Below are 52,905 nucleotides of genomic sequence, written 5' to 3'. Positions count from 1 at the left end.
GTCGCGATCCGCAGATTGCAGACCCGGTCGCCGCTGTTGAGGGTGCGGATCTCGGGATCCTTGCCCAGATTGCCGATCAGAATGACCTTGTTGACGCTGCCCGCCATCTTCCAACTCCGTTTCTCAGACCCTCTTGCGGGCCATTTGTTCTGTTAATGTTCTCGACCAACGGGTGTCCGGCGTCAAGCCACGCGGGATTATTGCGCGGGCGCCGTCGGCGGATTTTCGGCCACCGCCACGGGTCGACCTTCCTCATCGCGCACAATGGCGCCCGGAACGGCCAGCCGCCCGTCGCCGGTCCGCGCCAGGGCGAAGAAGCGCGCCCCGGTCAGGGTCTTGCCGAATTTGACGCCCTGGCGGTCGATGAAGATGAACTGCCCCTGATAGGCCCCGATGATCTCGCGGTTCGAGCCGCCCATGCGCAGGAACCGGACACGCATCTCCTCGAGACGCGCGGCGCACAGTTCAATCTGCGGCTGGTCGCGCGCCACGACATTCAGCTTGGGATCCTCGCCCTCGGTCTCGCCGGGCACGACATAGTAGCAGACCCCCGGGTCATACGGCGCCTCAAACTGATTGGTGCAGGCCACCAGACCGACCGTCGCCGCGCCCAGGGTCATCGCCGCAAGGACTGCTCTCATCCGCCCATCTCCGGGAAGGTGCAGGTGCGGCGATCCTGCTCGGCCAAGGTGCGGAAGTTCGAGTTGTCCGAAGACTGCTCCACCCGTCCGGGCACAAGCCGCAGGGTCAGGTCACCCCACCGCCCGTAGCGCGCCTCGCCGGGCCGCACGCAGGTGCCGGAATACAGAAGCTGGACACAGGCCTCCCGACCCAGGGAACTGGACAGCGAGCGCCAGTCCGATCCCGTGTGGCGCAGACAGGCCGCGACCGGGCCGGACGGGACCTCGGCGCGTTCGACCGGCGTCTCCACGATCGGGGGAACGTCCTCGACCTCGATAGGGGGCAGGGTCGGCGGCGGCGCCAGCGACGCAGTCGGGGCCGCGACCAGCGCGCCCGTTTCGTCCAGACCCACGTCCAGGGCCTCGGTCGCCAGACCATTCCGCTGGGCGCACTGGTCCAGCGTCAGCATGCCCACGAACTGTCCCTCGACAAAGCAGCGCAGCTCACGCGTGGGTTGCAGCGATTGCGGCTCGGCCACATCGACCTGAAGGTTGCCCCGGGGACCTTCCGGCGCCTCGTCACCCCCGCCGCGCGTGAAGATCAGCGCCAGCACAATGGCCATGATCACGGCCAGACCGGCACCGATCGCCAGGATGATACGGTTATCAGGAGGGGTGGCCATGCGGCGGGGCTCGACAGGAACTTGCGAAGGCGACCAATAACCCCGACCGCCCCCGTGGCGTCAACCGCCTTTGGCCCGATCCGGCCCTCAGCCGCCCAGACGCGCCAGCGCCGCCTGGTAGTTTGCCAGCTGTGCCGTCAGATAGGCTGGAACCGCCCCCGAGGTCGCGCTGCTGGCCGGTGCCGGCGCCAGCGACCGGTACGCGTCCCGGACCGACTTCATGGCGGCCTGCAGGCGCTCGCCCGACGCGGTGCGGGCGTCCTTGGTCAACAGGCTCAGCGCCTGCGGCAGGTCCAGCCCGAAGGTCCGGGGCCCATCCTCGGTGGCCGTCGGTCCGATGAAGCCCGCGGAAAGGCCCAGCCCGGCCAGCGCATCCCGCCCCGGTTCGCCGGACACCAGGACCGCGCCCTCGCGCCCGTCGCGCGCCATGATCGACAGGCGCTGCACCCCGGCCAGCACTGAATTCAGCCCCTCGCGGGCATTCTCGGCCGTGGCGCTCTCGGAGGCGACGGTGACTTTGAGGCGGGATCCGGACGCAATCTCGATCTTCCGGGCCAGGGTCTGCAGGGTATCGCGGGCATCAATGGTCACCGCGACCGACCGTCCGCCCGAGGCCGGCACGACCGAGAACCGGTCGCCCACACGCAGCGCGGTGGCATCGACCAGCTTCTTCGACTCGCTCTGGACGATCTCTCCGGACGGAAGGCCCAGCCGGTCCAGCACACTGCTGCCGCCGCTGGCGACCGCCAGGGTCAGCGGGGCGGCCTGTTCGTTCTGGCCGGCCCAGCTGCGGCTCCACTCGACCGTGCCGGTCAGGGGGTCGACCCGGCTGAGATAGCCCTGCACGGGGTCGTCATCCTCGGCCGACACCGAGCGGGCCGACGTTCCCGTCATCCACAGCTTGCCGTCCAGCAGTTTGACGTGCGAGACCGCATCCTCGTTCTCGGTGCCGATATAGGTCAGGCGCTCGGCCCCGGAGGCCGTCAGATCCCCGGACAGGACCGCGACGAAGGCATCCAGCCCGCCGTTGTGGGCCTGATTGACGGTGCCGACGTCCAGCGTCGCGTTGCGGGTCACTCCGGCGACGATCACCTGGCCCTGATCGATCTCCAGTCCCTTGACCTCGCCATTCATGGCGCCGAGGTCGCGCGTCGACAGCAGTTGCGGCTCGCCCCCTGCGGTCAGCTGGAAGCGGCGCACGACCAGGCGGCCGTCCTCTTCCCCGGCGGTATAGAGGCTGTCGCCGCTGACGGCCGTCGCCTGCACGGCATCATCGCCCGTGGTGCCGAACTGGAGCGTCCCGTCGATCTTCGCGTCCCAGGCCGCCGTCGGATAGGGCTGGCTGCTGGTGATGGTCTGAACATAGGAGTCCCAGCCACCGACCCCGGCGGCGCCCGGCATGGCCGATCTCGCACGGCCTGTGACGATCACCTGGCCGCCGGGTCCGAAGGCTACACCCGTGGCTTCGTCCGCCGCGCGGGCGCCCCGCCGCTGGGTCCACAGTTCCTCGCCGTCGCCGTCGTAGAGGGTGACGAAGCTGTCGACCTCGCCGGCCACATCGCCGCTCTTGCCGGGGATCAGGGCCCCCGTGACCGAGCCGGCGACGGCGACCCGTCCCGCATCATCGACTGCCAACGCATATCCGGAAGCCTGATCGGCGGCCCCGAGCGCCCGGGTGCTGACTACGCGGCCCGCAGAATCCAGCTTGATCAGGGCGACGTCGGACTGGCCCTTGATCGGCAGATTGCCCGGGCCTTCCTCCATGTCGGCCACCAGCCACAGGGCGCCGTCCGGCCCGGTTGCGCTGGCCCGGACGGTCTTGATGCCTTCGGGCAGCGGGGTCTGGGACACGCGTCCGTCAACCCATTGGGTCTCGCCCACGCGGGCGCTGGCGGCGGTCGCGGCGGTCGCGGTATCGGCCTGAAACTTCAGCACCTCGTGCGCGCCGGCCGTGCCCGTCCCCTGAACCACATAGACGGCGTCCGAAGGGGCCGGCGCCGAGAAGGACACAGCCTCGGTCGACACGCCGCGGATGGCCAGCGACCACAGGTCCGGGCCTGCCGGCAAGGTCACGGTGCGACCGCCGACCTGCAGGGTGCGCACCTCCGCCGCCTGGCGCTCGCGGCCGATCCGCGTCTCAAGCCCTGCGGCCTGAAGCTTGTCGTTGATGTGGGCGGTTACGGAGCCCAGGGTGCGCGCTGCCCCGCCCATCTCGGACAGGTCGATGCGAACCGTATGGGTTTCGTTCAACCGTTTGACGTTGATGTCGAAGACCACGTCACCCTCGAACGCCGTCACCGGGCTGGCGATGTCGCCTTCATGGATCGGCGAGGTGATCGAGATGGCCGAGTCCCGGCGCACACCGGCGCTGGTCTTGCTGATCGACTCCGTCACGCCGGCGACCAACCGCACATCGTTGAGCGGCGCCGAGGCGACGTAGCTGGTGATTTCCTTGAGTCCCTGATCGAACCGCTTGGTGATCAGGGACAACTCCGTGCTGCTGACGCCCTTGACCCCGGCCCGGTTGGCCAGGGCATTCAGGCTTTCCAGCCCCTGGTAGAGGGCGAACAGGCGGCGATAATCGTCGGACGCCGATGCGACATCCAGCTTGGCTGCGTCCTCGTTGATCAGACGCCGGCCGCCGAGAGCGGAGCGCACCAGCGCCTCCTGCTCGGGGACCACCGCACTGGAGGACCACGGCGGTGTCGGCTGGGCCTTTTTTGTGGCGAGCGAAGACGTGCCTGACAGTCCCCCGGAGGAGAAGGTCGATGTGCCTCCAAACAGGCCGAGAAGATAGCTGTTGTCGATCATGGCGCGCTCCCCGCCATCCTGACGGCTGCGTCGCAATGAAGCGTTAACGTCCGTCCACGGAACCGCGAATCGCCATAGGGGTTAATGACACGTTCGCTGAAACGGCCCGATGGAGCTTAGGTCCATGGTTGCGTTGAGTAGGCTGCTGTATTCCTTCCTGTCCCTGTACGGCTTCGCCAGCCGAACCGAGCGCCGGAGCCGGCCGGCCCCGATCTCGATCGGGCGCGCCGGCCTGCCCTGACGGGCGCCTTCAGCGGGACAGACTGCCCTAGCTGCGGAACAGCGACAGGATGACCTGGGGCGCCTGGTTGGCAATCGACAGCGCCTGGGCACCCAGTTGCTGCTGGACCTGCAGGGCCTGAAGCCGGGCGCTTTCCTTGGCCAGATCGGCATCGACCAGATTGCCGACACCGGATTCCAGCGTATCGACCAGCTTGGTCACAAAGATGTTGTGCGCCTCGATCTGCTTGGCCTGCGCCCCGATCTCACCCAGCGCCGAGTTCAGCGCTGTGATCGAGCTGTCCAGCGCCGACAGGGCGTTGGTCGCCCCGGTCAGGGTCAGGAGGGAATCCGACAGCGACAGGCTGATGATCGAGCCGCTCAGGCTCAGATCCTTGCTGGACAGGGTGATCGACGAGCTTGCATCGGCATTGGCGAGGAATTTGATGCCGTTCGTCAGGCTGCCGTTCAGGATGTTGCCGCCGTCGAAGCTGGCGTTCTGAACCGACGACTGGAGCGCGCGCAGCAGCGCCTTGAAGTCCGCGTCCAGCAGCTTGCGGGACTGGGTGCCGAGCGACTCATCCTTGGCCGCAACCACCTTTTCCTTGAGCTGATTCAGCAGGTCCGAGACCGACTCGCCGGCCGAGAGGGCGACATCCGCGATCGAGGTCGCGCGGTCCAGGCTCTGCTTGACGGCCGAGAGAGCACCGATGTCAGCGCGCTGCCCCTGGGCGATGGCCCAGATGGCGGCATTGTCCTTGGCGCCCTGGACCTTCAGCCCGGTGCTGATCCGGCCCTGGACATCGCTCAACCTGTTGTTGGTCGTGGTCAGGTTCTGCAGGGCGATCGCCGCTGAAGTATTGGTGTGGACGCTGTTCGTCATCCGAATCGGGCCTCTCGCTGATGTGACGACAGGCTAGGGATGATTTCATTTGCACATGGTTAACGCGCGATAACCACGACGTTTAACCACGCGGGGCACCCCCTGCGTGGCCTGATGACTGAACTGCTGACCCTTCAGACGGTGGTGCTGATCACCGCTCCGGCCGCATAGCCATTCTGATCCTTCAACCGGACCACCTCTTCCCGGGGCAACTGACGCACCACTTCGCCGGTCTCACGGTCGAGCACCTTGTAGATAAAGACGCCTTGGCGGGCGCCTTGCTCGATGACCAGTTTGTAGCGGGCTGCCCGGTCTGCCTCCTGGGAGGCACGGGACTGGTTGAAATCGCCCCCGGCGGCAGAACCTGCGGGGGCAACGACAGCGGTAACGGGTCCTATCTTCGCATGTGTTTCCATGTCTCCCTGCGTCGGGACTGAGCCGACGTCCTCGGTTCAAGGCTCGGACGACGGGGCGGAGGCGCGAACGCCCCCGCCCCTGAGATCGCTCCTTAGCGGAACAGTCCGAGCAGGATGGAGGTCGAGGAGTTGGCGATCGACAGAGCCTGCACACCCAGCTGTTGCTTGGTTTGCAGCGCTTGCAGTCGGGCGCTTTCCTTGGCCAGGTCGGCATCGACCAGGTTGCCCACGCCGGTTTCCAGGCTGTCCTGCAGCTTGCTCACGAACTTGAGGTGAGTGCTGAGGGAGTTGGCGCCCGTGCCCAGGCGGGCCAGGGCCGACGAGACGTTGTCGATCGAGGTGTTGATCGTCGCCAGGGCGGTGTTGGCCAGAGTGGCGGTGCCGATGGTCGCCGTGGCGGCCAGGGTCACGTTCGTGCCACCCAGCGACAGGTTTTCACCCGCCACCTTGATGGTCGATCCCGTGGCGTTCGACAGGGCCTTGAAGCCGGCGGTGCCGGTCGAGTTGTCCAGCAGGTTGACGCCGTTGAACTTGGCATTCGCGACGACGGTCGTGACCTGGTCACGGATCGACTTGAAGTCCTCGTTCAGGGCCTTGCGGGCCGAGGTGGTCAGCGAGGTGTCGCTGGCCGCCAGGGCCTTTTCCTTCAGCTGGATCAGCAGCTCGGAGACCGACTCGCCGGCAGCGATACCGACGTCCACGGCCGATTGGCCGCGTTGCAGGCTGTCCTTGACGGCGTTCAGGGCACCGATTTCCGAACGCTGGCCCTGGGCGATAGCCCAGATGGCGCCGTTGTCCTTGGCGTTCGACACCTTCTTGCCGGTGTTGATCCGCGACTGGACGACGGAGAGTTCGTTATTGGTGGATTGCAGGTTCTGCAGGGCGATCATGGCGCCCGTGTTCGTGTTGACGCTATTCAGCGGCATACCGATAGTCCTTATTTCAAGGTGTCCGACGCCGTTTTGGCTGCCGGGAGCATTTTGCTCGGTTCACTGACAAGCAAGACCAGCGCCACCGCCGCATTTGCGGGCCAAAACTCAAGTCCTTGTTTTTTATGCGTTAGGTTGCCTTAACCACGCCTTTGGCCCGGCAGGTTCTGCCGGGCGCCAAGCGAAAACGGCAAAATCTGCCGGGTTCACGGCAAATTCTGCCGGTTTGCCCTCGCGGCCATGGCCTGCGCAGCCCGCTCGGCCATCAGGGTGGCCACCGCCAGGCGACGGGCTGCATCACAGGCCACCAGCGCCTCCCCGCGCGCCATATAGGCGGTTTCCAGATCCACGATCGTGGGCGACGGGCCGAGCGTCGCCAGCCGGCACGGGCGCGTCGCCTCAACCGGCAGGGTCAGCCGTACCGGCTCCGGCGCAGAGGGCGGGCGCATGCCGGCACAGCTCGCGGTCATGATCATCAAGGCGGCGCACCCGATCGGGCGCCAGCGGCGTATCGGCATCATCGGCCTCTCTTGCTTGCTGGATGGCCGTGGCGGTCACCCGCCCGACCTCGAGTTCGGTGTCACGGACGACTGCGGCTTCGCGGCTGACGGTGTGATCCCCGTCCCGCTCGGCCCGACGGGCGTGGGCGTCGGCCTCAGCCAGGGCTACCCGGGACCGGGCCGCCTCCAGCCTGCGTCCCTGCAGGTCAAAGGGGTCCCAGCGCAGGCCCAACCCGTGGGCCGCCGCCAGCGCCAGTACCGCAGCGACCACACCGCCCGCCACCCAGGTCCAGGATCGCAGTTCCCTCATGCCGGATAGGCCTTCCGGTCCAGTTCGAAATGCGGGCCATCCCGCAGCCGCGGCCAGTCGCCGCCCCAGACGATCTTCACCCCGCGCTCGCGCGCGGCCTGTTTGAAGGCGGCGGCGATGCGCGGATACAGGGGCCAGTCCCAGCGTGCCTGACCGTCGATGACCGCTGCGACATCAACGGCGTGCCCGGTCAGATGGCGCGAGTTGAGCGTGCGACTGGCCCCCGCCTTGACCAGCGCGGCCTGCCGCGCCGGAGACCGAAGGCCCTCGGTCACCATGAAATCGACCGGCGACAGCGCCAGGGCGGCCTCCGCCACCGCGGCCAGATCCGGATGCACGCCCTCAAGCGCGCGGCGCGAGCGGGCGGAAAAGCGATAGCTCATGGCCGCCCTCCCGCCCCGATCCGGAAACGGACGCTCAACGCCACCAGTTGCTGGGCCGTGGGCGCCACCAGATACAGCACGGTGATCAGGGCGATCAGCATCAGCAGACGTTCGACGATGCCGGGCAGAGCTTCAGCCGGCGCGCGCTCGACCGCACGGTGCACCAGCGCCCACAGCGCCAGACTGGTGATAAAGACGAACAGTCGCCGCCACAGCCAGCGTCCTTCGGCCAGCGACACATCGTGTGGGTTCATCGGGTCAGTGTCCCTCAAAGCTCGTCCTCCCTGTCCCGCCGGTCCGGCCCCCCGAACTCGGCGGCGATCTCGTCCAGACAGTCTTCCAGCGTCAGGTGGGCCGGGGCCTCCCACATCTCGGCATCCAGCAGGGGCAGGCCCCGATCCTGCGGCGCCCGGGCGTTCACGCGCCGGCTCATCCGACCGCCACCACGATGATCAGGCCATCGGCGCCGGCCCCGCCCGTGCCGCCCGCCGTGACACCGGCGCCACCGCCACCCCCGCCCGCGCCGTACAGACCGCCTGCGCCGCCCGCATGGCCGGAGGTCAGCGCGGCACTGCCTCCGCCTCCGCCACCCCCGGCTGGACCGTGAACCGGCTCGGCGACAGATCCGCCCGAGCTGCCGGGGGCGTCGCTTCCCCCCGCACCGCCTTCTGTGGGTCGCAACAGGATCGACCCCGCGCCACCGTCCCCGGCCGCCGAGACGCCATCCGCTGCGGTCAGGCCGCCCCCGGCGCCTCCCCTGCCCGTCATGCCTGGCCCCAGGCCGTCGCCTGCGACGCCTGCCTCACCCCCGGCACTCCCGGACACTCCCGCCCGACCACCTCCGGCCGCCAGCAACTGCACGCCGCCCGACAGGATCCGTGTGACACCGCCGTCCGCACCGGGCGCACCGCCCGCCCCCACGCTCAGGTCCAGCGCGCCCGGCAAGCTGTCCACGGCCCAGACGGCGTGGCTGAGTCCACCGCCACCGCCGCCACCGCCACCTGGTCTTTCGGTCCCGCTTGCGCCCCAGTCGCCCGCGCCACCACCGCCGCCAGCCCCCAAGACGGTGGCCTCGACCCATCGCGCCCATTCCGGCGGAGACCAGCTTCCCTCCCCGGTGAAAAGCGTGGCCTCGCGTCGCGTGGCGCCAAGCGGAAATCTGACCCGGCCCGTCGACGGATCGGCCTTCATCGCCTCGGTCCAGGCCGAGCCGTCGGCACTGACCTTCAGCCCAAAGGCATCCTCGCCGATCAGCCCCAGTTCGGCCCGCCCCGACCAGCCGCTCTGCAGGATCAGTGACAGCACGGCCGACGGACCGGTCTTGTTCAGCACCAGCCTCAGATCACCCGTGCCACCGTCACCCGTTTCCCGCGCGGTCCACAGTGCCGAATTGAGCCTGGCCAGAAAGGGATTGGCCGCATCCGCCGTGGCGCCGACGCCCAGCCGCTCGAGGTTCTGGAGGTCGTCGAGGAAAGCCGACAGGGGCAGCCAGTCGGCCTTGTGCCAGACGACGATCTCGCCCGAGTCCACGATGACCGAGACCAGCCCCGCCGGAACGGTCAAGCGGGTCCAGCCGCCGCCCTCCGCCCGCATCAGGCTGCCGGCCGGATGCAGCGACCACGCCGCCCCCTCCGCGCCGTCCGGCAGGATGTAGAGCGCGCCGTTCGCGGGCGCCTCCGGCTGGCTCCCCAGACTGCGGCTGGTGACGCAGCATTGCACCAGACCATCCAGCCGGGTCAGGGCCTCGTTCAGGGTCACATGTTTCTGCATCTGCCCGGCCGCCAGATAGGGCAGGCCCAGCCGTGCGCTCGTATCGCTCATCACCACTCTCCCGAAAATGCTTCGGAAACAGTGTGATCAACCTGGCGACCCGGTCGGGAAGATCGCTACGCCAACCGGTTCGCGCCTTGTTTTTGATAGGGATTCAGAGCGCAGCGCGCACATTCGACCGTCCCGGGACAGCGGGGAGGCAATGGAAGGGACGGGAGCCTCCCCGCTGGACGACAGTCAAACAAAGGAGGCCCTGCCCGTCTGTCGTCACCTGTATCTACGGCCACCCGACAGAAACGGATGCAGTCTAGAGCGGCTGGAACTCGCCCTGGGCGACCACGGGCCCGTCGGGGTGATCGGGGTTGGGCGTGTGGCCCGGCTCTTCCATGGACACGGCCACCGCAATGGCCTGCGTGGCCTGACCGACGATGACACCCTCAAGATTGTGCCGCGAGGTGTCGTGACCATCGATGGCCCCGACCAGCTGGACACCGCCCTCGTCCGGCAGGACCAGCCACAGGTGCGGAATGCGCGTATCGCCTTCCATCTCCCGCGTCGGCGCCAGATACAGCTCACCCGTGACGCTGTCATAGGCCAGGGTCAGGGCCGTGGCGCCATTGTCCAGCTTCAGGGTGGCCACCCGCGTGATGTCTCCGGCGACCGGCGTGGTGGCCGGATCGGGCGCAGGCGCAGGCGTGGCGATCATGACGGCGACGGCGGCCAGGCTGGCGGCCAGCAGACCCGTCGAGCCGATGGCCCAGCGCCGCCAGAAGGTCACGGCATTGTCGTTGGCGGCGCCGCCGGTCGCCGCCACGATACGCGGCCACAGGCTGGCCGACGGCTGCACCGGGGCGATCCCGTCCGCCATCCGGCTCAACTGGTCGTTCCAGCGGTCGACCTCGGCGCCAAAGGCCGGGTCCCGCGCAGCATCGGCGCGCGCCTGGGCTTCTTCCGCCGGGCTCAATACCCGAAGGGCATATTCGCCGGCCCGCGCGATGCGGTCATCGTGGTCCGAAACGGTCATTGTTCCAGACAGCTCCTCAGTTTCAGCAGCCCCCTGCGAATCCAGCTTTTCATCGTGCCGAGCGGCGTCTCTTCGCGCTGGGCCAGAACCTCATAGGTGACGCCCTCGAAAAAGGCCGTGCGGATCACCCGGCTGACCTTTTCGTCCAGCTCGTCCAGGCACACGCCCAGGCGACCGGCATCATCTGCCAGCTCGATGTGATCGAGCGCCGACGGTGCCCCGTCGGCCAGATCATAGGCCGCGTCCACCGGCACGCTGTTGCGCGCAATGGCCCCCGAGCGCAGCCGGTCGATCGACCGGTTCCGCGCGATCGTCACCAGCCAGGTGATGGGGCTGGCGCGGCCGGGGTCAAAACTGGCGGCCTTGTTCCACACGGTCAGATAAATCTCCTGCATCACGTCCTCGGCCAGTTGCCGGTCAGACAAGATACGCAGGCACACGCCCATCAGCTTCGCCGAGGTCGCTTCATACACACGGCGAAACGCCGCACGATCCCCCCGGCCGGTCTGACCGAGCGCTTCGGACAGGGCATCACGATCGAATACAGCGGTCATCCGGTCTCCTGCCGACCCCAAGGGCGCCAATAGGCGGAGGGTCGCCTGTTTCGTCAATCCCTGCAGACGGCAAAGCCGTCTCAGTCGCCCAGATAGATGACCCGCTTCAGCTTGCGGTCCTGCTTCATTTCCTCGCGATGGGTGTCATGGACGCCCTGATCCCGTGCCTCGCGTTCCGACATCTCGATCCAGTGCGTCGATTCGATGTGTTTCTGCAGCGCCTTGGCCGCCAGAAGGTGTCCCGGGAACAGGGCGTCAATGGCATCGCCCGCGATCGGCACCGTTCCCGTCACCGTATCGACCACCAGATAGCCCAGCATCCGCGCCAGTGTTCCCGGCCCCGCCTTGACCCGCAGACCCAGAATGATCAGCCAGCCGCCCGCGCCGACCGTATAGATTGTGCCGATACCCGGGATCCACGTCAGGATCGCGTCCAGCCCGAGGCCGAAGGGTCCGATCCCGATCACCCGGTCGGAAATCTTCTTGATGCGCTCAACACTGAGCCAGACGTTCTCGACGTCAGCGACCGATTTGACCATGGTGCCCTCCTGCCCGCTCCCCCAACGCCCCACGGAGACCGACGTTCATCATGTTGGCAAGACTCAAGGCCATATTTCTTTCGGTCTGGCCGGTTCTGGTCTGCCTGATGCTCGTCGGGCCATGGTTGATCCCGGCCGTGGCGCACTTCAGCGGCATCGGCCATCGCTGGGTCGACATCATGGCCCAGTTCACCGCGCCGGCCCTGATCGGCGCTCTGGTTGCCACCGTGCTGGTCGCATTCCTGAAGCGCCCCCCGCTGATGGGGGTCGCCCTCGTGGGGCTGATGGTCTGTGTGATCGCGGTCCTGCCCCAGGCGGAGCCCGCGCGCGGTGCGCCCGATCGCTCGGCGCCCGTTCTGACTGTCTATTCGGCCAACCTGAATGCCGACAACGGCGATGTGGAAGCCATATCGGCCAGCATCCGCGATGCCAACGCCGACATCGTCATCCTGATCGAGGTCAGCCCCGCTGCCTTCGCCGCGCGGCAGGACATTCTCGCCGACTACCCCTACCAGCGCGCATCCGAAACGGTGGTGCCGCCGGGCAGCAGGGGCAGCGTCATCATCGCCGCCCGCTACCCCTTGTCGCCCGTCGACATGCCCCGTGATCAGCTGTCCGCCCTGCACGCCCGGGCCGACACCCCGCTGGGCCCGCTGCATCTGGCCGGTGTGCATATGACCCGACCCTGGCCCTTCCAGTATCAGTGGGGCCAGATCATTCAGGCTCAGCTGCTGGCCGATCGTCTTGCGAGGGTGACCGACCCCATCCTCGTCGCGGGGGACTTCAACACCGTCTCCAGCGCCCGCATCGGCCGACAGATCAAGGCGCAGACCGGCCTGACGCCCGCCGGCGCCTGGCCCGGCACCTGGCCGACCGAGCTACCTTCGTGGCTGGGGATTGGCATCGACCACCAGTGGCGGTCCGACGAACTGGTCTTCCTCTCGCGCCGGATCGGCAAGCGGACAGGCTCGGATCACTATCCCCTCGTCACCCGCATCACCCTGTCCCGGTCTCAGTCCTCGCGCTGATCCCTCAAGGCCTTCAGCCGCTCGACATGGCCGGTGGCGGGAAAATCGTCCGCAATCCAGGACGCCTCGAAGGCCTTCAGCAGAGCCCCGGTTTCCGGGCCGGGCGACACCCCCAGCGCCGCGACCTCGCGTCCGCCTACCGGCAGACGCGGCACTGCCCATGTCTGGACCAGGTCGGTCAGCGCATCGTGGCGGCCCCGACGCCCGGGCTTCTGCGCCAGCGCCCGGACCAGACGGTCCTTCACCGCCTGCTTGCCCTCACGATAGACCAGCGCCCGCACCTGCCGGTCCTCCAGCGCATCCAGATCCAGAACGGGCCCGGTCAGGGCCTGCAGACGCGCCATCTCGCGGTTGGACAGGCGCAGGCCCCTCGCCGCAGTATCCAGCGCCTCCGCCGACCCCGGCAGCAGGGACGACAGGCGCAGCAGAGGATCATCGGTCACCGCCGCCATGGCCCGGAACGCCTCCAGCGTCCCGGCCTCGGGCAACAGATGCGCGAGGATGCCCGTGCGCGCCATCACCTCCACCGTCGGCACCGGGTCCGGCGCGGCCAGCAGCTTCAGCAACTCCTTCGACACCCGCTCAGCCGACAGTTCGCCGAGGCCGCCCGCTTCCTCGACACAGGCCGCCAGCCCGTCCGCGTCGGGGGCACCTGCCCCGTACCAAGCATGAAACCGGAAGAAGCGCAGGATGCGCAGCCGGTCCTCGCGTATGCGGCGTCCGGCATCCCCGACAAACGCCACGCGCCGGGCCGCAATGTCCGCCAGCCCGTGCCCGGTCGGGTCGAACACCCGTCCTTCGCCGTCGGTGTAGAGGGCGTTGATGTGAAAATCCCGGCGCCCGGCGTCCTCGGCCCAGTCAGTGGTGAAGGCGACCGTAGCCCGTCGCCCGTCGGTCGTCACATCGCGCCGCAGGGTGGTGATCTCGAACGGCTGCCTGTCGGCCACTGCGGTCACCGTGCCGTGGTCCAGCCCCGTCGGCACCGCCTTCAGGCCGGCAGTTTTCAGCGCCGCCATTACCGACTGCGGCTGCAGGCGCGAGGCGATGTCCACATCATCCACCGGCCGCCCCATCAGGCTGTTGCGCACGCAACCGCCGACAAAGCGCGCCACGTCCGGCCCGCCTTCGGCTTCCAGCGCGGCCATGACCTTGCGGGTGGCTGCCGCCGTCAGCCACGGCGCATCGGCGAGCGAGGGCGTGCTCATGCCGCCGCCTCGTCTTTCCCGCCATCCAGCCGGTCGTGCAGGGCCCGCAGAATGCCCGCCGTCACGCCCCAGATATAGCGCTCGCCATAGGGCATGGCCCAGAAATAGCGGCGGGGCTGCCCCTCCAGCTCATAGTGATCCTGCCGGTGGTTGGCGGCGTCCATCAGGAAGGCCCACGGCACTTCGAACACCTCGGCCACCTCGTCGGGATTGGGCCGGGTCACGGGCGCGGACGTCGTCCAGGCGACCACCGGCGTGACCAGGAATCCGGTTCCGGTTTCGTAGCGGTCGCCCAGCCCCAGAACCTCGATACCCTCTACCGAAAGCGCGACTTCCTCGCGCGCCTCGCGGAGCGCCGCTTCGACCGTCGTCTCGCCGGGGTCCAGTCGTCCGCCCGGAAAGGCGATCTGGCCGGTGTGGCTGGCCAGACTGTCCGACCGCCGGGTCATCAGAACGCGCGGCCCCTCGCCCTCGGCAATGACCAGGATCAGCACCGCGGCCGGACGCAGCTCGCGCGCCGGGCGCTCGGCCCCCGGATTCAGGTCAAAGTCAGACCGCGCAGCCACCTCGGCACCGGCCCCGTCAGCGGGGTCCAGCGCGCGCACCAGGCGGGCTTTCAGCCGGGCCGCCTCGGTCATTCGACCCCTGCCCCGACCGGTCCCAGCGCAAACACTGCCTCGCCGGACCGCACCGAGAGGCGGCCCTCGACCGGGCTGGCCCGCTCGACCAGTTCATAGAACAGCGACCGGCTGATCCGCGCCCACAGATCGGCCCGAACATGCAGGCGTGGCGCCGGCTCCTGCGTCGCCGGATCGGTCTCGACCACGATCGGATGCTCCGGCCCGGCAATGACGGTGTCGCCCTGGTCCGTGTCGAACACCAGATGCCCCTCGACGTCCTTGAGGGTGATCGCCCGGAACGGCAGGTCCTCAACCGTGATCTTCAGCTTTTCGACCGGCGTGACCAGGTGATAGCCGTCGGGGTCCTTCCTCAGCACGGTCGAGAACAGCCGCGTCAGTTCGGGCCGGCCGATCGGCGTGCCCTCATGCATCCAGAGGCCGTCGGCCTGAATGATGATGTCGATGTCGCCGCAATGCTCGGGATGCCACAGATGCACAGGCGGCAGGCCGCGCCCGCCCTGTTCGGCAGCCAGCTGCGCCAGTCCGTCCAGTCCCTTAGGTGTCGTGCGTGTCGGGTCCTTGTCTGTCATCCCCCAGACTTAGGACCTGCGACGCCGGTCGCAAAGTCGCTTCAGCCGATCATCACCGGACCGGCGACTGTCTCGGCCAACATCGGCAGCCACAGCAGCCGCGCCGGATCGACCGGCCCGGGCAGGGAGGCACCCTCAATCCGGGCAAAGCCGAACCGCCCGAAATAGGGCGCATCCCCGACCAACAATATGCCCGCCGCGCCGGTCGTCCGGGCGTGATCAATGCAGGCCTGCACCAGCGCTGCGCCCAACCCCTCGCTCCGCTCTGACCGCTCCACCGCGATGGGCCCCAGGAACAGGCAGGGCGTCTCGCCCACCCGGATCCGCCACAGCCGCACACTGCCGACGACGCGTCCGTCCAGACAGGCGACAAAGCCCACCGCGATGCTGGCGCCCTCGCGCAGACGCTCGGCCGTCTTGGCGAAGCGGCCGGGGCCAAAGGCCTCCAGCACGATCCGGTCGATGGTCTCGCCGTCTCCGGCCTGCTCCACGCGCACGACCGCAACCCCGGAAAGGGGCGCGTCATCCGGGGTCAGGGTGCGGGGCTCGGCCATAGGCGCGCGCTGCTACAGGGCACGGGCCTGCGACGCAATCGTCGATTTGTGTCAGCCGAAGTTCGGGGCGCGCTTTTGCGTAAAGGCCATGAAGGCCTCCATGGCCTCCGGGCTCTTCATCTGGCTGCCAAAGGCCGCGCCCTCGCGCTGCATCAGCGACCACATGTCTTCGGCGTCGCGCATCAGCGCCTTGGTCTTGCGGATCGAATTGGGCGCCCGCGCCGCCAGCTGGCGGGCCAGGTCCAGCGCCGTCTCGTCCACGGCGTCAGCGGCCACGGCGCGATTGGCCAGCCCCCAGGCCAGGGCCGTGCGACCATCGACCGGCTGGCCGAGCGCAAACATCTCGAAAGCCCTCTGATGGCCGATCACGCGGGGCAGCAGCAGGCTGGACGCCGCCTCGGGCGCCAGGGCCAGATTTATGAACGGCACCGACAGCAGGGCATCCTCGGCCACAACCACCATGTCACAGTGCAGCAGCAAGGTGGTGCCGATCCCCACCGCCCGGCCCTTGACCGCCGCGACCAGCGGTTTGTCCAGATCGGCCAGCGCCTTCAGGAAGCGGAACACCGCCATGTCCGACGGCGACGATGCCTGCGACCCCAAGGCGATAAAGTCGGCGATGTCATTGCCCGCCGAAAAGCTGTCGCCCTCGGCCCGGATCAACATCACCCGGATGCCGTCATCGGTCCGGCAGCGTTCGGTCGCCCCGGCCAGCGCCTCATACATGGCCTGGGTGATGGCGTTCTTCTTTTCCGGACGGGCCAGCGTCACCGTCAGGACACCGTCGGACACGTCTGTTTGGATGCTCTCGGACACGACCGTCATTCTCCGTTGTCGTCATTCGCTTTTGAAACCAGCGCGCCCGTGGCCCGCCACCAGTCGACGCCCTCGGCATCGCGCTCACGGGTCGCCCGGCCCTGACGTTCCAGATAGTTCAGATGTGCCACCGCCTCGCCGGTCGCCATGCCGCGCAGCCCATCCCCGACCGGGCGGGCGAACAGGCTGGCAAAGGTGTCGACGGCCCGCATCGGGGTCTCCATCCGCCGCTCTAGCCGCGCCAGCGCCTGGCCGTGCCCTCGCAACAGGGCCGCCAGCCGCGTCTGCACGCCCCGGAACGGCGCCCCATGCGAAGGCAGGACCAGGAGGTCATCGGGCAGGCGCGTCTGAAGATCCTCCAACGAGGTCATCCAGTCCCCCAGCGGATCCGACAGGGGTTCGGTCGGCCACACCGACACATTCGAGGAAATCTTCGGCAGGATCTGGTCCCCGCCGACAAACACGCCGTCCGACTTGCGCCACAGACAGACATGTTCCGGGCTGTGGCCCTGGCCGACCACAACCTGCCAGTCATCCCCGCCGATCGACAGCACATCGCCCTCGCTCAGGCGGTGGTAGGCATCGGGCATGGGACTGACCACTCGCCCGAACGAGCCATAGTCACGGCCCCAGCCGGCCAGTTGCGCCTCGGTCCAGCCCGCAGCCTGATAAAAGCGCCGCCCCGATTCCGGCGCCGGTCGGCCTGTGTCCGCGACCAGCATCCGTCCCGTCACATATTCCAGCCGCGACATCAGCAAGGGGGCCCCGCACCGCGCGCACAGCCATCCTGCCATGCCGATGTGGTCGGGGTGCATGTGGGTGCAGATCACGCGCCGGATCGGTCGGCCCTGCAGGGCCCCGGTCAACAGGCCTTCCCAGATCTCGACCGAAGCGGGGGTGAACAGGCCGGTATCGACCAGCGTCCAGCCATCTCCGTCGTCGATTGCATAGAGATTGATGTGGTTCAGGGCCATCGGCAGCGGCAGCTGCAGCCACACCACGCCCGGGGCGACCTCGATGCCCTCGCCGGCCTCTGGCACACGCGCAAACGGATAGGTCAGCCCCCGGGCCGTATCCCCTTCCCCCTCGTCGCGTATCACACCATCGGCCAAGTGCGTCTCCAATCGAAACCTTCGATAGACCAATTCACGCGACTGCGTCCACCGACGGCGTAGGTGCCCTGTTCTTGCCTTGACCCTGTCACATCACCACGCCAAGGATTGAACGAGTTCAAGTTGTTTCAGGAGCCTCCTCCGTGTCCCACGCCAAAATCGCCACCCTCGCGGGATCGGCCCTCGCCCTCGCCTTTCTGACCGCAACCCCGACCCTGGCCCAGGACAGTCGCGGAGACGTCCGGAGCGGCGGTTCGCCCGGCGAGGTTGAGGATCAGGCCAATACTGAGGGCCGCGTCGCCGGCCAACGTCAGGACCGTGAGCGGTGGAGTCGCCGGGGTCGCCAGCGCACGGGCCCGTCGCCCGAAGAGGTCATGGCCGATGCCAGCGCCGTCGCGGCTGTCGCGGTGCCGACCTGTCAGGTCACCGAATCCTCTTTGCTGGGTCAGCGCGAGGACGAGACCAAACTGTATGAAATCGCCTGCGCCACGGGCCCGGGCTACATTCTGGTGGCCACGGCGGACGCGCCGACGGCGGCCGACTGCGTCCTGCAGTCCAGCCTTGCCTGGCAGCTCCGGCAGGAGAATCCCGAAGCCGACGCTGGCCTTCAGTGCACCCTGCCGGGCAACCAGAACCGCGTTGAGGTGATCACCGCCTATGGCCAACAGGCCGGCGTCTCGTGCCAGACCGACGAAGCCGTTGCCTGGAACACCCGGGTTTATGAACTCGGCTGTGCCGGCGCCGACGGCTACCGTCTTGAAAAGTCCGAGGCGGGAAGCTGGAGCGCCATGCCCTGCTGGCGCTATGCCCTGATCGCATCCGACACCTGCAAGCTGACCACGGCTGAGGAAAGCCGCCTGGAATGGCCCAAGCTGGTGGCCAACACCGAGATTGCGGCCTGCAACATCGAGGACGTGTCGTGGATGGGCGACAACCCCGAGCGCGGCGCCTTCTATGAGCTGAAATGCTCGACGGGTGAGGGCGTCATCGTCCGCTTCCACGAAGGTGCCACCCAACAGGTCTACTCCTGCGTCGACGCCGTGCAGATCTTCAGCAAGCCCTGCTCGCTGACGACCGTGCCCGCCTCGACCGAGCCGGAAGCCGCGCCGGCCGAGTAAGGTCTACGGTCAACTCCGATCCCGGCCCGGGGCGTCTTTCGGTGCTCCGGGCCTCTTCGTTTGTGGCCCTCGCCTCGCGCCGGAAATCGCACTAGCTTCCCGCCCATGCGCATCGCCACCTGGAACGTGAACTCCGTCAACGCCCGCCTCGAGACCGTGCTCGCCTGGCTGGAAGAGCATCAGCCCGACGTGGCCTGCTTCCAGGAAATCAAATGCGTGGACGAGAAATTCCCGCGCGAGCCGTTCGAGTCGCTGGGCTACAATGTCGAGACCCACGGCCAGAAGAGCTACAACGGCGTGGCCCTGCTGTCGAAGCTGCCGATCTCGGATGTCCGCAGGGGCCTGCCGGGCGACCCGTCAGATGAACAGGCCCGCTATATCGAGGCGGTCATCGAGGGCCCCCGTCCCGTTCGCGTCGGCGGCCTCTACCTGCCCAACGGCAATCCGGTCGGCACCGAGAAATTCGCCTACAAGCTCGGCTGGTTCGACCGCCTGAACGCCCATGCGCGCGACCTGCTGGCGCTGGAAGAAGCCTTCGTCCTGTGCGGCGACTACAACGTCATCCCGACGCCTGACGATGCGCGGAATCCCGAGGCCTGGGTGGACGACGCCCTGTTCCAGCCGGAAAGCCGCGCCGCCTTCCGGGCGCTGTGCAATCTGGGTCTGTCGGACAGCCATGAGCTGGGGCACGAGCCCGATGGCACCTATACCTTCTGGGACTATCAGGCCGGCGCCTGGCAGCGCGACCACGGCATCCGCATCGACTTTCACCTGCTGTCGCCCCAGGCCGCCGATCGCTTCGGGTCCGTCCAGACCCACCGCCAGGCGCGCGACATGGACAAGCCCAGTGACCACGTGCCCGTGGTCGTGACGCTGGAGGACTGAGGGTGAGCGAGGCCGTGCGGTTCCTGCTGCTGGTCGCCCTCGCCGCTGCGGCCCTGACCACCCTCATGCTGGCCCTCGCCTGGTGGATGGAGAGCGAACGCCGCCTGCGCCGCACGCTGCTCAAGACCCTCGGCGTCGCCCCCGAAGTCGAGGCCTTCTCGCCTGCCGAGGGCAAGGCCGCCGGGCTCGACTTCGACGAAGGCCAGATCGCCGTCCTCTGGGCCCGGGGCGGCCACGGCCTGGTCTATGGCTTTGAGGAGATCGAGGGCGCGGAGATCATCGTCGACGGTCATGTCCTCGCCCGGGTGCGCCGCGGCGAGCCGCGCAAGGCTCTCGACGTCCTCGCCCCCGAGGCCGAACTGGTCGTCCTGCGCCTGATGTTCATGGACGCCCGCTATCCCGAATTCGAGATGAACCTCTGGAACGCCACGGCCCCCACGCTCGAAGGCTCGCCGTCCGAGGCCCTGCGGCTGGGGCGGCGCTGGCTGTCGCATCTGGATGCCCTGTTGCGCGCATAAAGCCCGGCGGCTGAACCGCGCCTTTGGGCTTTGCGTTCCGTCCCTGCGGGTCTAGAAGCCCGCCCATTCCTGTTTCGCCTTTCCCCGAGGAGCGCCCGCCGTGGCCCGCCTGTTTGACGCCTATCTGATCGCCGACTGGACCGCCGCCGAGACGCGCAAGCTGGGCGACCAGTCCCTGTGGGTCGGCGTGGCCAAGCGCGACGTGCGCTTCCGCCTCTACACCGAGACCCACAATGTCGCCTCGCGGGCCGAGGGCGAGGCCCTGATCGCCTCCCTGCTGGCTGACCACAGGAAACGCGGCGACCGGGTGCTGGTCGGCTTCGACTTCAACCTCGGCTATCCGGTCGACACCGGCCAGCGGCTGGGCCTCAAGGACACCAGCTGGCGTGGCCTGTGGGACTTCATTGCTGCGAACGTCGTCGACAAGGCCGACAACACCAACAACCGCTATCAGGTCGCGGCCAAGATGAACCGGCTGATGACCGATCAGGCCTGGCCGTTCTGGGGGGCGCCCGCCAAACAGACCCAGCGCTGGCTGACGGCGACCAAGCCGCCCGAGGGCGCCGGCGCCGACATCCCTGAGTTCCGCGCCACCGAACGTGCCGCTCGCGAGGGCCGCCTCCAGCCGAAAAGCGTCTGGCAGATGCATGGCGCCGGCGCGGTCGGCGGCCAGACCCTGGTCGGCATCGCTGCCGTCAACCGCCTGCTGAAGAAGCTGGATCCGTCCGCCGCCGTCTGGCCGTTCGGCACCGGCTGGCGCGCCCTGGAGGCCTCGGACCTCGAACCGCTGTCCGCCCTTGTCGTCGAGGTCTGGCCGTCGCTGTTCAACGCCCAGCCGAAAGAAGGCGAGTTCAAGGACCAGGCCCAGGTCCGCGTCACCGCCGAAGCCTTCGCCAATATGGATGAGCGCGGCGAACTGGCCGCGGCCTTCGCCCCACCCAAGGGCGCCTCCGACGACCTGATCCGTCAGGTCGAGACCGAGGAAGGCTGGATCCTCGGCGTCACTCGCTTGCCCGCCTAGCCGTCGCGCTCGCCGACAAAGTCCTGTGCAAACTCGGGCGCGTCCTCGTGGTCCAGGAGGTCCAGTTCGTCGTCACCGTCCGTGGCCCGCCCCGGGTCCGGTACCTCAAAGCCGCTGGGCATCGACATGTCCAGCAGGCCCGCGGCCTTCATCTCCCGCACGCCCGGCATGTCGCTCAGGCTGGCCAGGCCGAAATGCTCCAGGAACCGGTCAGCGGTGCCATAGGTGACGGGTCGGCCGGGCGTGCGCCGCCGTCCGCGCAGCCGCACGAAGCCCATCTCCAGCAGCTGGTCCAGCGTGCCCTTCGACAGGGACACGCCGCGTACGCTCTCGATCTCAGCCCGGGTGACCGGCTGGTGATAGGCGACGATGGCCAGGGTCTCGAGCGCCGCTTTCGACAGACGGCGCGGCTCCTCGCGCTCCTCGGTCATCAGAAAGCCGAGGTCCGGCGCGGTGCGGAAGCTCCAGCGATCGGCGACCACCTGCAGGGTCACGCCCCGGTCGCGGTAGCGCTCGACCAGCCGCGACAGGGCGCGGCCCACATCGGCATCCTCGGGCAGGCGCCGGGCGATATCGGCCGCCGACAGCGGTCCCGCCGCCGCGAACAGCAGCGCCTCGACCCGGCGTTCGATCTCGGTGTCGTCGGGGCGGAAGGCCAGGCCCTTCTTTTCTTCGGTCTCTTCGCTCATGGCGTCAGCTCCAGCGGCTGGCCGTGCGCGCGGCGACGCAGATAGACCTCGGCAAAGGCCTCGGCCTGGGTGACATCCAGCGCCCCTTCCTTGACCAGTTCCAGACTGGCCGACAGCGTCGAGGCGACATAGCTGGCCGGGCTGGGGCCCTCGCGCTCGCCCGCCTCATCCGCCGCCTCGGCCTGCGGCGCCACATCCTCCAGCGCGGTCCAGTCCTCCATGCGGGGCAGGCGCTCGCGCAGCCAGTCGCGCGCCGCCTCCAGCGGAAAGGCCTCGACCCGCAGGCCGGGATTATAGGCCCGCCGCTCGGCCCGCCGCCGCTGGCTGACATAGGCGGTCATCAACTCGTACAGGCTGGCGTCGATCTGGTCGGACGGCACAATCACCGTGGCCTCGGGATCGCCCCGGGTGAAGACATCGCGCTTCAGGATCGGTTGGCGCATCAGCGCTTCGCCCGCCGTGCGCATCGCCTCCAGCTTGCGGAGGCGGAACGCCAGCGCCGCCGCCATCTCCTCGGCCGGGATCTCGGCATCGGGTGTCGCCTCGGTGCGCGGCAGCAGCAGGCGCGACTTCAGATAGGCCAGCCACGACGCCATCACGAGATAGTCCGCCGCCAGGGCAAAGTTCCGCCGCCGGGCCTCGTGCACGAAGGCCAGATACTGTTCGGCCAGCTTCGTGATCGACAGGGTCAGCAGGTCGACCTTCTGGTTCCGCGCCAGCGCCAGCAGCACATGCAGCGGCCCCTCATAGCCGTCCAGATCGACGACAAAGGCCTCCTCCGGCTCGACCGCCTCGACCGCGGCAAAGTTCAGGTTCGGCTGGAAGGTGCGGCTCACCCCTGCGCCTCCCCGACATCCGGCCCGGCCTTGGCCTCCAGCCAGGGCGCCATCATCCGGTCAAACCGGGCGCGGCCTTCCATGACATCCAGCGGCTCGGGCAGGCGCACCCGCCGCGCCATCGCCGCCTCGGCGCGCTTCCGCCGCTTGCCCTTCAGCTTCTTGGACCCCGCCAGCACGGCCTGCATCTCGGCCATGTCGCCGTTGCAGTGCAGAACCACATCGCAACCTGCCTTCAGCGCGCTTGTCGCGCGGTGCTCCAGATCGCCTTTCAGCGCCTTCATCGACAGGTCGTCCGAGACGATCAGCCCCTGATAGCCCAGCTCGTCGCGGACCATGTCCAGCACGATGCGCGAGGTGGTGGCGGGCTCTTCCGGATCCAGCGCCGCGTAGACGACATGCGCCGTCATCGCGATCGGCATATCGGACAGGGCCCTGAACGGCATGAAGTCCCAGGCCTCCAGATGGGCCCGGTCAGCATTGACCACCGGCAGGTCGTGGTGGCTGTCGGCCAGTGCCCGGCCATGCCCCGGGATATGCTTGATCACCGGCAGGACCCCGCCCGCCATCAGCCCCTCGGCCGCCGCCCGTCCCAGCACGGCGACCTGCTCCGGGTCGGCCGCATAGGCCCGGTCACCGATGATGTCGTGCGCGCCCGGCACCGGCACATCCAGCACCGGCAGACAGTCGACGTCGATCCCCACCGCGTGCAGGTCGTGCGCCATCAGTCGCGCCCCCAGCCGCGCCGTCTCGCGCGCGCCCGCCAGATCATTGCTGGCCTTCAGATAGGCCGCGCCCGGCGGATAGCGGGTCCAGTGCGGCGGAATCATCCGCTGTACCCGGCCGCCTTCCTGGTCGATCAGGACCGGCGCCTCGTGCTCGACACAGCCCCTGAGCGCCGCCACCAGTTCAGCCAGCTGCTCGGGATCTTCGACATTCCGCCGGAACAGGATGAAGCCGAACGGCTGGGCCTCGGCAAAGAACTCTGCCTCTGCCTCGGTCAGACGGGGGCCGGAACAGCCCAGGATGATGGCGCGCGTCACCGGGCCTCAGCGCACAATACAGTCGCCGCCCGAGGCCTTGATGGCATCGCACAGCCCCTGCGCCTGCTCGCGGCTCAGGCCCGAGATCATGGTCCGGTACAGGGTCGATCCGCTGGACGAGGTCACCTCCTGCACCCGCTTCACCGCACCCTCGGTGTACTGGCTGTAACGCCCGACGACCCGGCTGTATTCGGTGTCCGCCAGCCCGGGCGTCGAGAAGGCCCCGATCTGCACCGCCGAATTGCCGCCCGCGGCCACCGTCGGACGTTCCGCAGGCCGGGCCGGAGTCGGCGTTGCCGCCTCGGCCGGGCGCGCATCAGGCTGGATCGCCTCGGGCGGCGGGACATAGGTCGGGGCGGTGACGATGGGCTCGGCGTCGTCATAGACGTCGATGCCCGCGGCCGGATCGACCGGCTGGGCATCCTCGGCGGCTTCGACCTTGAGCTCGCCCACGGGCGTGCCGATGGCCGGCGGGGCGTCCTCGGACCCACGGGCCCCGGCGCGGTAATAGATGACCACGACAATGATCAGCAGCAGCAAGACGGCCGCGCTGATGATCAGCGTGACGGGCGGACCGCCGACGCCGCTGCGGCGCGCGTCATACCCGCCGCCGCCCCGGCGGAACGGCAGCTCCTCGTCGGTCGGCGGCGTATAGGCACCCCGGTCACGACCGGCGCCCGGATCCTGGCGATGGGGGTCTTCGTGCGACATCAGGGGCCTCAATGCATATGCGTCCGCGAATCGCGCGGCTGAGCGCCTATCCTAGCGCTCCCGGTCCCTGCATTCGAATCACAGATCCAGCGCCAGATCGAGTGTGAACAGCTTTCTGTGTTCCTCGATGGCATAGCGGTCGGTCATCCCGGCGATATAGTCGCAGACCGCCCGGGCCCGGCGGGCCGGATCGCCGCTGGAGGCCCGCTCGGCCCATTCCGGCGGCAGGATGTCCGGCTCGGCCAGGAACAACTGGAACATCTCCGACAGGATGCGCCGCGCCTGGCTGCGGGTGCGATTGACCCGATAGTGGCGATACATGCGCGTGAACAGGAACCGCCGCAGCGCCCCCAGATCGGCCAGCATGTCCGGCGAAAAGGCCACCAGCATCCGCCGGGCCTTCCGCACATCCTCGACCGTCCCGATCCCGTCCGCCTTCAGCCGGCGCCCTGTCTCGGCCAGCACATCCTCGATCATGGCCCCGATCATGCGCCGCACGGCCTCCAGCCGGATCATGCGCGCATCCAGATCGGGCCAGTCGTCGCGCGTGCCCTTCAGGATCGGCCCGATCAGCGGCACCTCCATCAGGTCCTCCAGGGTGAACAGCCCCGCCTGCACCCCGTCGTCCACGTCGTGGTTGTTGTAGGCGATGTCGTCGGCGATGGCCGCGACCTGGGCCTCCAGCGAGGCGAAGCTGTCCAGCCTCAGGTCCCAGTCCTTCGAGAATTCCGCGACCGGCTTCCACGACGGGCGATCCAGCATGCCGTCGACCGGGCCGTTGTGCTTGATGACGGCTTCCAGCGTCTCCCAGCTCAGGTTCAGCCCCAGAAAATCCGGGTAACGCTCCTCCAGCCGGGTGATGACGCGAAAGGTCTGGACGTTGTGATCGAACCCTCCCCACGGCTCCATACAGGCCTGCAGCTCGTCCTCGCCCGCATGGCCGAACGGCGGGTGGCCCAGGTCATGCGCCAGCGCCACGGCCTCGGCCAGATCGGTGTCCAGCCGCAACGCATGGGCCAGCGACCGGGCGATCTGCGCCACTTCCAGACTGTGGGTCAGGCGGGTGCGATAGTGGTCGCCCTCGTGCGCCACGAACACCTGGGTTTTTTCCTTCAGCCGGCGAAAGGCGGTCGAGTGGATGATGCGGTCGCGGTCGCGGGCAAAGGCCGTGCGCGTCCGGCTGGCGGGCTCCGGCACACGCCGTCCCAGCGTGTTTGCGGCATCCAGGGCATAGGGGGCGAGGCGACGATCGGTCAGCGGACTTGATCCCGATGGGGTGACAGGCATTGCGGTAGCCCGTGGCGGCCTCATATAGGGCGGTATGACCGAACGATCCACAGACTTCCGGGTCGAGGCCACGGGCGACGCCGGCGCCCGCGCCGCGGCCCATGGGCTGACGCTGTCCCCGTCGGCCGCATCGCGTCTGCGGCACCTGTCGGAGGCCAGGGGCACGCCCCTGATGCTGCGGGTTGCCGTCGATGGCGGCGGATGCTCGGGCTTTCAGTACCGGTTCGACCTGGTCGGATCCGCCGATGACGACGACATCCGCATCACCCACGACGACCACACGGCCCTCGTCGATCCCGTCTCCCTGCCCTTCCTCAGCGGCTCCGTGATCGATTTCGTCGACGACCTCGCCGGTGCCCAATTTGTCATCCGCAATCCCAACGCCGCCTCCAGCTGCGGCTGCGGCGTCAGCTTCTCGATCTGACAGCCCCCGTCATCCTCGGGCTTGACCCGAGGATCGGTGCAGTCCTCCGCCCTGTTCGGCGGGGCCAATCATTCTGTGCGTCACAGGAAAACGACGACCTGGTCCGATCCTCGGATCAAGTCCGAGGATGACGACATGCTTCACCCTTGCATTTAGGGCTTTTCCTAATTAGGAAAGTCCCATGAACACCCTGTTCAAGGCCCTGTCGCATCCCGTGCGGCGTCGGATCATCGAGATGCTGAGGAAAGGTCCCATGGCGTCGGGCGACATCGCGGGGGCGTTTGACATGACCTGGCCGACCGTCACCGGCCACCTGAATGCACTGAAGGAGGCGGGGCTGGTCAGCCCCGAGCGCGACGGCACCACCATCCGCTACCGCCTCGACATTTCCGCCGTGGAGGAAGCGCTGGCCTTCCTTCTGTCGATCACCGGGGCCCGTAGCCCGTCTGATGGAGACAAGGACCGTGACTGATACCCGCCGATCCGCCCCCGCCTCGGCCCTCGATGTGGCCACTCTCGGCATCTCGGCCATCCTGCTGGGCCTCGGGCTGTGGATCTTCTTCGCCGGCCCCACCGGCCTGATGCCCATTCATTTCAACGTCCACGGGGATGCCGACGACTGGGCCGGGCGCGAGACCGTCGGCGCCTTGATCCTCGCGCTCGGTTTCGCCACCCTCGCCCTCAGTGGTGGTCTCGGTCATTTTGCCCGCAAGGCCGGCGATCCCGTCCGCAGCCGGGCCCTGCGCTTTGCCCAGCTGGTGACGCTGATCTCGCTTACGGGAGCCTCCCTGTTCGCTGCCGCGCTGAGCCTGTCCGGCGCCACCTCGATCGGCACCCTCGCGCCCATGGCGGCCATCAGCGCCCTGATGATGGCGACCGGGGCCTTCCTCGGCCGGGTCGGGCCGAACCCTGTCGTCGGGGTGCGCACGCCCTGGGCCTTCAAGAGCAAGCTGGCGTGGGAGCGCTCCAACCGCCTCGCCGGACGCCTGCTATTCCTGATCGGCCTGTTCGGTCTGGTGAGCGCACCCTTCATGCCCCAGCCGTTCGGCGTCATCGCCGTGGTCGTGGCCGTACTGGGCGCCGTTGTCCTCGCAGCGGTCGAAAGCTGGCGCGTCTGGCGCAACGACCCCGACCGCCAGCCCTTCTGAGCCTGTTCCTTCAAGACGGAGACACCCCATGCTGTCCGCCCTGATCGCCGCCGCCGCCCTCACCCTGACCGTTCAGGACCCCGGCACCACCGTCACCCTCCAGACCGACGCCGGCCCGCTGCACGGCACCTGGCTGGCCCCTGCTGAGGCCCCCCGCGCCGTCGGCGTCATCATCGCGGGCTCCGGCCCCACTGACCGCGACGGCAACAGCGCCCAGGGCATCCGGTCGTCCACCTATCGCCTGCTGGCCGAGGGACTGGCCGATCAGGGCATCGCCACCGTCCGCTATGACAAGCGCGGTGTCGGCGAGAGCCTGTTCACCGGCATGGCCGAGCAGGACCTGCGCTTCTCCCATCTGGTCGATGACGCCATCGGCTGGGCCGAACAGGCTGCCGCGCAGGCGGGCCTGTCCTGCGCCTGGCTGATCGGCCACAGCGAAGGCGCGCTGGTCGCCCTGGCCGCCACCGACCGCGACACCTCGGCCATCTGTGGTCTGGTGCTGGTGTCCGGTGCCGGTCGCCCGGCCCGCATCATTCTCGAAGAACAGCTGGGCCCGCAGCTGCCCGAGCCGATGCGGACCCAGGCCTTCACCGCGCTGGCCGAACTCGAGGCCGGGCGCGAAGTCGAGCCCATCCCGGGGCTGGAGGCGCTCTTCCGCCCCTCGGTCCAGCCCTATCTCATGTCCTGGCTGGCGCTCGATCCCCGCGAACTGATCGCGGCGTATGAAGGCCCTGTCCTGATCGCCCAGGGCACTACCGACATCCAGGTCACCACCACCGACTCCGACGCGATGAAGGCCGCACAGCCCGACGCCACCCTGGTCGTCTGGGAGGGCGTCAATCACGTGCTCAAGGTCGCCCCCGCCGAGCGGGCCGCCAACATCCGCACCTATGCCGATCCGGACCTGCCGCTGGCCACGCCGGTCGTCCCCGACATCGCCGGGTTCATCCTGGAGCCTCTCTAACCCAGGGAGTGCGATTTATTGTCCTCGCGCCTCGTTCCTCTGCCTGTCCGTTTTCAGGATGTCGGCGTTGGGATCGAAGACATAACCCTCCGTGGCGGAGGCGACGAAGAGAATGAGCAGGGTCCCGTACACGACAACGCTAAGCAGCCGAATAAGCCGGATGACAAAACGCCCGGTGGGCCCGGAAACTTCCATGCCTCGCCTGCCGAACAGAAAGGCCCATGAGCGGCGATGCGCAGGTGGCAGGCAGGGAATGGCATCGCTGCTGCGGTATCCCGTCTCGGCGTCAGGTAGCTGATCGCCGATGATGGAAACCAGTACCCCGGGCAAGATCCACAAAAGGACCATGGCCGGAAACAGAAACCCTGCGATGAGGTGGAAGTGGGTCAAGATCCACGCCTGCACCTCGCCGAAGAGATCCATCTAGCTCAGCGTTTCCTGGAAGCGCACCGGACGGCCGTGGGCGCTGCCCTGCAGCTCGCCGTCGCGCATGACCACCCGGCCGCGCACGATCGTCGCCATCGGCAGGCCCTGGACCTCCATGCCGTCGAACGGGGTCCAGCCCGAGCGCGTGGCCATGTCGGCGTGCTTCAGCACGGTCTTCGCCTTCAGGTCGACCAGCGTCAGGTCGGCGTCATAGCCCTCGGCCATGCGGCCCTTGCCGGCGATGTTGAAGATGCGCTGCGCTCCGGCCGAGGTCAGGTCGATGAACCGCTCCAGCGTCATTCGCCCCTTCGCCACATGGTCCAGCATGACCGGCACCAGGGTCTGCACCCCCGGCATGCCCGACGGTGACGCCGGATAGGGCCGGGCCTTTTCTTCCAGCGTATGCGGGGCGTGGTCCGAGCCCAGCACATCCACGACCCCCTGGGCGATGCCGCGCCACAGGCCTTCGATGTGCGGCCGGTTGCGGATCGGCGGGTTCATCTGGGCCAGCGCCTTGAGCCGCTCGTAAGCCTCATCGCCGTCCAGCGTCAGATGCTGGGGCGTGACCTCGACGGTCGCCACATCCTTGGCCCCCGCCAGGAATTCGATCTCCTCGGCGGTGGTCACATGCAGCACATGGATGCGCGCCCCGCATTCCCGCGCCAGTCCCACCAGCCGCCGCGTGCTGAGGATCGCGCTTTCGACATCGCGGACCTCCGGGTGGCTGGTCCAGTCGCCGGTCCGCGCCAGACTGCGCCGCTCGGCCAGCCGGTACTCGTCCTCGGAGTGGAACGTCGCCCGGCGGTTCACCCGCTTGAGGATATCGCGCACCCCGTCGTCGTCGGCGACCAGCAGGGTCCCGGTCGAGGCGCCCATGAAGACCTTGACCCCGCAGCACCCGGGCAACCGTTCCAGCTCATCCAGATAGGCCGCATTCTCGTGCGTGCCACCGATGTAGAAGGCGTGGTCCGTCCACATCCGGTCCCGGGCCCGCGCCAGCTTGTCCGCCATGGCATCAGCATCGGTGGTGGTCGGCTCGGTGTTCGGCATTTCGAAGACGGCGGTCACCCCGCCCAGCGCCGCCGCCCGACTGCCGGTCTCGAGGTCTTCCTTCCATTCCAGACCGGGCTCGCGGAAGTGGACCTGGGTGTCGATCACGCCGGGCAGGACGGTCAGCCCTGCGGCGTCGACCACCTCTCCGGCCGAGGCCTGCGACAGGTCCCCGATGAAGGCGATCCGGCCGTCGCGGATACCGACATCGGCAGGCCCGCGTCCCGCATGATTGGCGACCTCGCCGCCGCGCACGATCAGGTCATAGCTGTTGCCCATGGCGATACTCCTGCCGGTCAGATCAGGCGGCGTCGGTCGTCAGGCGCCGCATGCAGGCTTTCAACACCCTCTCGGCCGGAAGGTCCATCATATGCTGGAGCGCCTGGTCGAAACGGGGGTCCATGACACGGAATTCCTCAAAGCTGCGCGGCCCCCTCAGGGTCTGTCCGCCCCACGGGCCGCGCAGCGACTCGTCCGACGGGCCGAACAGGGCCGTCACCGGCACGGCCGCCGCCACCGCCAGCTGGGTCCACAGCGAATCCCCGCCCAGATAGAAGTCCGCCCGCTGCAGGGCTGCCACCGTGGCCAGCGGCGACAGCTTGCCCTGTGCCTCGATCACCCGCTCGCGCCGCACCACCAGCCGGATGGTGTGGGCCGCATCCCGGTCGCCCGGCCCGCCGACAATCAGCAACCGCCCGCCCGCCAGCGGCCCGCCCTCGCCCAGCAGGGCCTGGGCCACCTTGGCATAGCGTTCCGCCGGCCACAGACGCCCGATCCAGTCCGCGCCGGGTCCGATGGCCAGCAGCGGCCCCTCGCCCGGCCCCAGCAGCGCCTCGGCGGCCTCGATGTCGTCGGGCGTCGGGTGCAGGCGCGGCGTCGGCACCTCGTCCAGCTGCAGCACCCGCGCGGCCGCCTCGACGGCATGCAGACCGTCCGGCATCTCGCCACGCACCGCCCGCTTCTGTCGTCTCAGCCAGCCCGACAATTTCGTGCCGCGCATGTCGACGACCAGGCCCCAGTGCGTGCCCCGCACCTGGTTCCACAGACCGGTCAGCTCGGCCAGTCCCTCGCCCTTCAATGTCACCAGCCGGTCCAGCCGCGGCACACCGGCGAACAGCGGCGCACTGGCGGGCGATCCCACCACGGTGAAACGCGCCTGCGGCAGGGCTTCGGCCAGATGATCGAGCACGCCCGAGCCCATCACCGCCATCTCCGGGTCGGCTTCAGCGATGTAGAGGACGGGAAAGGCCGAGGGCATAACCCTACCGTATACGGATTCTCGCAGGCAGGCAGCGGCATCGCCCCCTCGCCAAGCCGCCATGGCCGCCCTATCTGTGGACCATGTCCGCCCGCATTGCCTCCCTCCCTGATCGCGCCCTCGTCCGGGTCAGCGGCCCGGATGCGTGGGCCTTCCTCAACGGCCTGCTGACGCAGGAGGTCCTGACCCTCCAGCCGGGCGCGCTGCGCTTCGGCGCCCTGCTGTCCCCGCCTGGGCGTCTGCTGTTCGACCTGTTCCTGTTCGGCGAGGACGACGGGGTCCTTCTGGATGTCGATGCGGACCGGCGGGACGCCCTGATCCAGCGGCTCAGCCTCTACCGCCTGCGCGCCCAGGTCACGATCACGCCCGTCGACGGCACGGTCCAGGTCCTGTGGCCTGCCGCGTCCGACGCGCCCGGCACCCCCGACCCGCGCCTTGCCGCCCTCGGTCACCGGCACTACGGCGAGGCCCTCCCCCCGACGGACGAGGCCGCGGACTGGCACGACCACCGTCTGACGCTCGGCGTCCCCGACCCCGCCCGCGATGGCGGTCAGGACACCACCTATCCGATCGAGGCCAACTTTGACCTGCTGAACGGCATCGACTTCTCCAAGGGCTGTTTCATCGGTCAGGAGACGACTTCGCGAATGAAGCGGCGCGGCGCCATCCGCAATCGCATGCTGCCGCTGGAGGTCGAGGGCGACCTGCCCCCGTTCGGCAGCGAAGTCCTGAACGGTGAGCGCCGGTCCGGCCAGACCCTGTCGGGTCAGGGCCACCGCGTCATGGCCCTCCTCCGTCTGGACCGGCTTGACGGGGACCTGACCGTCGAGGCGAAGCCGGTAACGGTCCGACGGCCGGACTGGACGGGCCTCTGAAACGAAAAACGCGCCCGAAGCGAACTCCGGGCGCGTCTCCTTATCGATCGAGGATCGATTACTCGGCGGGCGTCTCGACGGCGGCGTCGACGTCCTCGGCCGCTTCATTGGTGGCGGCAGCGGTGTTGTCGGCCACGGCGTCAGCGTTCTCGGCAGTGTCTTCGGCGGCCGAGGCTACGGCGTCGCCGGCGGCGTCTGCGGTTTCGGCGGCATTGTCACCGGTCTCCTGCGAGCAGGCGGCAAGGGCCAGAGCGGCGGCGGCGACGGTAATCAGGGCAATACGCATGGTTATGTCCTCCGTTGATGGAAGCCATCGTTTTTTCGCGTCCGAGGGTACTTGTCCACCCCCTTGACCGCCGCCGGCGGCCTGAGCCGGACCGGATGCGTCGACTCGTCATGCTCTGACTGGGCCAGAGGATCGGCCCCCGGAATGACCCGCCCGCCTCGGATCAGGTCTGAGGGCGGCGGCGAACTTCTGACACCTGCTCCGCCCACGCCAGCTCCATCCGCAGCGCGGTCAGGCGACCGTCTCCTGCCGCCCAGGTGACCTCGCGGATGCGCAGGGCGGATTCCAGCCACCGCACCCGCGTCTCCGGATCCTCGGTGAGGCGCGCCACCCGCACCATGGGCTCGGCCATGGAAACATGCCCCTGCCCCCGAAACTGCAGGATCGACAGCAGCGCCGCCTCATAGGTCTGGATGGCCGCATCGATCAGCCCCTCGCGCTCGTACAGCTCGGCCAGCCACAGCTGTGAGGCGATCAGGGCGTCGGGATCGGTCTGGCCCAGTTCCCCGACCACGCCCGGCGGATGCACAAAGGCCTTGCTGTCCTGCGCCCGCGCCTCGCCCGCAAACGCGGCGGCAAGGCCGAGAGCGATCAGCGCAATCAGGAACGGCAAGCGGGTCACCGTTCCCCCTTGCCAGATCGCACCCGGCCCGGCGTCTGACGGGACATGACTCTTGCGTCTGGCGACCAGCCCGGCGATTCTGAACCCATGACCGACTCGCCCGTGCCCGACACGACCGGCCGCTGTGGCTGGTGCGGCACCGATCCCCTCTATGTCGCCTATCACGACCAGGAATGGGGCGTGCCAGAGCATGACGCCCGCGCGCTGTGGGAAAAGCTGGTGCTGGACGGGTTCCAGGCCGGCCTGTCGTGGATCACCATCCTGAAGAAGCGCGAGGCCTTCCGCGCGGCCTTTGACGATTTCGATCCGGAAAGGGTCGCCCGCTATGACGAAGCCGACCGCCAGCGCCTGCTGAACGACGCCGGCATCGTCCGCTCGGCCGCCAAGATCGACGCCACCATCTCCGGGGCCCGACGCTGGCTGGACCTCCAGGAGCAGGGCCGCGACATGTCGGACTGGCTGTGGTCGTTCGTTGATGGGCAGCCCATCCAGAACCATTGGCACTCGATGGCCCAGGTCCCCGCCCAGACCCCGCAGTCGGTCGCCATGGCCAAGGCCCTCAAGGCCGAGGGCTTCAAATTCTGTGGTCCGGTGATCGTCTATGCCTTCATGCAGGCGACCGGCATGGTCAATGATCACGTCGCGACCTGCCATCGCCATGCCCCCCTGTCGTCAGGTCAGGGCTGATGCTTCCCCGCCCCGATCTGACGCTGGAACGGGAATGGGCCGCCCACGGCCTCGTTTGCGGCGTGGACGAGGCCGGTCGTGGCCCCTGGGCCGGGCCGGTCAGCGCCGCTGCCGTCATCCTCGATCCCGACCATCTGCCCGACGGCCTGAACGACTCCAAGGTTCTGTCAGAGATCGCCCGCCATGAGGCCGAGGCCGACATCAAGGCGCAGGCCGTATGCTGGTCAGTCGCCTTTGCCACGGTCGAGGAGATCGACCGCCTGAACATCCTGCGCGCCACCGAATTGGCCATGCGTCGCGCGGTACAGGGTCTGGCGCACTGTGCCGCTCTCGCCCTGATCGACGGCAATCATGCGCTGGATGTGGGCTGCCGCTCGGTCGCGGTCATCAAGGGCGATGCGAAATCCGCTTCGATCGCCGCGGCCTCGATCCTCGCCAAGACGGCTCGCGACCGGCTGATGCACGAACTGGAAGACGAACACCCCGGCTACGGCTTTGCCCGGCACAAGGGATATGGCGTGCCGCTACACCGTCAGGCGCTGGACCGCCTCGGCCCCTGCGCCCAGCACCGGCGCTCGTTCGCGCCGATCCGCTACCTTCTGCAGTCCGGCGGCACGGAACACCGCAGGATGGGCATGCCATCGTTGGTCAAGTGAATCCTCAACACGAGGACAGCTTTCAAAGCTTGGGACGTATCAGCTAAATCCGGAACCATCGAACGAGGCGGCCGCATTACCCTCTGCACTGTCGACATCCAGACGCTGAAGTTCCGGAGCGGTCCATTCCGGAAGATTTTCTTCCCGATCCAAGGTCGTAACTTCAGTCATCTGATGGCTCTCGGCTGTGCCAGTGTTGGCTTCGGCGAAGGTATGAACCCGTCGTCGGTTTGGCAAGCACGCATTCAGTTCGCCACCGGCCAGGTTATCCAATGGCGGATGCTTGTCACCCAGCTTCGGCTCTGTGCCAGAGCGTCTGCCTAGCTGCTGATATCAAAGCCATCGACATTGATGCCGATGGAGTTCTCAGCGCATTCAACGTCGAGACGCTGAAGTGTGGGTGCTTCCCATTCCATCTTGGCGTTGGGATCAAGGGTCTCGGCTTTGCTCTCGGACATGCCGTGCTCCTGCTAAGGTTGATCTTGCCGAACCCTAGCAGCGGGGGAAAAAATCGGTCAACAGCGCTGGCTGGCAAAATCTCAGATGGCACCTATCGCGCAACACTGCCGCGAAACAACGTCCGATCTGATCGGGCGCCCAGCTTAGAGCGCCATGGCTCCGCCCATCAGGGCGCCCATCAACGCCGCCAGCAATGCCCCGCCGACCAGGATCATCCAGTGCGGGATCTCTTCGCTCTCGGCCTCTGCAGGGTCCGAGACGTTGGCTGCCGTGAACCGGTCCCGGCGCGGTTCGGGCGCACGCCAGGCGACGGTCTGAAAGGCGTCGACCGCCCGTTCTGACCGGACCAGACCCCGGCCCGCAAATCTGGCCTCGCTGCCCATCTCGCCCGCCTGAATGTCTCTGATCGCGTCCATGGCGATCAAACGGCATCAAACTCCGACGGTTCCCGCAGATCAAGCTGCGTGCGGCAGGGCCACCGGCTCGGGCGTCACGACGTACAGATACTCGACGTTCCTCAGCCGCCCGATCTGGCCAACCTTTTCGCCCTTCGGGTTATGGATGCCGATGCGCGCGCCGACATAGCGGGGGTGGGCGATCTCGATCACCTGCACATGCCCGCGCCCCGAAAGCATCCCGGTGAGAGCTTCCCGGTCCAGATAGCCCTCGTCGTTGAAGGACACGACCAGGTTGGGTGCCTTCAGCCCCTCGATCACCGCCGCCAGCGCCGGCCCGATCCCCGGCCGGCTGTTGAAGGCGCTTTTGCGCGTCTTCACATCGATCCGCTTGTTGGCGATGCCATAGGTCTCGGGCTTGTCCCACAGCACCAGACTCTCCCAGCAGTGGTAGTTCCCCAGATAGGAATGCTGGTTGTAGGGCGGGTCCAGATAGACCAGATCGGCCTCGATCTCCGGCGCGATCTCGACGGCATCGGCCTGCGTCGCCCGGCACGGCCCCCCCACCGAGGGCAGGACATCGGGCATCCGCAGTTCGAGGGGCTTGAGCGCGCGCGGGGCCCATCGCTTCATATAGGCCATCTGCACCCCCGCCGTGGAATCGACCCGGTCGGCCGCCTCCATCAGGCTGACCAGCACGATGGCCTTCAGTTCGGGCTCCAGATCCAGCGCCTCGATCCGCGCGCGCATGGCATCGATCCGCGCGCCGTTGTCCGGATGGAAATAGCGGGCATCCTCGCAGAAGGCCCGGGTGAACCAGCCCGCTTCCGGCTTCAGCGTCCGCAGCTCGGCCAGCACCGCCTCGGCCCGGTCCAGCCAGCGCTCGCGGTCCGCCTGCACGTAGGCGGTGGCCAGTACATGGGCATAGGCATTGTGGTCATTTGACCAGACGCGGTAGCCCGCCCGCTTCAGCGCATGCCCCACCCGCGCCGACCCGGAAAACAGATCGCACACGGTCGTCCCCGGCCCCGCCAGCGCGCCGATCGCCGAGGTCACCTGCCCCAGCAAAGCCCGCTTCGAGCCGATATATTTGATCATGCACTCATCTCCTCCCCCGCCCGCGGGGGAGGGGGACCACGGAGTGGTGGAGGGGGCGACAACAGGCACCGGTGTCAGGGTCCGCCCCCTCCACCCCGCTGCGCGCGGTCCCCCTCCCCCGTTTCGCTACGCTACACAGGGGAGGATCACTTCCGCCGTTTCATCTTCGACGGAGCATGCGCCAGTCGCAACAGATTCGCAGCCCCCGGCGCGCCAAAGGGCGTCCCGGCCAGGATCAGGATCCTCTGCCCCGGCTGGGCCAGACCATAGTCCATGGCGCCATTCACGGCGTCGTCCGTGACCTGTTCCAGCGAGTCCGGCTGGCGGCCCAGCCGCGGCTCCAGCCCCCAGACCAGCGCCAGCCGCCGGGCCGTGTCCGGATTGGGCGTCAGGGCCAGCACCGTATGCAGGGGCCGCTCGCGCGCCATCCGCCGGGCGGTGCCGCCCAGGGTCGTGAACACGACGATACAGGCGGTCGACTGCGCCTCGCCCGCCTTGCGCGCCGCGGCCACCAGGGCATCGGCATCAATGTCGTCCATGCCCGCATGTTCGGCGTCCATCAGGCTGGGCCAGACCGGATCGCGCTCCACCCGCTCCATGATGCGGTTCATCATGGTCACCGCCTCGACCGGATAGTCGCCCGAGGCCGTCTCGGCCGACAGCATCAGGGCATCGGCCCCCTCATAGACGGCATTGGCGACATCGGTGGCCTCGGCCCGGGTCGGGGCGGGGGCGCCCGTCATCGATTCCAGCATCTGGGTCGCCACGATCACCGGCACGCCGCGATGGCGGGCGGCGCGGATGATGGCCTTTTGCGCGACCGGCACCTCTTCCGGGTCCAGCTCGACGCCGAGGTCCCCGCGCGCCACCATCACCCCGTCGGAATAGTCGAGGATGGCCTCCAACTCGTTCAGCGCCTGGGGCTTTTCGATCTTGGCCAGACAGGCCGCCTTGCCGTTCACCAGCCGCTTCAGCTCGGCCATGTCCTCGGCCTTCTGCACAAAGCTCAGCGCCACCCAGTCCACCCCGATCCGCAGCGCAAAGGCCAGGTCCTCGCGGTCCTTGGGCGTCAGGGCCGACACGGGGATGACCGCTTCCGGCACGGCCACGCCCTTGCGGTCCGACAGTTTCGAGCCGCTCTCGACCGTCACATCGGCCCAGTCGTCCGACCGCTTGCCGACGCGCAGCCGCACCCGGCCGTCGTCCAGCAGCAGCAGCATGCCCTCGCGCAGGGCCTTGAAAATCTCCGGATGCGGCATCTGCACCCGCGTCTCGTCGCCGGGCTCGGGGTCCAGGTCGAAGCGCATCTTGTGACCCGGCTTGATGTCGATCTCGACGTCCCGGAACCGGCCCAGCCGCAACTTGGGCCCCTGAAGGTCCGCCAGCACGCCCAGCGGCCGTTTCAGCGCCATCTCGGCCCCGCGCACCGCCTTCAGCGCCGCCGCATGGTCGTCGTGCGAGCCGTGGCTGAAGTTCAGGCGGAACACATCGACCCCGGCCTGGGCCAGGGTCTTGACCATGCCGGGCGACCGGCTGGCCGGTCCCAGGGTCGCGACGATCCGGGCGTGTCGGGCTCTCTTCATCGAATATCCATGCGAACGGAGGGGATTTCCCCCTTGTGCCCACGAAAGCGCGTCGGGTTAAGGGCGGTTCTTTGCGCGAAACACGAAGTTACGCCCCGCGGTCGCGCCGCGACCCGTTTCGCGCTACCTCACACGCAGCAACGGAGACGACCATGGCGGGCCTCAAGGACAAGCGCGGCTTCATCGACAAGGACCGGCTGGACCTGTCCGAGCGTCAGGCCATGGAACACTGGATGAAGCGCTGGGGCGTGACCCGTGACCAGCTGACCGCCGCCCACCGCAAGGCCGGGCGCAACATCAAGGACATCGCCGCCGAGCTGGGCAAGAAGCGCTAGCCTGCAGTGGTGCGAGCGGCGGGGGTCGAACCCGCATGACCGAAGTCGAGGGATTTTAAGTCCCTTGCGTCTACCAGTTTCGCCACGCTCGCCAGAGGGCCTATTGCGCCGCCCGTAAGGCCCGGAAGTCGATGTCGGAGTTGGCCAGCAGCCACAGGAAGGCGGCCCAGGCGGCGACGTTCTGGTCCAGCGCCTCCGGGTCGATCCGGTCCAGCACATCGTCGGCCGTGTGGTGGGTGTCGAAATAGTCCATGCCTTGCTGGTTCAGGCGAAAGGCGGGCACGCCGGCCTGCACCAGCGGGGTGGTATCGGGTCCGCCGCCGGTCGCCGGCGCCCCGTCGAACAGAATGCCCAGCGGCGTCAGCACCCGCATGGCGGCCCGGCGCAGCTCGCTGTCACCCGCGCCGGCCGGCAGGGCGAGGCTGTAGATCCGGTCCGCGCCGAAATCGCTTTCGCTGGCGGCGACATGCATCTCCAGCTCTCCGGCCCGGCGGTCGGCATAGAAGCGCGCCCCGGCCAGACCCTGCGAGGGCGGCGGCTGGCTGACCTCTTCCGAGCCCCACCAGACCACGCGGATCGTGCGGCGCGGCTGGACCGGCAGATCCTCGATCAGCTTCAGCGCCGCCGTGGTGATGGCGATGCCCGCCCCGTCGTCGATCGCGCCGGTGCCCAGGTCCCAGCTGTCCAGATGCCCGCCGATGACGATCACCTGATCGGGAAACTCCCAGCCGACGACCTCGGCCACGACGTTCTGCGAGTGGCTGTCGGCGACAAAGCCGGCACCCGAGACCAGCCGCATGCGGATCGGCTCATCGGTCAGGCGTTGCGCCCGGCGCAGCTGGTCGGCGTCCGGCGGGCTGATGGCAAAGGCCGGGATCTGGCCCTCGCCGACCCGCGTCGCGCCCGTATGGGCAAAGCGGTGGTCGTGGGTGCCCAGCGAGCGCAGCACATAGCCGACCGCCCCGCGCTTCGCCGCCTCAAACGGGCCCTGTCCGCGGATAGGCGAGCTGGTGCCATAGCCGCGCCCGTCCTGGGCCGGCACCGTATCCTGCAACACCACCACAATCTTGCCGGTCAGCGCGCCCTCGGGCTGGTCCAGCAGCTCCTGATAGGTCTCGAAGATCACCGCCTCGGCTTCAATCCCGCCGGGTGGCGTGGAAATCGTTCCGCCGAGCGCGGTCGCCACCAGCGCCTGGGGGAAGGGCGACAGGATTTCCACCCGGGTCTCACCCCGTTCCCACAGCTTCAGGGGGAAGGATTCGATCTCGACATTGGCAAAGCCCATGCCGGTCATCAGCTCGGCGCCCCACTGCGCCGACGCCTGTTCCGAGGCCGAGCCCGCCGGACGCGGTCCGAACCGGGTGGTCAGCTCCTCGACGATCTCGAACGCCCCGCTGCCCTCGAGGGCGCGATCGCGCAGCTGTTCGGCAATTCGGATATCCTCGGCGGTCTGGGCCGTGGCGACCGACGACACTCCGAGCGCCATCAATCCCAGCGTCGCCACCAGTGCTGTTGCTGCAAGCCGCATCGTCATCTCCCCCGAATACCGGAGCCGCAGTCCTAGCGGCTCACGGGCGGGGCGCAAAGCCCGATCGGCCGAGCGCTATTCGACGTCTTGGAAATAGGGCTCGACCGGCCCCTGCAGCTTGACCGTCAGGGCCTTGCCGCGCCGGTCCACGCGATTGCCGACGGCCAGACGCACCCAGCCTTCCGAAACGCAATATTCCTCGACGTTGGTCTTTTCCTCGCCCTTGAAGCGGATGCCGACGCCCCGCGCCAGCACGGCCTCATCGTGGAATTTGCTGTCGGGATCGACGCACAGGCGATCGGGCGGGGTATCGGACATGAGGGGTCCTCGGGCGAAAACAAAAACAGGATCGCGTCTTAGAGCCTCAGCCCGCCAAGGCAAGTGGCGTGGCGCCTATTGCACCGTCTGGCGGGCCGGACCGCGCGCCGGGGTCTCGGCGGCGGCGGCACGCTCGGAAGCTGGCGTCTCCGCGGCAGGCGGCGGGGTCTCACGCGTCGGCGGCGTCTGTCGCGGGGTCTGGCGCGCGGGTTGACGGGCGGGCTGTGCGCGCGGCGCGGCCGGCGTCGCGGCGGGTGTGGCCGCAGGCGTCGTTGCGGCCGGTGCCGGTGTTCCCCGGCTGGCCGCCGCCGCTCGCGCTTCCAGATCCGGACGGGTGTTCATTCCGGCCAGCTTCTCGGTCAGTTCGCGGGCCTCGGCCGGCGGCATCTGCGCCAGAATGGCGGCGAGCGCCCGGGGCCGCATGGCCGCCGCCACCGGCAGGCGCACCTCATCGTCCAGGGTGACGAAGACGGCCGCCGCATCGCGCGGGCGCATGGCGGAATAGACCTGCACCAGACGGTCGACCTCGGCCTGCTCCTTTTCGTCCAGCTGGCCCAGCATGTCCTCGACCTCGCCCTCGACGGCGTTCAGCTCGACGATACGGGCGTCGATCTTCTGCTCGGCGGCGATCAGCAGCGGCAGCATGGTCGCCATCTCCTCCTCGCGCGCGTCCAGCTCAACGCGCCGTCCCGACAGCGACTGGATGACTCGCAGCTCGGCCGGAGAAATTCCGGCCTGATCCGCCAGCTGTTCGTCGGTCAGGGTGCAGACCCCCGCCACCGGCGGCTTGGGCGTCTCGGCGCCCTCGGCGGGCACGGCTTCCTCGGCCCAGGCCACGGCGCCCTGGAACATGCCCGGCACGGTTCCGGCCGCGCGCACGGCAATCACCCCGCCGATGGCGATGGCAACGAGAGGCAACAGGCGGGGCAGCTTGGACATCAGGGGCTTTCAGACAGCGCGAAAGGAGGGATCAGGCAGCAAACAGGTCTTCGTCCAGACTACGGCGGGCGCGGTTCAGGCTTTGTTTCGCAGCGTGGTTAGCGGCCAGCGCCTGCAGCACCGGGGCGAACCGCTCGGCGGCTTCTCCGGGCACATCGGGGGCCACCGCCAGACTCTCCAGCTTGCCGTAAAGGTCGGTCGCCGGATCCGCCCCCGGGGCCATGCGCAGCTTCGGCTCGGGCGCAGGCGCTGCGGCAACCGCCGCCCGGACTTCCCGGCCCTCGCGTGCCAGCAGGCCTTCCAGTTCCTGCTTAAGGGCCCGCGCCTTGACGATGCGGTCGTGCAGCAGATCGGTTTCCTGGCCCGCCTCGCGCAGGGTCTTCAGCGCCGACTCGGCCCGGCCCGCGGCGCTGTTCAGCTCCGCAATCGCGCCGGCGAACGCCGCCTGTCCCTCGCGAACCGCCTTCAGCCGACGATCCAGCCGCACGCCATAGGCGATGGCGCTGACCAGCAGCAGCATCAGAATGGCATCCAGAACCGTTCCGATCATGACAGACCCTTTTGTTTGGCCAGACGCTCGGCGATCTCCACCCGAACCGGTGCCTCGACGCGCACGGCGATATTCTGGCCCTTGCGCCCCATCCGCCCCGTCGTCAGCGGGATGGTGCCGCTGCGGATCGAGATTTCGGAATTGGGCGTGGCATTCAGCATCAGGGTGTCGCCGACCTTCAGATTCAGCACCTGCGACAGCGGCACCTGCTGCTCGTCCAGCACGGCCCGAACCTCGGTGTCGGTGGTCCACAGCTCGGTCGCCAGGTGGCCTTCCCAGATATTGTCGCGGCCGAACTTCTCCCCCATGAACTGCTGCAGCAGCATCTTGCGGATCGGTTCCAGCGTCCCGTACGGCAGCAACAGCTCGATACGCCCGCCACGGTCTTCCATGTCGATGCGCAGCTTGACCAGAATGGCCGCATTGGCCGGCCGCGCGATGGCGGCAAAGCGCGGATTGGTCTCCAGACGGTCCAGGTTGAAATGCACCGGCGTCAGCGGCTCGAAGGCGGCCCGGGCATCGTTCAGCACCACTTCGACCATGCGCTGCACCAGCACCCGTTCGATGGTCGTATAGGGCCGGCCCTCGATCCGGAGCGCCGCCGTGCCGCGGCGACCGCCCAGCAGCACATCGACGATGGAATAGATCAGGTTGGAATCGACCGTCAGCAGGCCGTAGTTGTCCAGCTCCTCGGCCCGGAATACCGCCAGGATGGCCGGCAGCGGGATCGAGTTCAGATAGTCGCCGAACCGGATCGACGAGATGTTGTCGAGGCTGACCTCGACGTTGTCGCTGGTGAAATTGCGGAGGGATGTCGTCATCAACCGCACCAGGCGGTCAAAGACGATCTCCAGCATCGGCAGGCGCTCATAGCTGACCAGAGCCGAATTGATGATCGCCCGGATGCCAGAGCGTTCCTCGTCGTCCCCGCCCATGTCGAAGCCGAGCAGGCTGTCGATCTCTTCCTGGTTCAGCACCCGTTCGGGCATCAGGCCCGCACGGCCCTCCCCGTCGTCAGCGCCGAACGGATCGTCCTCGGCATCGGCGAGTGCGGCCTCGCTCATCCTAGTTCACCAACATTTCTTCGATCAGCACGGCTTCAGCCTTGCCGGGCGCCAGGATCAGATTGACCCGGCGAAGGATTTCCGCGCGCAGCTGGAAATTGCCGGCCGAGCCGTTCAGGTCCTCGGTGCGCAGTTCGCGCAGGAACCCCTGAAACATGTCCTGCAGACGCGGCATCTCGGCCATCAGCTGGTCGGCCAGATGGGCATCCTTCAGCTCCAGCGTCAGCCGCAGCTTCAGATAGGCGGGCCGGCCGTCGGCCGTCTGAATGTTCACCACCATGTCGGGCAGGGTGTAGAAGGTCACCCCGTCCGGCCCTTCGGTGATCTTGCCCAGCGCCGGGTCCATCTCTCCGCCGCCGCCGCCGTGACCCCCGCCCTTGTCGGGCTTCTTCTCGCCGTGGCCGTCATCCTTGGGCGCCTCATGCCCGTCAGCGCCCTCGGCTGTGGCGGGTTTGGGCGACAGCATGAAGAAGGCGCCCGCGCCTCCGCCCCCCAGCACCAGCAGGGCCACCGGAATGATGATGAACAGCAGCGGCAGCTTCTTCTTGGCGGGAGCCGCTTCGCCCTCACCGTCACCGCCCGCGCCTTCGGCCACGGCGACGTCGGTCCCCTCGGCCTTCTTCTTCTTGCCAAATTTCAGCATGCGCTATGGCCCCACTCTGACCGGCCCAAAGAAGCGGGTTTTGGTTAACGGGGCGTTTAGAACCGGCATTTTCTGCCGGGCAAAGCGTCGCAGCAAAAACTCAGTGCTTTGATTTTACTGAATTAACCTCACTGGCATGGTGCTTGCGACGGTCGGAGCGAAGGAGTTCCGTCTTGGAAAACGTCGCCTACATCGGATTGTCACGCCAGATGACGCTGCGCCGCGAGCTCGACATCGTGGCCAACAACATCGCCAATGCGAACACCACCGGCTTCAAGGTCGAGCAGCTGATGGTCGGCACCGAGATCGGCCAGGGCGCCCGCAACGACGCCGTCCGCCCGGGCGTCAGCTTCGTTCTGGACCGGGGTGTGGGCCGCGACTACGGCCAGGGCGCCCTGTCCCAGACCGGTCGCACTCTCGACTTCGCCATCGAGGGCGACGGCGCCTTCTTCACCGTCCAGGACGGGGACGCCGAGGCCTATACCCGCGACGGCGCCTTCACCATCAGCCCCGAGGGCCTGCTGGTCACCGCCGCCGGACTGCCGGTGCTGGGCGACGGCGGTGAGATCCTGCTCGATCCGGCGCGCGGTGCCCCCCAGGTGGCCGGAGACGGCACCATCAGCCAGGACGGCCAGGTCGTCGGCCGGCTGACGGTCGTTCGCTTCGACACCCTGTCGGTGCTCGAAAAGGCCGGTGACGGCCTGTACCGCAACACCTCGAATGCCCAGCCGATGGACGCCCCCGACGCCCGCATCCATCAGGGGATGCTGGAGGGATCCAACGTCAATCCTATCCTCGAAATCACCAATCTCATCGAGATCAGCCGCAGCTATGAGCGCATCTCGAAAATGATCGAACAGAGCAACGAACTGAGCCGCAAGTCCGTCGAGCGGCTGGGACGCGTGGGCTGATGCCGACCCGTCCCCTTCCCCCTTCCCCCTCAAGGAGAGCAATCCCATGAGAGCCCTACGCACCGCCGCCTCCGGCATGTCAGCCCAGCAGCTGAACGTCGAGGTCATCTCCAACAACATCGCCAACATGAACACGGTCGGCTTCAAGCGTCAGCGGGCCGAGTTCCAGGACCTGTTGTACCAGAACGTCGAGCGGATGGGCGGCAGCTCGTCGGCCCAGGGCACGGTGGTCCCGACCGGCATCCAGATCGGTGCCGGTGTGAAGGCCGGCAGCGTCTATCGCATCACCGAACAGGGCACCCCCACCCAGACCGGCAACCGGCTGGACCTGGCCATCGACGGCAAGGGCTATTTCCAGATCACCCTGCCGTCGGGCGAGACCGCCTACACCCGCGCCGGCAATTTCTCGGTCAATGGCCAGGGCCAGGTCGTCACCGACGACGGCTATGCGGTCGAGCCCGCCATCAGCATCCCGCAGGACGCCATCGACGTCTTCATCTCCAAGGCGGGCGAGGTTCAGGTCATCCAGTCCGGCCAGACCGAACCGACCGTCGTCGGCCAGCTCGAGATCGCCACCTTCTTCAACGAAGCGGGCCTCGAGGCCATCGGCGACAACCTGCTGCTTGAAACCGCCGCCTCCGGCCCCGCCACGCCGGGCGCCCCCGGTGAGCCTGGCTTCGGCCAGCTGCTGCAGGGCTATACCGAGGCCTCGAACGTCGACGCCGTCTCCGAGATCAGCGCCCTGATCATCGCCCAGCGCGCCTATGAAATGAACTCCAAGGTCATCTCGACCGCCGACGAAATGATGTCGGTCTCGGCCCAGGTGAAGGGCTGATGGCCCGGCTGATCCGCCGCCTCGCGCTGGGCCTGTGCCTGGCCTTTACCGCCTCGGCGGCGCTGGCCACGGCGCCCGTCACCCTGCGCGACAATCCGGTCGACGACGACGGTCAGGTCACGCTGGGCGAACTGTTCGAGGGCGCAGGCGCCGCCGCCGACATCGTCATCGCCCGCCGGGCCGGCCCGACCGTCGTGCTCGACGCCGGCATGGTCCAGTCGCGCGCCCATCAGGCCGGTCTGGTCTGGGCCAATCCGCGCGGCCTGCGCCGGGTGGTCGTCCGTCAGGGCAGCGCCGCCCCGTCCGCCGCCTCCGCCACCTCCGCCGCCGCCCGCCCGGGCGAGACGGTCGAGGTCCTGACCTGGACCCGCAGCCTCGCCGCCGGCGACATCATCCGCCCCGAGGACCTCGCCTGGACCGAGGTTCAGGCCCACCGCGCGCCCGTCGGCGGCCCGGCGGATGCCGAGGAGGTCATCGGCCTGTCCGCGCGTCGGGCCCTGCGCTCGGGCACACCCGTGCTGGGCCGGGACCTCGCCCAGCCCCAGGTCATCGCCCGCAATGACATGGTCCAGGTCGCCTATGTCGATCAGGGTCTGACCCTGACCATCACCGGCCGGGCCACTCGGGATGCCGCGATTGGCGAGCCCGTGCCGATCCTGAACCTGCAGTCCGGCCGCACCATCGAGGCCATCGCCACCGCCCCCGGTCAGGCCATGGTCGGCCCCGCCGCCCGTACCTTCCGCGCCCAGTCCCGCTGATCCGTCCCGCCGAGAGGATTCCCATGCGTATCGTTCTTGCCCTCACCGCCCTCTCTGCCCTGTCGCTGGGCGCCTGCTCGACCGCCGTCGAGGCGGTGCGCGGCCCTGAACTGGCCCCGATCGGCTATCCGGCCGCCCTCGTTCCGGTGCAGCAGCAGTATCTGCCGGCCCCCGAATCCCGTCCGGCCAGCGCCAACAGCCTGTGGCGCACGGGCGCCCGCACCTTCTTCGGCGACCAGCGCGCCCGCTATGTCGGTGACATCGTCACCGTCCGCATCGACATCGACGACAGCGCCCAGACCCAGAACTCCACCCAGCGCGCCCGCACCAATGACGCCTCGGGCGGCGTCACCAACTTCTTCGGGCTGGAGAACAGCATCGGCCAGGCCTTCCCCGGCGGCTTTGACCCGGCGAATATGGTCGGCGTCCAGGGACAGGCCAATGCCTCCGGCTCCGGCAGCGTCAACCGCTCCGAGCGGGTCAGCCTGACCATCGCCGCCGTCGTCACCGACGTCCTGCCCAACGGCAATCTGATCATCCAGGGCCGTCAGGAGGTCCGCACCAACCGCGAGGTGCGCGAGCTGACTGTCGCCGGGATCGTTCGCCCGCAGGATATTTCTTCGGCCAACAGCATCGACCACACCCAGATCGCCGAGGCCCGCATCTCCTACGGCGGCCGCGGCGACATCAGCCGCATGCAGGCCACCCCGGCCGCCCAGTCGCTGGTTGAGCGCTTCAGCCCCTTCTGACCCCCCACGGCCCCTCTCGCAGCCAGCCCCCGGCAATTTCTGCCGGGGGTTGAAGCTTGGCCGTGAACCGTTAACGGCGGACCGCGTTTCCCTCGCAACAGAGGTGTTCGCATGTTCAAGATTCTCATCCCCGCCGTCGCCGCCCTGGGCCTGGTCGCCCACGCTGCCCAGAGCTACACCGCCGAAGACGGCGTCGCTGCGGCGCCGATCATGCTGGTGGCCGAGACCCCGGTCGAGATCGCCCCTGCGGCGCCGGCCATGGACTGGCATTTTCACACCGAGGGTGACACCGCCAAACTGGCCTATGGCGTCGCCAACTCCGACCAGCTGGTGCTGATGCTGATGTGCACGGAGGGCGAGGACAAGGTCTCGACCCTGGGCTCCGTCCGCGCCGAGGCCGAAACCGCCACCGGCCAGACCTCCTACAAGGACCCCATGACCGGCGGCATCCTGCACGAAGCCGAGATCGATCGGCACGACGCGGCCCTGGCCGATCTGGCCGCGACCGGCAAGATGACCGTCGTCAGTGAGCAGGGCGAGGTCGCCATCGGCTCAGACTCTGCCGATCAGGAAGCCGTGAAGGCCTTCTTCGCCTCTTGCGGAACGGCGCCGGCCTGATCATCTCTTCTCCGTTCGGGAGAGGGACCCCATGATGATGACGCTGGCTGCCATACTGGCCCTGCATACAGGTCTGCCCCAGGCCGATGGCTGGGTGTGGTCCCTCTATGAGGACGCGCGAGAGACCGTTCTGGCCCGCGAAATCCCCGACACCGACCGCCTGACCACGACCCTCGCCTGCGCCCCCGGCTCAGGCCGGGTGGTCGTCAGCTTCTATGACCTGCCTGCCCGGCCGGGCTTTGCCAGTTTCCGCTCCGGCGATGCCAGCGGCACGGCCCAGATGGCGGCCGGCGATGCCTCCGACCCCTTTTCCCTGACCCTGCGCACCGATCATCCGGCGATCGCCAATTTCACCGCCACCGGATCGCTGGAGGTCGTGGCCGGCGACCAGACCCGCACGATCACCTTCTCGCGTCCCCACCTTGCAAAGCTGCGCCGTTTCACGGAAATCTGCGCGGATTGAGCCTGACGGCTCGGGGGACATCATGCGCGCCACCACATTGCCGCTGCTCGTCGCGCTCCTGACGCTCGGGGCTTGCGCGTCGATGGACGCCGCGCCGACGGCCCTCAGTCCGGCCGAGGCCCCCGACTCCGCGCCGCAGCCCATCGCGGACCATGACTGGGCCTTTTATGTCGAGGACGAGCAGGCCTCCCTCGCCTATGGCCGGGCCGAGAGCGATGACGTCTGGCTGTCCCTCGCCTGCGACAAGGGCAGCGGCCGCCTCGACCTGTTCCGTCCCGCCGACGCCGACGGCCAACCGGTCATCTATCTGGAGTCCGGCGGCGAGACCGAGCGCTTCACCGGCAGGATCGAGCCCTCCGAGCTGTTCGAGCACGGCGAAGTGCTGGCCGAGGCCCCGACCACGCCCCCGGTCTTCCTTCGGTTTCGCAGGCTGGGCTGGCTGGGCCTTCACGATGCCGAGGGCCGCGTGCTGATGGTCGCCCATCCTGCCTCGACCGACGGCATAGAGCGCTTCTTCGCCTACTGCGGCTGAGCCTCCGCTTGACGGGACGGCCCCCCTCGTCTCGACTGCCCGCTCGATTTCTGGGGGAAGACAGATGAACAAACCGGTTCTGGCCACGGCGCTCGCGGCGCTCATGATTGGCGTCTCGGCCTGTGCGACACCGGCCTCGGGTCCGGCGACGCCGACCGCCGCCCCGGCCCCGACCGCTCCCACCGCCAGCCAGGCTCTGGCCGCTGTCATTACCGACTATGAGGCCTTCCTCAAACGCCATGACCCCTTCGGCGCCGCGCAGGAAGGCGACGAGGCCGCCAAGTCGCGCCTGCCCGATCTGTCGCGCGACGGTGAACTGGCCCGCCGCCCGGAGCTGGTCGCCCTGTCCGACCGGCTGGCCGCCATCGACGAGACTGCCCTCAGCCCGGCCGAGGCCCAGAACCACGCCTTTGCCACCTGGCTGATCACCCGCGCCATCGAGGGCATCGACCTCGACGTCTCGCGCATGGCCTTCAACTCCGAAGGCGGCTTTGGCCAGTCGGCCGCCTATATCGCCGGCTCCGCGCGCCTGACCGACCGCGACGAAGTCGAGGCCTGGCTGACCCGGCTGGAAAACATGGGCCCCCTGTTCGACGCCACCCTGGCCAATGCCCGCCGGGGTCTCGACACCGGCCTGCTCCAGTCGCGCTCCGTGGTCGAAAGCGCCCTGCTGCTGGCCGAAACCGACGTGGCCCTGACCACCGCCACCGATCCGCTTCTACGCCCCACCGCCAACCTGCCGACCTCCCTGCCCGAAGGCGAGCGCCGCGCGTATCAGGCCCGGGCCGAGGCCATCGTCCGCGACCACATCCAGCCGCGCCGCCTCGCCTGGCGGGACTTCCTCAAGGACGACTATCTGCCGGTCGCGCCCGAGACCCCCGGTCTGGTCCACCGCCCGGGCGGCAGCGACATCTATGCCTGGCTGGTGCGCGGCTACACCACCACAGACCTGACGCCCGAACAGGTCCACCAGATCGGCCTCGATGAAGTCGCCCGCATCCGCGCCCGGATGGAGATCGAGATGCGCGCCGCCGGCTGGACCGGGGACTTCCCCGGCTTCCTGACCTTCCTGCGTACCGACCCGCAATTCTACGCCTCCACCCGCGAGGAGCTGCTGGAAAAGGCCTCGGAGATGGCCAAGCGCGCCGACGACGGCCTCCCCGCCCTGTTCGGCACCCTGCCGCGCCTGCCCTATGGCGTCCGGCCCGTCCCTGCGGAGATCGAGGCCAACTACACCACCGGCCGCTACTTCTCCGGCTCGATGCGGAACGGCATCGCCGGCGGCTATATGGTCAACACCTCGAAACTGGATCAGCGCCCGCTGTATGAGCTTCCCGCCCTGACCCTGCACGAGGCCGTGCCCGGCCACCATCTGCAGATTGCCCTGCAACAGGAGGCCGCCGACCAGCCCTATTTCCGGCGCGACGCCAATGTGACCGCCTTTACCGAGGGCTGGGGCCTCTATGCCGAATTCCTCGGCGAGGAGATGGGCTTTTACCGCACCCCCTACGAACGCTTCGGCCGCCTCAGCTATGAGATGTGGCGCGCCTGCCGCCTCGTCGCCGACACCGGCATGCACTGGATGGGCTGGTCCGTTGACCAGGCCCGCGCCTGTTTCGCCGAGAACTCGGCACTGGCCCCGCACAACATCGAGACCGAACTGCAGCGCTATGTCGGCTGGCCCGGTCAGGCCACGGCCTACAAGATCGGCGAGATCCGCCTGCGCCAGATCCGCACCCGCGCCGAGGCGGCCCTGGGCGAAGACTTCGACGTCCGCGCCTTCCACGACGCCCTGCTCGTGCCCGGCCCCCTGCCCCTCGCCCTCCTCGACGCCCACATGGACCGCTGGATCGAAACGCAGCGGGCGAAGCGGTGAGCGTCGCGAGAGGAGGCCTGTATGTGGTCGCAGCCCTGACTCTCGTTGGCTGCGGCCCGAAACCATCGCCTGAACTAACGGCCATTCAGCCAGGTACGAGCTATGCAAACATGCGCGAGGAACTGGCGCACCTCACGCCGTTCGCGCGGAGCTGCGACGGACGCACCTATTTCCCGGACTACGAAAAGTTCGAAGAATGCCGGTCACGGGGCCAATTCATCGAAACCTATCGCGATGACCGCTGGCACTACGCCTTCACCATCACTGACGGCAAAGTGTCTGGCGTATCGATCATAGACCACACTATGCCTTGGCCCTGACGACCTCGCCCTCCTCGACGCCCGCATGGACCGCTGGATCGAGACGCAGCGGGCGGGGGACTGAGGACCCACCCGGTCGCCACCCTGATTTGAGCCCGAAGGAAAGCCCGCCATGTTCAACATCATCGCCATCATCGCGGCTGCAACCAGCCTCGTGTCCAGTGTCCAGGAGCCGGGCGACTGGCGTCAGGTCGATGACGGTGCCGACTTCTATACGGCTCTGGATGTGACCAGTATCAACGGTCCTCCGACCGCCCGCAAAGCCCGCGGCGTCGGGGTCTCCGCCGAGCTCGACGGTTTCCCCGGATATATGGTGCTGGACGTCGTGTTCGACTGCGAGGCCGGCACCGTCAGCGCCGACAGGGCGGCCTTCTTTGCCCTGGACGGCACCCTCATCGAAGAAGTTGACGGGCCGTCGGACCCCGAGCCGGTCAGTGAAGAGGACGGGACCCTCGTAGCCGCCAACGCCGTCTGCGACGGGGCGATACCGGACGGTCGGAGCTTCGGCTCGGCCCAGGCCTATGCCCAATTCATCCGCGCATCCGCCGGCTCCTGAAACACAGCTGATTTCGCCTGTCTCCTCCCCATCTTGATGGGGAGGGGGACCGCGGAGCGGTGGAGGGGTTCTGGGCCGCGCGCTCGCCCTCAAGATCCCCTCCGTCACGGCGCTGCGCGCCGCGCCACCTCCCCATCTGCGATAGGGAGGAGACAGGGGATAGGATAGACGCTCCCGAATTCCCCAACCCTTTCAACGCCCCCACCATTTCCCGGACCGTCCTTCCCAACCGGGTTCGGCGGCATGCCACACTCCTTCCGTCCCGTCGCACGGAGGGCTTGTGAGGCCTGCGACCTTGTGAGCGGCGGGAGCGGATGGAGCGGGGTTGTTGGGACACTGCCAATCAAACTTCGGGCCTCAAGCAGTGAGCGCCCGCGGCGCGAACGGTAGGCCCCAAAACATTGGGTCGAGGGGGATACTCAGCCGTTCCGGGACGGGGCGCAGGCCCCGCCCGCCCGCCGGGGGCGCTGCGTAAGGCGATAACACCGCCACCCGACGCAAGCTCCCGGAAAACCACCCGCGCGGAGCGTCTGTCTTCGTCGAAACGGTATTATTCATCTTCTCCGGGCGAAGGCCCGGCGCTCCGCCTGCCCTCCAACCTCTGCCCGACGGGCGCGAGGGGCTCCCGCCTGCGCCTATTCCTCCCCCATCGGGGGAGGGGGACCGCGGCGCCTAGCGCCGGGGTGGTGGGGGCAGCGCTGTCGTGGGCCGGAAGCCCCCATGTGTCCACTGACGTTGGCCCCCTCCACCATCCTTCGGATGGTCCCCCTCCCCCGAGGGGGGAGGAATGGCCATCAGACCATTCAGACGGTGTTTATTCGCAGGACAAGCTACCCCAGCCCCAGCTCCGCGCGCGCCTTCTTCGTCAGCTTTGCCGCGATCAGGGCGTGGGCGGTCTTGAGGTGATCGGCCAGGTCGGCCTCGTCCCAGCTGGCCGGATCCTCGACCTGCACCCATTTGGCGCGCGCCATATAGGGTGCAGGCACCGCGTGGCCGGCCTCGGTCAGCACCTCATAGGCGATGTCCGAGACCTTGAAGCTGATCGCGCCCTCGCCGCCCACGATGGCAAACATCTTGCCGCCCACCTTGTAGACGTCGTGATCCTCGCCGAACGAATGGGTCAGCTCCGTCGCCGGCAGCGCCAGACAGATCCGGCCGATCCCCGCCCGGTCCATCGATCAGGCCTCCACACCAATGCCGATCGGGCAGACGACGCCCGTTCCGCCGATCCCGCAATAGCCGGCCGGGTTCTTGGCCAGATACCCCTGGTGATAGTCCTCGGCATAATAGAAGGGCCCCAGGGCCTCGATCTCGGTGGTGATCTCACCGCGGCCGGCCTTGGCCAGCGCCGCCTGATAGGCCTCGCGCGACCGCTCCGCCTCCGCCTTCTGGTCGTCATTCAAATAATAGATGGCCGAGCGATAGGTGGTGCCGATGTCATTGCCCTGGCGCATGCCCTGGGTCGGGTCGTGGTTCTCCCAGAAGGCCTTCAGCAGGTCGCCGTAGGAGATCACCTTCGGGTCAAACACCACCTTGACCACCTCGGTGTGCCCGGTGCGCCCGGTGCAGGTCTCCTCATAGGTCGGATTGGGGGTGATCCCGCCGGAATAGCCGACCGCCGTCACCCATACCCCCGGCAGCTGCCAGAAGATGCGCTCCACGCCCCAGAAACAGCCCATGCCGAACACCGCGGTCTCGAACCCGTCCGGGTAGGGCCCCTTCAGCGGGTTGCCGCTGACGAAGTGCGTCTCGTCGGTGGGCAGGGGATCGGCGCGGCCCGGCAGGGCGGTCTCGGCCGTGGGCATCTGGGTCTTTTGCGACAGCATGGCGGTTCTCGAACAAAACAAGGGAGACAAGGCATATGGGGTGCCACCCCCCGCTTGCCGAGAGGGCCAGTCTGTTCTATCAGCCTCGCCTCTCGCGGGTCGACTGCCCGCGCGTTTCCGCGATGTGGAAATGGACAGGTGGCGGAGTGGTCGATCGCGCACGCTTGGAAAGCGTGTGTACGTGAAAGCGTACCGAGGGTTCGAATCCCTCTCTGTCCGCCACAACCTTAGGGCTACGTAGCTCACGGTGCCACGGCCTTCCGAAGGGCCGGTCTTCTCAAAGCTAAATCAGTTCAATCCCGACGATCGCTGCCGCTTCTGGCGGTCCAATCCGGCCGTTCTGGACGTTTTCCGCCCGCCAGTCTCCGCCGTCTTGGAGAGTCTGGAGTTTGGCGTTAATTCTGTCCGTAAGCCCAGTGAATGAGCACTTTTTGCTCGAGGCGCTGGGCCGGTAGACCACCCGATGGCATTTGCAGAAG

General features: G+C 68.1%; 69 protein-coding genes and 2 tRNA genes (1 of these 71 only partly in view). 24 read left to right on the top strand and 47 right to left on the bottom strand.

The features are described 5' to 3' along the window. From ssb to V7672_RS14305, 16 genes are all read right to left on the bottom strand, one after another. A protein-coding gene (gene ssb, locus V7672_RS14380) for a single-stranded DNA-binding protein (protein WP_335625256.1) crosses the window boundary here: on the bottom strand, positions 1-107 show its 5' end (the start). The gene continues 382 nt to the left of window position 1, outside the view; only the first 107 of its 489 coding nucleotides appear in the window; the start codon lies at positions 105-107; the stop codon falls past the left edge of the window. Positions 108-197: 90 nt separating this feature from the next. Further along, entirely contained in the window at positions 198-641 is a 444-nt protein-coding gene (locus V7672_RS14375; RefSeq protein WP_335625255.1) for a hypothetical protein, read from the bottom strand. Then, on the bottom strand, positions 638-1,303 hold the full coding sequence (locus tag V7672_RS14370; protein ID WP_335625254.1) for a hypothetical protein: 666 nt from the start codon (positions 1,301-1,303) through the stop codon (positions 638-640). The genes V7672_RS14375 and V7672_RS14370 overlap by 4 nt, the downstream gene beginning before the upstream one ends. Before the next feature lie 87 nt (positions 1,304-1,390). Continuing rightward, a complete protein-coding gene (locus V7672_RS14365; protein WP_335625253.1) occupies positions 1,391-4,114 on the bottom strand; it encodes a transcriptional regulator in 2,724 nt (907 codons plus the stop codon). Between the two features lie 268 nt (positions 4,115-4,382). After that, positions 4,383-5,216, bottom strand: coding sequence for a flagellin (locus V7672_RS14360; protein ID WP_335625252.1), 834 nt, complete (start codon positions 5,214-5,216; stop codon positions 4,383-4,385). A 134-nt stretch (positions 5,217-5,350) separates the two neighbouring features. After that, on the bottom strand, positions 5,351-5,632 hold the full coding sequence (locus tag V7672_RS14355; RefSeq protein ID WP_335625251.1) for a flagellar protein FlaG: 282 nt from the start codon (positions 5,630-5,632) through the stop codon (positions 5,351-5,353). Positions 5,633-5,724: 92 nt separating this feature from the next. Continuing rightward, positions 5,725-6,558: a flagellin gene (locus V7672_RS14350; protein WP_335625250.1), complete on the bottom strand. Its 834-nt coding sequence runs from the start codon at positions 6,556-6,558 to the stop codon at positions 5,725-5,727. Between the two features lie 209 nt (positions 6,559-6,767). Then, the gene (locus V7672_RS14345) at positions 6,768-7,010 is read right to left on the bottom strand and encodes a hypothetical protein (protein WP_335625249.1); all 243 of its coding nucleotides are present in this window, start codon (positions 7,008-7,010) and stop codon (positions 6,768-6,770) included. Continuing rightward, positions 6,961-7,371: a hypothetical protein gene (locus V7672_RS14340; protein ID WP_335625248.1), complete on the bottom strand. Its 411-nt coding sequence runs from the start codon at positions 7,369-7,371 to the stop codon at positions 6,961-6,963. The genes V7672_RS14345 and V7672_RS14340 overlap by 50 nt, the downstream gene beginning before the upstream one ends. Beyond that, positions 7,368-7,754 carry a M15 family metallopeptidase gene (locus V7672_RS14335; protein ID WP_335625247.1) on the bottom strand — a complete coding sequence of 129 codons (387 nt, stop codon included), beginning with the start codon at positions 7,752-7,754 and terminating at the stop codon, positions 7,368-7,370. Before V7672_RS14335 ends, V7672_RS14340 begins: the two co-directional genes overlap by 4 nt. Then, complete coding sequence (locus V7672_RS14330) at positions 7,751-8,008, bottom strand: hypothetical protein (protein ID WP_335625246.1); 258 nt, start codon at positions 8,006-8,008, stop codon at positions 7,751-7,753. The genes V7672_RS14335 and V7672_RS14330 overlap by 4 nt, the downstream gene beginning before the upstream one ends. Positions 8,009-8,022: 14 nt before the next feature. Beyond that, a complete protein-coding gene (locus tag V7672_RS14325; RefSeq protein WP_335625245.1) occupies positions 8,023-8,187 on the bottom strand; it encodes a hypothetical protein in 165 nt (54 codons plus the stop codon). After that, on the bottom strand, positions 8,184-9,575 hold the full coding sequence (locus V7672_RS14320) for a DUF2793 domain-containing protein (protein ID WP_335625244.1): 1,392 nt from the start codon (positions 9,573-9,575) through the stop codon (positions 8,184-8,186). The genes V7672_RS14325 and V7672_RS14320 overlap by 4 nt, the downstream gene beginning before the upstream one ends. A gap of 256 nt (positions 9,576-9,831) precedes the next feature. Continuing rightward, complete coding sequence (locus V7672_RS14315) at positions 9,832-10,548, bottom strand: anti-sigma factor domain-containing protein (protein ID WP_335625243.1); 717 nt, start codon at positions 10,546-10,548, stop codon at positions 9,832-9,834. Beyond that, the gene (locus V7672_RS14310; protein ID WP_335625242.1) at positions 10,545-11,102 is read right to left on the bottom strand and encodes a sigma-70 family RNA polymerase sigma factor; all 558 of its coding nucleotides are present in this window, start codon (positions 11,100-11,102) and stop codon (positions 10,545-10,547) included. The genes V7672_RS14315 and V7672_RS14310 overlap by 4 nt, the downstream gene beginning before the upstream one ends. 80 nt (positions 11,103-11,182) lie before the next feature. Further along, the gene (locus V7672_RS14305) at positions 11,183-11,641 is read right to left on the bottom strand and encodes a DUF4112 domain-containing protein (protein ID WP_335625241.1); all 459 of its coding nucleotides are present in this window, start codon (positions 11,639-11,641) and stop codon (positions 11,183-11,185) included. Positions 11,642-11,691: 50 nt separating this feature from the next. Between V7672_RS14305 and V7672_RS14300 the strand changes: the two genes are divergently transcribed. Continuing rightward, positions 11,692-12,669, top strand: a complete 978-nt coding sequence (locus V7672_RS14300) for an endonuclease/exonuclease/phosphatase family protein (RefSeq protein WP_335625240.1) — start codon at positions 11,692-11,694, stop codon at positions 12,667-12,669. Here the strand turns inward: V7672_RS14300 and V7672_RS14295 are convergent. From V7672_RS14295 to V7672_RS14270, 6 genes are read right to left on the bottom strand one after another with little or no spacing between them, the layout of a single operon-like run. Next, on the bottom strand, positions 12,654-13,874 hold the full coding sequence (locus V7672_RS14295; RefSeq protein WP_335625239.1) for a CCA tRNA nucleotidyltransferase: 1,221 nt from the start codon (positions 13,872-13,874) through the stop codon (positions 12,654-12,656). The two genes, V7672_RS14300 and V7672_RS14295, sit on opposite strands and share 16 nt — an antisense overlap. Further along, complete coding sequence (locus tag V7672_RS14290; RefSeq protein WP_335625238.1) at positions 13,871-14,512, bottom strand: NUDIX hydrolase; 642 nt, start codon at positions 14,510-14,512, stop codon at positions 13,871-13,873. Before V7672_RS14290 ends, V7672_RS14295 begins: the two co-directional genes overlap by 4 nt. Then, entirely contained in the window at positions 14,509-15,084 is a 576-nt protein-coding gene (locus V7672_RS14285; protein ID WP_335625237.1) for a DUF1285 domain-containing protein, read from the bottom strand. Before V7672_RS14285 ends, V7672_RS14290 begins: the two co-directional genes overlap by 4 nt. Positions 15,085-15,125: 41 nt before the next feature. Next, positions 15,126-15,638 carry a GNAT family N-acetyltransferase gene (locus V7672_RS14280; protein ID WP_335625236.1) on the bottom strand — a complete coding sequence of 171 codons (513 nt, stop codon included), beginning with the start codon at positions 15,636-15,638 and terminating at the stop codon, positions 15,126-15,128. A 51-nt stretch (positions 15,639-15,689) separates the two neighbouring features. Continuing rightward, a complete protein-coding gene (locus V7672_RS14275; protein WP_335625300.1) occupies positions 15,690-16,454 on the bottom strand; it encodes an enoyl-CoA hydratase in 765 nt (254 codons plus the stop codon). Positions 16,455-16,459: 5 nt separating this feature from the next. Continuing rightward, positions 16,460-17,566: an MBL fold metallo-hydrolase gene (locus tag V7672_RS14270; protein ID WP_335625235.1), complete on the bottom strand. Its 1,107-nt coding sequence runs from the start codon at positions 17,564-17,566 to the stop codon at positions 16,460-16,462. Positions 17,567-17,709: 143 nt separating this feature from the next. Between V7672_RS14270 and V7672_RS14265 the strand changes: the two genes are divergently transcribed. From V7672_RS14265 to V7672_RS14250, 4 genes are all read left to right on the top strand, one after another. Continuing rightward, complete coding sequence (locus tag V7672_RS14265) at positions 17,710-18,684, top strand: hypothetical protein (RefSeq protein ID WP_335625234.1); 975 nt, start codon at positions 17,710-17,712, stop codon at positions 18,682-18,684. A gap of 105 nt (positions 18,685-18,789) precedes the next feature. After that, a complete protein-coding gene (gene xth / locus V7672_RS14260; RefSeq protein ID WP_335625233.1) occupies positions 18,790-19,569 on the top strand; it encodes an exodeoxyribonuclease III in 780 nt (259 codons plus the stop codon). 2 nt (positions 19,570-19,571) lie between these two features. Further along, positions 19,572-20,087, top strand: a complete 516-nt coding sequence (locus V7672_RS14255) for a hypothetical protein (RefSeq protein ID WP_335625232.1) — start codon at positions 19,572-19,574, stop codon at positions 20,085-20,087. Between the two features lie 100 nt (positions 20,088-20,187). Then, complete coding sequence (locus V7672_RS14250) at positions 20,188-21,108, top strand: cobalamin biosynthesis protein CbiG (protein ID WP_335625231.1); 921 nt, start codon at positions 20,188-20,190, stop codon at positions 21,106-21,108. Here the strand turns inward: V7672_RS14250 and scpB are convergent. The 5 genes from scpB to V7672_RS14225 form a co-directional block, all read right to left on the bottom strand. Next, entirely contained in the window at positions 21,105-21,797 is a 693-nt protein-coding gene (scpB, locus tag V7672_RS14245) for an SMC-Scp complex subunit ScpB (RefSeq protein ID WP_335625230.1), read from the bottom strand. The two genes, V7672_RS14250 and scpB, sit on opposite strands and share 4 nt — an antisense overlap. After that, positions 21,794-22,633, bottom strand: coding sequence for a segregation and condensation protein A (locus tag V7672_RS14240; protein WP_335625229.1), 840 nt, complete (start codon positions 22,631-22,633; stop codon positions 21,794-21,796). The genes scpB and V7672_RS14240 overlap by 4 nt, the downstream gene beginning before the upstream one ends. Continuing rightward, positions 22,630-23,676, bottom strand: coding sequence for a beta-N-acetylhexosaminidase (gene nagZ, locus V7672_RS14235; RefSeq protein ID WP_335625228.1), 1,047 nt, complete (start codon positions 23,674-23,676; stop codon positions 22,630-22,632). The genes V7672_RS14240 and nagZ overlap by 4 nt, the downstream gene beginning before the upstream one ends. 6 nt (positions 23,677-23,682) lie before the next feature. Beyond that, positions 23,683-24,387 (bottom strand): SPOR domain-containing protein, encoded by a 705-nt coding sequence (locus V7672_RS14230; protein ID WP_335625227.1) that lies wholly within the window; start codon positions 24,385-24,387, stop codon positions 23,683-23,685. A 78-nt stretch (positions 24,388-24,465) separates the two neighbouring features. Then, positions 24,466-25,674 (bottom strand): deoxyguanosinetriphosphate triphosphohydrolase, encoded by a 1,209-nt coding sequence (locus tag V7672_RS14225; protein WP_335625226.1) that lies wholly within the window; start codon positions 25,672-25,674, stop codon positions 24,466-24,468. Positions 25,675-25,708: 34 nt separating this feature from the next. Here V7672_RS14225 and erpA point away from each other — a divergent pair, with 34 nt between their 5' ends. The 4 genes from erpA (at position 25,709) to V7672_RS14205 (ending at position 28,210) form a co-directional block, all read left to right on the top strand. Then, positions 25,709-26,098, top strand: a complete 390-nt coding sequence (gene erpA, locus V7672_RS14220; RefSeq protein WP_335625225.1) for an iron-sulfur cluster insertion protein ErpA — start codon at positions 25,709-25,711, stop codon at positions 26,096-26,098. A 181-nt stretch (positions 26,099-26,279) separates the two neighbouring features. After that, complete coding sequence (locus tag V7672_RS14215; RefSeq protein ID WP_335625224.1) at positions 26,280-26,570, top strand: metalloregulator ArsR/SmtB family transcription factor; 291 nt, start codon at positions 26,280-26,282, stop codon at positions 26,568-26,570. Then, positions 26,563-27,246, top strand: coding sequence for an SdpI family protein (locus V7672_RS14210; protein ID WP_335625223.1), 684 nt, complete (start codon positions 26,563-26,565; stop codon positions 27,244-27,246). Before V7672_RS14215 ends, V7672_RS14210 begins: the two co-directional genes overlap by 8 nt. A 28-nt stretch (positions 27,247-27,274) precedes the next feature. After that, the gene (locus V7672_RS14205) at positions 27,275-28,210 is read left to right on the top strand and encodes an alpha/beta hydrolase (RefSeq protein ID WP_335625222.1); all 936 of its coding nucleotides are present in this window, start codon (positions 27,275-27,277) and stop codon (positions 28,208-28,210) included. Positions 28,211-28,225: 15 nt separating this feature from the next. Here the strand turns inward: V7672_RS14205 and V7672_RS14200 are convergent, their stop codons facing one another. Genes V7672_RS14200 through V7672_RS14190 form a run of 3 tightly spaced genes read right to left on the bottom strand, consistent with a single transcriptional unit; the run spans position 28,226 to position 30,944 of the window. Beyond that, entirely contained in the window at positions 28,226-28,633 is a 408-nt protein-coding gene (locus tag V7672_RS14200) for a hypothetical protein (RefSeq protein WP_335625221.1), read from the bottom strand. Then, positions 28,634-29,965 carry a dihydroorotase gene (locus V7672_RS14195; protein WP_335625220.1) on the bottom strand — a complete coding sequence of 444 codons (1,332 nt, stop codon included), beginning with the start codon at positions 29,963-29,965 and terminating at the stop codon, positions 28,634-28,636. Between the two features lie 22 nt (positions 29,966-29,987). Next, the gene (locus tag V7672_RS14190; RefSeq protein WP_335625219.1) at positions 29,988-30,944 is read right to left on the bottom strand and encodes a glycosyltransferase family 9 protein; all 957 of its coding nucleotides are present in this window, start codon (positions 30,942-30,944) and stop codon (positions 29,988-29,990) included. Between the two features lie 83 nt (positions 30,945-31,027). Here V7672_RS14190 and ygfZ point away from each other — a divergent pair, with 83 nt between their 5' ends. Continuing rightward, the gene (gene ygfZ, locus V7672_RS14185; RefSeq protein ID WP_335625218.1) at positions 31,028-31,819 is read left to right on the top strand and encodes a CAF17-like 4Fe-4S cluster assembly/insertion protein YgfZ; all 792 of its coding nucleotides are present in this window, start codon (positions 31,028-31,030) and stop codon (positions 31,817-31,819) included. Positions 31,820-31,877: 58 nt separating this feature from the next. On the opposite strand, the gene V7672_RS14180 is transcribed toward ygfZ, so the two are convergent. Together V7672_RS14180 and V7672_RS14175 are read right to left on the bottom strand one after the other, a co-directional pair. Further along, positions 31,878-32,105, bottom strand: coding sequence for a hypothetical protein (locus V7672_RS14180; protein ID WP_335625217.1), 228 nt, complete (start codon positions 32,103-32,105; stop codon positions 31,878-31,880). Positions 32,106-32,268: 163 nt separating this feature from the next. After that, positions 32,269-32,727, bottom strand: a complete 459-nt coding sequence (locus V7672_RS14175; protein WP_335625216.1) for a tetratricopeptide repeat protein — start codon at positions 32,725-32,727, stop codon at positions 32,269-32,271. A gap of 87 nt (positions 32,728-32,814) precedes the next feature. On the opposite strand from V7672_RS14175, the gene V7672_RS14170 reads away from it, so the two are divergent. Both V7672_RS14170 and V7672_RS14165 read left to right on the top strand, forming a co-directional pair. Beyond that, entirely contained in the window at positions 32,815-33,414 is a 600-nt protein-coding gene (locus tag V7672_RS14170; RefSeq protein WP_335625215.1) for a DNA-3-methyladenine glycosylase I, read from the top strand. Further along, positions 33,414-34,070, top strand: coding sequence for a ribonuclease HII (locus V7672_RS14165; protein WP_335625214.1), 657 nt, complete (start codon positions 33,414-33,416; stop codon positions 34,068-34,070). Before V7672_RS14170 ends, V7672_RS14165 begins: the two co-directional genes overlap by 1 nt. Positions 34,071-34,109: 39 nt before the next feature. Here the strand turns inward: V7672_RS14165 and V7672_RS14160 are convergent, their stop codons facing one another. The 5 genes from V7672_RS14160 to pyk form a co-directional block, all read right to left on the bottom strand. Then, entirely contained in the window at positions 34,110-34,343 is a 234-nt protein-coding gene (locus V7672_RS14160) for a hypothetical protein (RefSeq protein ID WP_335625213.1), read from the bottom strand. 47 nt (positions 34,344-34,390) lie between these two features. Continuing rightward, entirely contained in the window at positions 34,391-34,528 is a 138-nt protein-coding gene (locus V7672_RS14155) for a hypothetical protein (protein ID WP_335625212.1), read from the bottom strand. Positions 34,529-34,672: 144 nt separating this feature from the next. After that, positions 34,673-34,945 (bottom strand): hypothetical protein, encoded by a 273-nt coding sequence (locus V7672_RS14150; protein WP_335625211.1) that lies wholly within the window; start codon positions 34,943-34,945, stop codon positions 34,673-34,675. Positions 34,946-34,984: 39 nt separating this feature from the next. Continuing rightward, positions 34,985-36,022 (bottom strand): DNA adenine methylase, encoded by a 1,038-nt coding sequence (locus tag V7672_RS14145; protein WP_335625210.1) that lies wholly within the window; start codon positions 36,020-36,022, stop codon positions 34,985-34,987. A 146-nt stretch (positions 36,023-36,168) separates the two neighbouring features. Further along, a complete protein-coding gene (pyk, locus tag V7672_RS14140) occupies positions 36,169-37,605 on the bottom strand; it encodes a pyruvate kinase (protein WP_335625209.1) in 1,437 nt (478 codons plus the stop codon). A 152-nt stretch (positions 37,606-37,757) separates the two neighbouring features. Here pyk and V7672_RS14135 point away from each other — a divergent pair, with 152 nt between their 5' ends. Beyond that, positions 37,758-37,940: a DUF3606 domain-containing protein gene (locus V7672_RS14135; protein ID WP_335625208.1), complete on the top strand. Its 183-nt coding sequence runs from the start codon at positions 37,758-37,760 to the stop codon at positions 37,938-37,940. A 7-nt stretch (positions 37,941-37,947) separates the two neighbouring features. Here the strand turns inward: V7672_RS14135 and V7672_RS14130 are convergent. From V7672_RS14130 to V7672_RS14100, 7 genes are all read right to left on the bottom strand, one after another. Continuing rightward, positions 37,948-38,032: transfer RNA gene (locus V7672_RS14130), tRNA-Leu, on the bottom strand. Positions 38,033-38,040: 8 nt separating this feature from the next. Further along, positions 38,041-39,468 carry a M20/M25/M40 family metallo-hydrolase gene (locus tag V7672_RS14125; RefSeq protein ID WP_335625207.1) on the bottom strand — a complete coding sequence of 476 codons (1,428 nt, stop codon included), beginning with the start codon at positions 39,466-39,468 and terminating at the stop codon, positions 38,041-38,043. 75 nt (positions 39,469-39,543) lie between these two features. Beyond that, a complete protein-coding gene (locus tag V7672_RS14120) occupies positions 39,544-39,786 on the bottom strand; it encodes a DUF3297 family protein (RefSeq protein ID WP_305487808.1) in 243 nt (80 codons plus the stop codon). Between the two features lie 75 nt (positions 39,787-39,861). Further along, positions 39,862-40,725: a MotE family protein gene (locus tag V7672_RS14115; protein WP_335625206.1), complete on the bottom strand. Its 864-nt coding sequence runs from the start codon at positions 40,723-40,725 to the stop codon at positions 39,862-39,864. Positions 40,726-40,756: 31 nt separating this feature from the next. Then, positions 40,757-41,275, bottom strand: a complete 519-nt coding sequence (locus V7672_RS14110; protein WP_335625205.1) for a DUF6468 domain-containing protein — start codon at positions 41,273-41,275, stop codon at positions 40,757-40,759. Next, on the bottom strand, positions 41,272-42,339 hold the full coding sequence (fliM, locus tag V7672_RS14105) for a flagellar motor switch protein FliM (RefSeq protein ID WP_335625204.1): 1,068 nt from the start codon (positions 42,337-42,339) through the stop codon (positions 41,272-41,274). The genes V7672_RS14110 and fliM overlap by 4 nt, the downstream gene beginning before the upstream one ends. 1 nt (position 42,340) lies before the next feature. Next, complete coding sequence (locus V7672_RS14100; RefSeq protein WP_335625203.1) at positions 42,341-42,982, bottom strand: flagellar basal body-associated FliL family protein; 642 nt, start codon at positions 42,980-42,982, stop codon at positions 42,341-42,343. 173 nt (positions 42,983-43,155) lie between these two features. On the opposite strand from V7672_RS14100, the gene flgF reads away from it, so the two are divergent. From flgF to V7672_RS14050, 10 genes are all read left to right on the top strand, one after another. Further along, positions 43,156-43,893: a flagellar basal-body rod protein FlgF gene (gene flgF / locus V7672_RS14095; protein WP_335625202.1), complete on the top strand. Its 738-nt coding sequence runs from the start codon at positions 43,156-43,158 to the stop codon at positions 43,891-43,893. Positions 43,894-43,939: 46 nt separating this feature from the next. Then, on the top strand, positions 43,940-44,728 hold the full coding sequence (flgG, locus tag V7672_RS14090; RefSeq protein ID WP_335625201.1) for a flagellar basal-body rod protein FlgG: 789 nt from the start codon (positions 43,940-43,942) through the stop codon (positions 44,726-44,728). Then, positions 44,728-45,486 (top strand): flagellar basal body P-ring formation chaperone FlgA, encoded by a 759-nt coding sequence (gene flgA / locus V7672_RS14085; RefSeq protein ID WP_335625200.1) that lies wholly within the window; start codon positions 44,728-44,730, stop codon positions 45,484-45,486. Before flgG ends, flgA begins: the two co-directional genes overlap by 1 nt. 23 nt (positions 45,487-45,509) lie before the next feature. Continuing rightward, complete coding sequence (gene flgH, locus V7672_RS14080) at positions 45,510-46,235, top strand: flagellar basal body L-ring protein FlgH (protein ID WP_335625199.1); 726 nt, start codon at positions 45,510-45,512, stop codon at positions 46,233-46,235. Between the two features lie 111 nt (positions 46,236-46,346). Then, on the top strand, positions 46,347-46,853 hold the full coding sequence (locus V7672_RS14075; RefSeq protein ID WP_335625198.1) for a hypothetical protein: 507 nt from the start codon (positions 46,347-46,349) through the stop codon (positions 46,851-46,853). A gap of 31 nt (positions 46,854-46,884) precedes the next feature. Continuing rightward, complete coding sequence (locus V7672_RS14070) at positions 46,885-47,316, top strand: hypothetical protein (protein ID WP_335625197.1); 432 nt, start codon at positions 46,885-46,887, stop codon at positions 47,314-47,316. A 22-nt stretch (positions 47,317-47,338) separates the two neighbouring features. Continuing rightward, the gene (locus tag V7672_RS14065; protein WP_335625196.1) at positions 47,339-47,848 is read left to right on the top strand and encodes a hypothetical protein; all 510 of its coding nucleotides are present in this window, start codon (positions 47,339-47,341) and stop codon (positions 47,846-47,848) included. Between the two features lie 64 nt (positions 47,849-47,912). Then, positions 47,913-49,724 (top strand): DUF885 domain-containing protein, encoded by a 1,812-nt coding sequence (locus V7672_RS14060; RefSeq protein ID WP_335625195.1) that lies wholly within the window; start codon positions 47,913-47,915, stop codon positions 49,722-49,724. Positions 49,725-49,747: 23 nt separating this feature from the next. Continuing rightward, the gene (locus tag V7672_RS14055; RefSeq protein ID WP_335625194.1) at positions 49,748-50,044 is read left to right on the top strand and encodes a hypothetical protein; all 297 of its coding nucleotides are present in this window, start codon (positions 49,748-49,750) and stop codon (positions 50,042-50,044) included. 112 nt (positions 50,045-50,156) lie between these two features. After that, a complete protein-coding gene (locus V7672_RS14050; protein ID WP_335625193.1) occupies positions 50,157-50,600 on the top strand; it encodes a hypothetical protein in 444 nt (147 codons plus the stop codon). Between the two features lie 830 nt (positions 50,601-51,430). Here V7672_RS14050 and V7672_RS14045 read toward each other — a convergent pair. Both V7672_RS14045 and msrA read right to left on the bottom strand, forming a co-directional pair. Continuing rightward, positions 51,431-51,775 (bottom strand): MmcQ/YjbR family DNA-binding protein, encoded by a 345-nt coding sequence (locus V7672_RS14045; RefSeq protein WP_335625192.1) that lies wholly within the window; start codon positions 51,773-51,775, stop codon positions 51,431-51,433. Between the two features lie 3 nt (positions 51,776-51,778). After that, positions 51,779-52,426 carry a peptide-methionine (S)-S-oxide reductase MsrA gene (gene msrA, locus V7672_RS14040; protein WP_335625191.1) on the bottom strand — a complete coding sequence of 216 codons (648 nt, stop codon included), beginning with the start codon at positions 52,424-52,426 and terminating at the stop codon, positions 51,779-51,781. A gap of 132 nt (positions 52,427-52,558) precedes the next feature. Here msrA and V7672_RS14035 point away from each other — a divergent pair. Beyond that, positions 52,559-52,648, top strand: a tRNA-Ser gene (locus tag V7672_RS14035). Between the two features lie 61 nt (positions 52,649-52,709). Here V7672_RS14035 and V7672_RS14030 read toward each other — a convergent pair. Further along, positions 52,710-52,905: hypothetical protein (locus tag V7672_RS14030; protein ID WP_335625190.1), on the bottom strand; the 196-nt coding region annotated here is incomplete at its 5' end.

Source organism: Brevundimonas sp. (assembly GCF_036963785.1).
Classification (GTDB): Bacteria; Pseudomonadota; Alphaproteobacteria; order Caulobacterales; family Caulobacteraceae; genus Brevundimonas.
The sequence above is the reverse complement of the archived record's forward strand: the minus strand, read 5'-3'. Positions and strand labels throughout refer to the sequence as shown.

Excerpts from the sequence above, each read along its gene's own strand:
- V7672_RS14375 (WP_335625255.1), bottom strand. The coding sequence starts at position 641 with ATGAGAGCAGTCCTTGCGGCGATGACCCTGGGCGCGGCGACGGTCGGT.
- V7672_RS14370 (WP_335625254.1), bottom strand. The coding sequence starts at position 1,303 with ATGGCCACCCCTCCTGATAACCGTATCATCCTGGCGATCGGTGCCGGT.
- V7672_RS14365 (WP_335625253.1), bottom strand. The coding sequence starts at position 4,114 with ATGATCGACAACAGCTATCTTCTCGGCCTGTTTGGAGGCACATCGACC.
- V7672_RS14360 (WP_335625252.1), bottom strand. The coding sequence starts at position 5,216 with ATGACGAACAGCGTCCACACCAATACTTCAGCGGCGATCGCCCTGCAG.
- V7672_RS14355 (WP_335625251.1), bottom strand. The coding sequence starts at position 5,632 with ATGGAAACACATGCGAAGATAGGACCCGTTACCGCTGTCGTTGCCCCC.
- V7672_RS14350 (WP_335625250.1), bottom strand. The coding sequence starts at position 6,558 with ATGCCGCTGAATAGCGTCAACACGAACACGGGCGCCATGATCGCCCTG.
- V7672_RS14345 (WP_335625249.1), bottom strand. The coding sequence starts at position 7,010 with ATGCGCCCGCCCTCTGCGCCGGAGCCGGTACGGCTGACCCTGCCGGTT.
- V7672_RS14340 (WP_335625248.1), bottom strand. The coding sequence starts at position 7,371 with ATGAGGGAACTGCGATCCTGGACCTGGGTGGCGGGCGGTGTGGTCGCT.
- V7672_RS14335 (WP_335625247.1), bottom strand. The coding sequence starts at position 7,754 with ATGAGCTATCGCTTTTCCGCCCGCTCGCGCCGCGCGCTTGAGGGCGTG.
- V7672_RS14330 (WP_335625246.1), bottom strand. The coding sequence starts at position 8,008 with ATGAACCCACACGATGTGTCGCTGGCCGAAGGACGCTGGCTGTGGCGG.
- V7672_RS14325 (WP_335625245.1), bottom strand. The coding sequence starts at position 8,187 with ATGAGCCGGCGCGTGAACGCCCGGGCGCCGCAGGATCGGGGCCTGCCC.
- V7672_RS14320 (WP_335625244.1), bottom strand. The coding sequence starts at position 9,575 with ATGAGCGATACGAGCGCACGGCTGGGCCTGCCCTATCTGGCGGCCGGG.
- V7672_RS14315 (WP_335625243.1), bottom strand. The coding sequence starts at position 10,548 with ATGACCGTTTCGGACCACGATGACCGCATCGCGCGGGCCGGCGAATAT.
- V7672_RS14310 (WP_335625242.1), bottom strand. The coding sequence starts at position 11,102 with ATGACCGCTGTATTCGATCGTGATGCCCTGTCCGAAGCGCTCGGTCAG.
- V7672_RS14305 (WP_335625241.1), bottom strand. The coding sequence starts at position 11,641 with ATGGTCAAATCGGTCGCTGACGTCGAGAACGTCTGGCTCAGTGTTGAG.
- V7672_RS14300 (WP_335625240.1), top strand. The coding sequence starts at position 11,692 with ATGTTGGCAAGACTCAAGGCCATATTTCTTTCGGTCTGGCCGGTTCTG.
- V7672_RS14295 (WP_335625239.1), bottom strand. The coding sequence starts at position 13,874 with ATGAGCACGCCCTCGCTCGCCGATGCGCCGTGGCTGACGGCGGCAGCC.
- V7672_RS14290 (WP_335625238.1), bottom strand. The coding sequence starts at position 14,512 with ATGACCGAGGCGGCCCGGCTGAAAGCCCGCCTGGTGCGCGCGCTGGAC.
- V7672_RS14285 (WP_335625237.1), bottom strand. The coding sequence starts at position 15,084 with ATGACAGACAAGGACCCGACACGCACGACACCTAAGGGACTGGACGGA.
- V7672_RS14280 (WP_335625236.1), bottom strand. The coding sequence starts at position 15,638 with ATGGCCGAGCCCCGCACCCTGACCCCGGATGACGCGCCCCTTTCCGGG.
- xth (WP_335625233.1), top strand. The coding sequence starts at position 18,790 with ATGCGCATCGCCACCTGGAACGTGAACTCCGTCAACGCCCGCCTCGAG.
- scpB (WP_335625230.1), bottom strand. The coding sequence starts at position 21,797 with ATGAGCGAAGAGACCGAAGAAAAGAAGGGCCTGGCCTTCCGCCCCGAC.
- V7672_RS14230 (WP_335625227.1), bottom strand. The coding sequence starts at position 24,387 with ATGTCGCACGAAGACCCCCATCGCCAGGATCCGGGCGCCGGTCGTGAC.
- V7672_RS14225 (WP_335625226.1), bottom strand. The coding sequence starts at position 25,674 with ATGCCTGTCACCCCATCGGGATCAAGTCCGCTGACCGATCGTCGCCTC.
- erpA (WP_335625225.1), top strand. The coding sequence starts at position 25,709 with ATGACCGAACGATCCACAGACTTCCGGGTCGAGGCCACGGGCGACGCC.
- V7672_RS14215 (WP_335625224.1), top strand. The coding sequence starts at position 26,280 with ATGAACACCCTGTTCAAGGCCCTGTCGCATCCCGTGCGGCGTCGGATC.
- V7672_RS14205 (WP_335625222.1), top strand. The coding sequence starts at position 27,275 with ATGCTGTCCGCCCTGATCGCCGCCGCCGCCCTCACCCTGACCGTTCAG.
- V7672_RS14200 (WP_335625221.1), bottom strand. The coding sequence starts at position 28,633 with ATGGATCTCTTCGGCGAGGTGCAGGCGTGGATCTTGACCCACTTCCAC.
- V7672_RS14195 (WP_335625220.1), bottom strand. The coding sequence starts at position 29,965 with ATGGGCAACAGCTATGACCTGATCGTGCGCGGCGGCGAGGTCGCCAAT.
- V7672_RS14190 (WP_335625219.1), bottom strand. The coding sequence starts at position 30,944 with ATGCCCTCGGCCTTTCCCGTCCTCTACATCGCTGAAGCCGACCCGGAG.
- ygfZ (WP_335625218.1), top strand. The coding sequence starts at position 31,028 with ATGTCCGCCCGCATTGCCTCCCTCCCTGATCGCGCCCTCGTCCGGGTC.
- V7672_RS14180 (WP_335625217.1), bottom strand. The coding sequence starts at position 32,105 with ATGCGTATTGCCCTGATTACCGTCGCCGCCGCCGCTCTGGCCCTTGCC.
- V7672_RS14170 (WP_335625215.1), top strand. The coding sequence starts at position 32,815 with ATGACCGACTCGCCCGTGCCCGACACGACCGGCCGCTGTGGCTGGTGC.
- V7672_RS14165 (WP_335625214.1), top strand. The coding sequence starts at position 33,414 with ATGCTTCCCCGCCCCGATCTGACGCTGGAACGGGAATGGGCCGCCCAC.
- V7672_RS14155 (WP_335625212.1), bottom strand. The coding sequence starts at position 34,528 with ATGTCCGAGAGCAAAGCCGAGACCCTTGATCCCAACGCCAAGATGGAA.
- V7672_RS14150 (WP_335625211.1), bottom strand. The coding sequence starts at position 34,945 with ATGGACGCGATCAGAGACATTCAGGCGGGCGAGATGGGCAGCGAGGCC.
- V7672_RS14145 (WP_335625210.1), bottom strand. The coding sequence starts at position 36,022 with ATGATCAAATATATCGGCTCGAAGCGGGCTTTGCTGGGGCAGGTGACC.
- pyk (WP_335625209.1), bottom strand. The coding sequence starts at position 37,605 with ATGAAGAGAGCCCGACACGCCCGGATCGTCGCGACCCTGGGACCGGCC.
- V7672_RS14135 (WP_335625208.1), top strand. The coding sequence starts at position 37,758 with ATGGCGGGCCTCAAGGACAAGCGCGGCTTCATCGACAAGGACCGGCTG.
- V7672_RS14125 (WP_335625207.1), bottom strand. The coding sequence starts at position 39,468 with ATGCGGCTTGCAGCAACAGCACTGGTGGCGACGCTGGGATTGATGGCG.
- V7672_RS14120 (WP_305487808.1), bottom strand. The coding sequence starts at position 39,786 with ATGTCCGATACCCCGCCCGATCGCCTGTGCGTCGATCCCGACAGCAAA.
- V7672_RS14115 (WP_335625206.1), bottom strand. The coding sequence starts at position 40,725 with ATGTCCAAGCTGCCCCGCCTGTTGCCTCTCGTTGCCATCGCCATCGGC.
- V7672_RS14110 (WP_335625205.1), bottom strand. The coding sequence starts at position 41,275 with ATGATCGGAACGGTTCTGGATGCCATTCTGATGCTGCTGCTGGTCAGC.
- fliM (WP_335625204.1), bottom strand. The coding sequence starts at position 42,339 with ATGAGCGAGGCCGCACTCGCCGATGCCGAGGACGATCCGTTCGGCGCT.
- V7672_RS14100 (WP_335625203.1), bottom strand. The coding sequence starts at position 42,982 with ATGCTGAAATTTGGCAAGAAGAAGAAGGCCGAGGGGACCGACGTCGCC.
- flgG (WP_335625201.1), top strand. The coding sequence starts at position 43,940 with ATGAGAGCCCTACGCACCGCCGCCTCCGGCATGTCAGCCCAGCAGCTG.
- flgA (WP_335625200.1), top strand. The coding sequence starts at position 44,728 with ATGGCCCGGCTGATCCGCCGCCTCGCGCTGGGCCTGTGCCTGGCCTTT.
- flgH (WP_335625199.1), top strand. The coding sequence starts at position 45,510 with ATGCGTATCGTTCTTGCCCTCACCGCCCTCTCTGCCCTGTCGCTGGGC.
- V7672_RS14075 (WP_335625198.1), top strand. The coding sequence starts at position 46,347 with ATGTTCAAGATTCTCATCCCCGCCGTCGCCGCCCTGGGCCTGGTCGCC.
- V7672_RS14070 (WP_335625197.1), top strand. The coding sequence starts at position 46,885 with ATGATGATGACGCTGGCTGCCATACTGGCCCTGCATACAGGTCTGCCC.
- V7672_RS14065 (WP_335625196.1), top strand. The coding sequence starts at position 47,339 with ATGCGCGCCACCACATTGCCGCTGCTCGTCGCGCTCCTGACGCTCGGG.
- V7672_RS14060 (WP_335625195.1), top strand. The coding sequence starts at position 47,913 with ATGAACAAACCGGTTCTGGCCACGGCGCTCGCGGCGCTCATGATTGGC.
- V7672_RS14050 (WP_335625193.1), top strand. The coding sequence starts at position 50,157 with ATGTTCAACATCATCGCCATCATCGCGGCTGCAACCAGCCTCGTGTCC.
- V7672_RS14045 (WP_335625192.1), bottom strand. The coding sequence starts at position 51,775 with ATGGACCGGGCGGGGATCGGCCGGATCTGTCTGGCGCTGCCGGCGACG.
- msrA (WP_335625191.1), bottom strand. The coding sequence starts at position 52,426 with ATGCTGTCGCAAAAGACCCAGATGCCCACGGCCGAGACCGCCCTGCCG.